At 69.9% G+C, this 46,374-nt stretch carries 39 protein-coding genes; 19 read left to right on the top strand and 20 right to left on the bottom strand.

Going from position 1 to position 46,374, the window contains the following annotated elements; translation table 11 throughout:
- Positions 1-68: 68 nt before the first annotated feature.
- Positions 69-950 carry a helix-turn-helix domain-containing protein gene (locus GBZ26_RS03035; RefSeq protein ID WP_246654037.1) on the bottom strand — a complete coding sequence of 294 codons (882 nt, stop codon included), beginning with the start codon at positions 948-950 and terminating at the stop codon, positions 69-71.
- Between the two features lie 776 nt (positions 951-1,726).
- Between GBZ26_RS03035 and GBZ26_RS03030 the strand changes: the two genes are divergently transcribed.
- Positions 1,727-2,944: a hypothetical protein gene (locus tag GBZ26_RS03030; RefSeq protein WP_035679948.1), complete on the top strand. Its 1,218-nt coding sequence runs from the start codon at positions 1,727-1,729 to the stop codon at positions 2,942-2,944.
- 21 nt (positions 2,945-2,965) lie between these two features.
- Here GBZ26_RS03030 and GBZ26_RS03025 read toward each other — a convergent pair whose 3' ends face one another.
- The 3 genes from GBZ26_RS03025 to GBZ26_RS03015 all read right to left on the bottom strand — a co-directional run bounded on the left by GBZ26_RS03025 (position 2,966) and on the right by GBZ26_RS03015 (position 4,834).
- The gene (locus GBZ26_RS03025; protein ID WP_174437535.1) at positions 2,966-3,421 is read right to left on the bottom strand and encodes a MarR family winged helix-turn-helix transcriptional regulator; all 456 of its coding nucleotides are present in this window, start codon (positions 3,419-3,421) and stop codon (positions 2,966-2,968) included.
- A 127-nt stretch (positions 3,422-3,548) separates the two neighbouring features.
- Positions 3,549-3,968, bottom strand: coding sequence for an organic hydroperoxide resistance protein (locus GBZ26_RS03020; RefSeq protein WP_035679953.1), 420 nt, complete (start codon positions 3,966-3,968; stop codon positions 3,549-3,551).
- Positions 3,969-4,150: 182 nt separating this feature from the next.
- The gene (locus GBZ26_RS03015) at positions 4,151-4,834 is read right to left on the bottom strand and encodes a lysozyme inhibitor LprI family protein (RefSeq protein WP_174437534.1); all 684 of its coding nucleotides are present in this window, start codon (positions 4,832-4,834) and stop codon (positions 4,151-4,153) included.
- A gap of 457 nt (positions 4,835-5,291) precedes the next feature.
- On the opposite strand from GBZ26_RS03015, the gene GBZ26_RS03010 reads away from it, so the two are divergent.
- From GBZ26_RS03010 to GBZ26_RS03000, 3 genes are all read left to right on the top strand, one after another.
- Positions 5,292-5,477, top strand: a complete 186-nt coding sequence (locus GBZ26_RS03010) for an RSP_7527 family protein (protein WP_174437533.1) — start codon at positions 5,292-5,294, stop codon at positions 5,475-5,477.
- Between the two features lie 156 nt (positions 5,478-5,633).
- Positions 5,634-6,701: an HD domain-containing phosphohydrolase gene (locus GBZ26_RS03005; RefSeq protein WP_174437532.1), complete on the top strand. Its 1,068-nt coding sequence runs from the start codon at positions 5,634-5,636 to the stop codon at positions 6,699-6,701.
- Between the two features lie 103 nt (positions 6,702-6,804).
- On the top strand, positions 6,805-10,029 hold the full coding sequence (locus GBZ26_RS03000; protein ID WP_246654035.1) for a PAS domain S-box protein: 3,225 nt from the start codon (positions 6,805-6,807) through the stop codon (positions 10,027-10,029).
- A 36-nt stretch (positions 10,030-10,065) separates the two neighbouring features.
- Here the strand turns inward: GBZ26_RS03000 and GBZ26_RS02995 are convergent, their stop codons facing one another.
- Genes GBZ26_RS02995 through proV form a run of 3 tightly spaced genes read right to left on the bottom strand, consistent with a single transcriptional unit; the run spans position 10,066 to position 13,141 of the window.
- Positions 10,066-10,962, bottom strand: a complete 897-nt coding sequence (locus tag GBZ26_RS02995) for a glycine betaine ABC transporter substrate-binding protein (protein ID WP_246654034.1) — start codon at positions 10,960-10,962, stop codon at positions 10,066-10,068.
- A 41-nt stretch (positions 10,963-11,003) separates the two neighbouring features.
- Positions 11,004-11,942: an ABC transporter permease gene (locus GBZ26_RS02990; protein ID WP_174437530.1), complete on the bottom strand. Its 939-nt coding sequence runs from the start codon at positions 11,940-11,942 to the stop codon at positions 11,004-11,006.
- 2 nt (positions 11,943-11,944) lie between these two features.
- Positions 11,945-13,141 (bottom strand): glycine betaine/L-proline ABC transporter ATP-binding protein ProV, encoded by a 1,197-nt coding sequence (gene proV / locus GBZ26_RS02985; RefSeq protein ID WP_174437529.1) that lies wholly within the window; start codon positions 13,139-13,141, stop codon positions 11,945-11,947.
- A 632-nt stretch (positions 13,142-13,773) separates the two neighbouring features.
- Here proV and GBZ26_RS02980 point away from each other — a divergent pair.
- Both GBZ26_RS02980 and GBZ26_RS02975 read left to right on the top strand, forming a co-directional pair.
- The gene (locus tag GBZ26_RS02980; RefSeq protein WP_174437528.1) at positions 13,774-15,813 is read left to right on the top strand and encodes a M3 family metallopeptidase; all 2,040 of its coding nucleotides are present in this window, start codon (positions 13,774-13,776) and stop codon (positions 15,811-15,813) included.
- 89 nt (positions 15,814-15,902) lie between these two features.
- Positions 15,903-16,475 (top strand): HutD/Ves family protein, encoded by a 573-nt coding sequence (locus tag GBZ26_RS02975; RefSeq protein WP_246654033.1) that lies wholly within the window; start codon positions 15,903-15,905, stop codon positions 16,473-16,475.
- A 230-nt stretch (positions 16,476-16,705) separates the two neighbouring features.
- On the opposite strand, the gene GBZ26_RS02970 is transcribed toward GBZ26_RS02975, so the two are convergent.
- The 4 genes from GBZ26_RS02970 to hutG all read right to left on the bottom strand — a co-directional run bounded on the left by GBZ26_RS02970 (position 16,706) and on the right by hutG (position 20,557).
- The gene (locus GBZ26_RS02970; protein ID WP_174437527.1) at positions 16,706-17,317 is read right to left on the bottom strand and encodes an MliC family protein; all 612 of its coding nucleotides are present in this window, start codon (positions 17,315-17,317) and stop codon (positions 16,706-16,708) included.
- A 230-nt stretch (positions 17,318-17,547) separates the two neighbouring features.
- A complete protein-coding gene (locus GBZ26_RS02965) occupies positions 17,548-18,336 on the bottom strand; it encodes an IclR family transcriptional regulator (protein WP_174437526.1) in 789 nt (262 codons plus the stop codon).
- Positions 18,333-19,760 carry a formimidoylglutamate deiminase gene (locus tag GBZ26_RS02960; RefSeq protein WP_343207287.1) on the bottom strand — a complete coding sequence of 476 codons (1,428 nt, stop codon included), beginning with the start codon at positions 19,758-19,760 and terminating at the stop codon, positions 18,333-18,335. The genes GBZ26_RS02965 and GBZ26_RS02960 overlap by 4 nt, the downstream gene beginning before the upstream one ends.
- Positions 19,757-20,557 (bottom strand): N-formylglutamate deformylase, encoded by an 801-nt coding sequence (hutG, locus tag GBZ26_RS02955; protein ID WP_174437525.1) that lies wholly within the window; start codon positions 20,555-20,557, stop codon positions 19,757-19,759. The genes GBZ26_RS02960 and hutG overlap by 4 nt, the downstream gene beginning before the upstream one ends.
- A 286-nt stretch (positions 20,558-20,843) precedes the next feature.
- Here hutG and GBZ26_RS02950 point away from each other — a divergent pair, with 286 nt between their 5' ends.
- The 5 genes from GBZ26_RS02950 (at position 20,844) to GBZ26_RS02930 (ending at position 25,618) form a co-directional block, all read left to right on the top strand.
- Positions 20,844-21,641 (top strand): glutamine ABC transporter substrate-binding protein, encoded by a 798-nt coding sequence (locus GBZ26_RS02950; protein WP_174437524.1) that lies wholly within the window; start codon positions 20,844-20,846, stop codon positions 21,639-21,641.
- A 31-nt stretch (positions 21,642-21,672) separates the two neighbouring features.
- On the top strand, positions 21,673-22,335 hold the full coding sequence (locus tag GBZ26_RS02945) for an amino acid ABC transporter permease (protein WP_035679436.1): 663 nt from the start codon (positions 21,673-21,675) through the stop codon (positions 22,333-22,335).
- 4 nt (positions 22,336-22,339) lie between these two features.
- A complete protein-coding gene (locus GBZ26_RS02940) occupies positions 22,340-23,149 on the top strand; it encodes an ATP-binding cassette domain-containing protein (RefSeq protein ID WP_174437523.1) in 810 nt (269 codons plus the stop codon).
- A gap of 13 nt (positions 23,150-23,162) precedes the next feature.
- Positions 23,163-24,356: an MFS transporter gene (locus GBZ26_RS02935; protein WP_174437522.1), complete on the top strand. Its 1,194-nt coding sequence runs from the start codon at positions 23,163-23,165 to the stop codon at positions 24,354-24,356.
- 65 nt (positions 24,357-24,421) lie between these two features.
- Positions 24,422-25,618: an ATP-dependent DNA helicase gene (locus tag GBZ26_RS02930; protein WP_174437521.1), complete on the top strand. Its 1,197-nt coding sequence runs from the start codon at positions 24,422-24,424 to the stop codon at positions 25,616-25,618.
- Between the two features lie 64 nt (positions 25,619-25,682).
- Here the strand turns inward: GBZ26_RS02930 and GBZ26_RS02925 are convergent, their stop codons facing one another.
- The 4 genes from GBZ26_RS02925 to bla form a co-directional block, all read right to left on the bottom strand.
- The gene (locus GBZ26_RS02925) at positions 25,683-28,790 is read right to left on the bottom strand and encodes a molybdopterin dinucleotide binding domain-containing protein (protein WP_174437520.1); all 3,108 of its coding nucleotides are present in this window, start codon (positions 28,788-28,790) and stop codon (positions 25,683-25,685) included.
- Between the two features lie 14 nt (positions 28,791-28,804).
- On the bottom strand, positions 28,805-29,938 hold the full coding sequence (nrfD, locus tag GBZ26_RS02920; RefSeq protein WP_174437519.1) for an NrfD/PsrC family molybdoenzyme membrane anchor subunit: 1,134 nt from the start codon (positions 29,936-29,938) through the stop codon (positions 28,805-28,807).
- Positions 29,938-30,693 carry a sulfate reduction electron transfer complex DsrMKJOP subunit DsrO gene (gene dsrO / locus GBZ26_RS02915; protein ID WP_174437518.1) on the bottom strand — a complete coding sequence of 252 codons (756 nt, stop codon included), beginning with the start codon at positions 30,691-30,693 and terminating at the stop codon, positions 29,938-29,940. The genes nrfD and dsrO overlap by 1 nt, the downstream gene beginning before the upstream one ends.
- Before the next feature lie 168 nt (positions 30,694-30,861).
- Positions 30,862-31,752: a class A beta-lactamase gene (gene bla, locus GBZ26_RS02910; RefSeq protein WP_174437517.1), complete on the bottom strand. Its 891-nt coding sequence runs from the start codon at positions 31,750-31,752 to the stop codon at positions 30,862-30,864.
- A 107-nt stretch (positions 31,753-31,859) separates the two neighbouring features.
- On the opposite strand from bla, the gene GBZ26_RS02905 reads away from it, so the two are divergent.
- On the top strand, positions 31,860-32,735 hold the full coding sequence (locus GBZ26_RS02905) for a LysR family transcriptional regulator (protein WP_174437516.1): 876 nt from the start codon (positions 31,860-31,862) through the stop codon (positions 32,733-32,735).
- A 9-nt stretch (positions 32,736-32,744) separates the two neighbouring features.
- On the opposite strand, the gene GBZ26_RS02900 is transcribed toward GBZ26_RS02905, so the two are convergent.
- Entirely contained in the window at positions 32,745-33,731 is a 987-nt protein-coding gene (locus GBZ26_RS02900) for an aldo/keto reductase (RefSeq protein WP_174437515.1), read from the bottom strand.
- Positions 33,732-34,086: 355 nt separating this feature from the next.
- Here GBZ26_RS02900 and GBZ26_RS02895 point away from each other — a divergent pair, with 355 nt between their 5' ends.
- The 3 genes from GBZ26_RS02895 (at position 34,087) to GBZ26_RS02885 (ending at position 38,658) form a co-directional block, all read left to right on the top strand.
- Positions 34,087-36,114 carry a methyl-accepting chemotaxis protein gene (locus GBZ26_RS02895; RefSeq protein ID WP_174437514.1) on the top strand — a complete coding sequence of 676 codons (2,028 nt, stop codon included), beginning with the start codon at positions 34,087-34,089 and terminating at the stop codon, positions 36,112-36,114.
- Between the two features lie 130 nt (positions 36,115-36,244).
- The gene (locus tag GBZ26_RS02890) at positions 36,245-37,384 is read left to right on the top strand and encodes an SbmA/BacA-like family transporter (protein WP_174437513.1); all 1,140 of its coding nucleotides are present in this window, start codon (positions 36,245-36,247) and stop codon (positions 37,382-37,384) included.
- A gap of 89 nt (positions 37,385-37,473) precedes the next feature.
- On the top strand, positions 37,474-38,658 hold the full coding sequence (locus GBZ26_RS02885; RefSeq protein ID WP_211104551.1) for an HPP family protein: 1,185 nt from the start codon (positions 37,474-37,476) through the stop codon (positions 38,656-38,658).
- Positions 38,659-38,712: 54 nt separating this feature from the next.
- On the opposite strand, the gene GBZ26_RS02880 is transcribed toward GBZ26_RS02885, so the two are convergent.
- The 3 genes from GBZ26_RS02880 to GBZ26_RS02870 all read right to left on the bottom strand — a co-directional run bounded on the left by GBZ26_RS02880 (position 38,713) and on the right by GBZ26_RS02870 (position 41,553).
- The gene (locus GBZ26_RS02880) at positions 38,713-39,597 is read right to left on the bottom strand and encodes a ParB/RepB/Spo0J family partition protein (RefSeq protein ID WP_174437512.1); all 885 of its coding nucleotides are present in this window, start codon (positions 39,595-39,597) and stop codon (positions 38,713-38,715) included.
- On the bottom strand, positions 39,587-40,621 hold the full coding sequence (locus GBZ26_RS02875; protein ID WP_174437511.1) for an AAA family ATPase: 1,035 nt from the start codon (positions 40,619-40,621) through the stop codon (positions 39,587-39,589). The genes GBZ26_RS02880 and GBZ26_RS02875 overlap by 11 nt, the downstream gene beginning before the upstream one ends.
- Positions 40,622-40,788: 167 nt before the next feature.
- Complete coding sequence (locus tag GBZ26_RS02870; protein ID WP_041813439.1) at positions 40,789-41,553, bottom strand: M48 family metallopeptidase; 765 nt, start codon at positions 41,551-41,553, stop codon at positions 40,789-40,791.
- A gap of 168 nt (positions 41,554-41,721) precedes the next feature.
- Between GBZ26_RS02870 and GBZ26_RS02865 the strand changes: the two genes are divergently transcribed.
- Entirely contained in the window at positions 41,722-42,330 is a 609-nt protein-coding gene (locus GBZ26_RS02865; protein WP_174437510.1) for a flavodoxin family protein, read from the top strand.
- A 177-nt stretch (positions 42,331-42,507) separates the two neighbouring features.
- Complete coding sequence (locus GBZ26_RS02860) at positions 42,508-43,221, top strand: hypothetical protein (RefSeq protein WP_174437509.1); 714 nt, start codon at positions 42,508-42,510, stop codon at positions 43,219-43,221.
- A gap of 9 nt (positions 43,222-43,230) precedes the next feature.
- Here the strand turns inward: GBZ26_RS02860 and GBZ26_RS02855 are convergent, their stop codons facing one another.
- Entirely contained in the window at positions 43,231-44,259 is a 1,029-nt protein-coding gene (locus GBZ26_RS02855) for an AbrB family transcriptional regulator (protein WP_174437508.1), read from the bottom strand.
- Positions 44,260-44,472: 213 nt separating this feature from the next.
- On the opposite strand from GBZ26_RS02855, the gene otnI reads away from it, so the two are divergent.
- Positions 44,473-45,261 carry a 2-oxo-tetronate isomerase gene (gene otnI, locus GBZ26_RS02850; RefSeq protein ID WP_174437507.1) on the top strand — a complete coding sequence of 263 codons (789 nt, stop codon included), beginning with the start codon at positions 44,473-44,475 and terminating at the stop codon, positions 45,259-45,261.
- A 2-nt stretch (positions 45,262-45,263) separates the two neighbouring features.
- On the top strand, positions 45,264-46,154 hold the full coding sequence (locus GBZ26_RS02845; RefSeq protein WP_174437506.1) for an AEC family transporter: 891 nt from the start codon (positions 45,264-45,266) through the stop codon (positions 46,152-46,154).
- Positions 46,155-46,374: the final 220 nt, after the last annotated feature.

Genomic DNA, 46,374 nt, shown 5'->3' with positions numbered 1-46,374 from the left:
TGGGTGACGACCGAGGGGCCGGCCCCCCCGGGCGGCGCGGATCGCGGTTGTGCGGTCATGGTGTTTCCTCACCTCCAAACGTTCGGGTGGGCTTGCGGGGTGGCGCCGTGGGTGGCCCCGTGGGTGGCGTTGAGCTTCGCCGCGGCGGCCATCCAGGCGCCGAGCTTCTGTTCGGGAACGGGCGTGGCGGCTGCCGGCCTTGCGCTGGCGGATCGGCTGGACGAGCGGAGCAGCGGCGCCTTGCCGGCGGCGGCGTCCTGCGTCAGCCAGGCTTTCCAGGCGGCCCCGGCATCGCGGTAGCGGTAGCCGTGGGCTTGGCAGCGCAGCCGGAAGCCTTCGGCGTGACGGTCCAGATCGACCCCGGCGAAGCGGTGTTCGGCCCAGGCGCGATCCTCGGCATCCGGCATCCAACCGTCCGGCACGGCCTGCGCGGGCCCGCGGGAAGCGTGCGAGTCCGGAGTCTGTTCGGATTCCGGCTGTTCCTGTCGCACCGGTGCACAAGGGGAGTCGGTGGGAGCGACATCCTTGGCCGGCGGCTGCACAGGGGGCGTTCCGGTCCGAACCTCCTCCGCGCCGGCCGCCGGAATCGCTCCGTCGCCGGGGACCAGCCGCAGCCGGTACAGGCAGGACAGGCGCCCGCCCGAGGCGGAGCGGCGGGACTCCCTCGCGATCACCCCGGATTCGGCGAGATGGCCGAGGATGCGGTTCACCGTGCTGCGGCTGCGCTTCAGCGCCGTGGCGAGGGTCGCCTGGGACGGCCAGCACTCGCCGCGGGCGTTGGCGTAGGTTGCCAGCGCCGCCAGAACGGCCAAACCGTCGGCGTCGATCGCGGGATGGCCGAGCCACCAGGCCGGAATCCGGCCCCACCGCCCGGTGTCGGCGGGCGGGCCGGATTCTCGTGGCGCCTCACCCGGTGGGGCGTCCGTTGCCGTGTCGTCGCGGGGTGTCATGATGCGGTCTCCGCAAGGCTGTCGGGACCGGCTCCGCACGGAAGGCGGGCCGGTGGCTTTGCGGATCAGGATTCCCGGCGGCGAACGACTCTTCAAACCGCGGGCTGTCGCTCCATAGCCGGGCATGGAGCGGTAACCCGCGCCATTGAAGCCCTGGCCCGCGCTCCTGGAGCCTTTGCCCGCCGTCATGGAGCGACAGCCCGCGCTTCAGCGCCGAATCGGAATCCTGGAGTGGAAACCCGCGCCCCTGGAGCGATAGCCCGCGCCTCCGGATTCGCGGTCGTTGGAGCCATAGGCTGCGGCCGGTGCGCGGGACTATGGAGCAACAGCCCGCGTTTCGGCGGAGTTTCACCCACCCGACATGGAGCGATAGCCCGCGGATATGGAGCGACAGCTCGCGCCCTGCCGTCCGAACCCGCCCGGGATGGCGATCCGGCGGCGAGCAGAGGATGGAGTTTCTGCTCGCGCTTCGCCGGTCCGACCCATGGAGTTCCGACTCGCGGGGAGACTCGCGGTCATGGAGCGATAGCCCGCGCCTTGGTCCGCGCCTTGATCTTCGTCGGTAGGGAGCGATTCGCAGCGGGCGGTGGAGTCGCGGACAGAGTCGAAGGATCTCAACGCCGTGCCGGAAAAGCGCGGGCTGTTGCTCCATACCCGCGGGCTATCGCTCCATGGGCGCGGGCAAAGGCTCCATACCGAAAGAGGTCGCCCGTCACGAAGCGGTTGTCAGCGCGCGCCTCCCGCCGCATGGTCATAGCCGGGCAAGGAGGGATTGGATGAGCAAGATCGCGACACCCGGCGCGCTGCAACTGGTTCTGTTCGAGCTGGAGGACCGCTCCCAGTCGCACCTGATCGCTCTGTACGATCTGGCGCCGCGCTACGTCTTCGCCTCGCGCGACGGCGGACGGTCCGCGGAGACCGCGCCGGCGAAGGGCAATTTCGTCGCGTCGATCAAGCGCGAGTTCACCTATCACGGCAGCACCTTCCACCTGACCATCCAGCCCGCCCGTCTGACCAGGATGGTCAACCGGGACGACGGGGCCGCCCAGGCCGATGGCCAGACCGAGATCGAATACGAGGTCTTCCCCGCCGAGCGTGAGCAGGTGGTGGAGCATGTGGTGCGTCGCCTCGCCATGGACCGCTCGCGCCTGTCGCTGGGCGGCGAGAACCGCGACAAGGTCCAGATGCGCTTCACCCTCTACGAGATCCAGCGCGAACTGAAGGCGGTCGGCCACACCCTGTCGATCCGCGACATCCGCGAATCGCTGACCATCCTGGCACGCTCGCGCATCATCATCGGCAAGCCGGCGGAGGGGGTGAAGAAGGGGCGCGGAGCCAACCTTCTGGAATCCACGGCCTTCCCGGTGCTGGCCATCCGCTCCCGCCCCGACCTGATCGGCGACGAGGGGGGCGACGAGGAAACCCACCTGCAGTTCAATCCGCTGGTTTCCTCGGCGATCCGGAACCTGGAGTTCAAGCCGGTCAGCTACCAGTGGCTGATGCGGCTGAAGAGCCCGGTGTCCCGCTGGCTCTACAACCGTCTCAGCGCCGAGTACGACTATTCGGGGGCGGAGACGCCGGGCGACCTGGGCGCCAGGGCAATGACGCTCTCGGCCGACGAGATCATCAAGAACAGCGGCATGAATGTGTGGAGCCGCCGCCGCGACACGCTGCGCGCGGTGACCTCCGCGGTGGACGCCCTGGTCGAGGAAGGCATCCTGACCAGCGCGGAGAAGCTCTACGACAAGGTGGGGGCCCGCATCGAGGGGATCACCTACGTGATGCTGCCCAGCGCCAAGTTCCTCGCCCAGGTGCGCAAGGCGCAGGCGGTGGAGAGCGCCAACGTGGCGGCCATGCGGGCGATCACCGGCGACGACCGCCGGCCCACCGATTTCGTGCCGGTCACCCCCGCCGCGACGGTGGAGACACGGGCCCGCCGCGCCAAGCGGCTGACCGAGGAGCCGCCGCGTCTGCCGATGGCCGAGGCCGGCTGACCGATCCCTCCGCGACCGGGCTCAGTCCCGGTCGGCGGCGGCGTTCAGCGAGTCGCGCAAGCTCAAGAGCGCGTCGCGCAGGCCGGCGAGGTCGGGGAGCGGGCAGTTGGCCGCCGCGGCGATGCGCTCCGGCAGCCCCGTCGCCCGTTCCCGCAGCGCGGTTCCCTGCGGTGTCAGGTGGATGCGCACCAGCCGTTCGTCCGCCGGGTCGCGCCCGCGGGTGACCAGCCCCTGCCCTTCCAGCCGCTTCAGCAGCGGGGTCAGCGTGCCGCTGTCGAGCAGCAGCCGCTCGCCAAGGGCCTTCATGGTCTGGCCGTCCTGCTCCCAGAGGAGGAGCATGACCAGATACTGCGGGTAGGTCAGCTCCAGCGCCTCCAGCAGCGGGCGGTAAACCCGCGTCATCGCCAGATTCGCCGAATACAGGGCGAAGCAGGCCTGGTTGGCCAGAAGAAGCGGGTTGTCGTTCTCGGTGCTCATCGTACGGGGGCTCCCAGCCAGGGACGCGTCGCGGGCCTGTTGCGCGCGACCCCATAGTGCATGGGGATATGGCACGCAACACGCCCGCAAGCATGAAACCCTGTTATGCGCCCAGTGAAGCGCCCTCTTACGCGATGGCCGTGTTCACCGCGATGTTGCCCTTGGTCGCGTGGCTGTAGGGGCAGACCTTGTGCGCGCGGGCCACCAGATCCTCGGCCGCCGCCTTGTCCAGGCCGGGCAGCGACACGGTGAGGTCCACCGCGATGCCGAAGCCCTCGCCGTCGTCGCGCGGGCCGATGCCGACCTGGGCGGTCACCGTCACGTCCGCCGGAACAGTGATCTTGTCGCGGTTGCCCACGAACTTCATGGCGCCGAGGAAGCAGGCCGAATAGCCGGCGGCGAACAGCTGCTCGGGGTTGGTGGCTCCGCCCTTGCCGCCCAGCTCCTTCGGAGCGGCCAGCGCCACCGACAGCAGGCCGTCGTCGGTCTCGGCCTTGCCATCGCGCCCGCCGGTGGCCGTCGCCTTGGTCGTGTAAAGAATCTTCATTGCGTGAACTCCTTCGAACAGATGGATCGTTTCGATCGGGGAAGCGGGTTGCCGCTTGTTGTCGAGAGGGACTGTCGCGCAAAATCGAATTGCGCGCAATGCATTTGATCATGCGTCATCGAATTGCGCGCAATGCATCGCCGGAATGGCGCCGAGGCACGCGCTTCGCAAGGCGGCGCGGATCAGGAGGCGCGCCGGTAGGTCCAGATGAAGCTGCCGTTGTGCCCACACCAGTAGCCGCTGGCGGCGCGGTTGGGCTCCAGGTCGGGGATGACGACCCCGCCGCCCTCTTCCGCGACCAGGATCAGGCCGCCGCCTTCCGCGTCGGGGGTGCCGACCGTCAGCCGCCCTTTGTCGTCCAGCCGCCCGATGCCGGAAAAATCGCACACCCAGCGTCCTGCCGTGGGCTCGGCGCCGCTGACGCTGACGGCGACCGTCCCATTGCGAAGGGCGATGGCGGCGATGCCGATGAATCCTTCATGATCGAAGCGGCCGACGTAACGCCCTATGGGCGACGGCGGTGCGGCCGGATCGGTGCGGAAGGACAGGATCGCCGTGCGCCCGTCGTACGCGCGGCGCAGGCAGGCCGCGTCGGCGCCGCAGGAATCGCGCTCGCGCAGCCACGCCCGCTGGTCGGCCTTCACCGCGGCCCCGGCGGCGCCCTCCTCCGGGCTGGCGCCCGACAGGCGCTCCAGCGCGGCGCGGTAGGTCGCGGCCAGCCGCCCATCCAGAGCGGAGAGCGCCGGATCGGCGCAGATCGCCTTTTCCGTCGGGGTGGCGGCCTTGGAGCAGGGAAAGCCCGCCGCGGCGGCGGCGGCGGTCGGCAGTGCCAGGAGGCCAAGGGCGAGCAGCGCTGGGCGAAGCATGCGGATTCCCCTTCGGCGGAGTCCCCTTCGAGGGGCTGGCCTCGACTCTGCCGTGGCGGCGCAGCGTGGTCAACCCGTCCTCCGGGGAGCGGCCGGTCCGGTGTGTTCCCGTTGCGCCGGGAAAGCAGGAAATCCGCGCTTCGCAGCGCTGCGGAAGTTTCCATCGTCACAGCGCTGCGACGAACTCTTTTAACAGCGCTGCGACGACTTGTGTTCTTGTAAGATGATGCGCTCTCTTCTTCGTGTTTGTGCGCTGCATCATAGTAATGGAAGCCATGCGATATCGGCGCGTCGTCTTTCGGGGGAGCGATGCCATTATATCCAGGCAGGCAGCACCGCCCCTCCGCCGGCATCGCGCAGGCCCCTTTCACGGCCAGCCGCCGACTCCGGCGCCCGAGCGGCCCGCCAGAAACAATTCGAACACACCGCGGCCTTCGACGCCGCCATGAGGACAGCCATGAACACCGATAGCTTTGCCAACCCCCTGTCGTCCACGGAACTGCGCAACATCCGCCGCCAGGCGGAAGCCCTGCGGGCCGCCTATCTGCGCAGCCTGTTCCGCCGTCTGGCCGCGGCCTTCAGCCGCCCGAGCGCTGTGACCAACGGCGCCGCGGCCAACGGCGGTCTGACCGCCGCCCGCTGAGGCGCGTCCGACACTTCAGGCCCCCTGCACGCGGCCGGACGGTCCGGCCGCGATTTTCTCGCCCGCCTTTGACCAATTTTAGCAAGATTCTTTAAGATTTTGCCGTGTATCATTTCCGAATGATACCCAAAATGGTGGTCTGGGGCAGACGCGAAAATGCAGGTTGTAATCGTCGATGACGATCCGTCCACGCTGTTCATCACCGGCGCGGTCATCCGGCGGATCGACGACGCGGAGCCCATCGGCATGGGCAGCCCGCTGGAGGCTCTGGACTGGCTGGCCGTCAACACGCCCGACCTGATCCTGATCGACCATGTCATGCCGGACCTCGACGGCATGGTCGTGCTGGAGCGCATCCGCGCCCAGCGGCATCTCGCCGACGTTCCGGTGGTGATGATCACCGCCGACACGTCGGTGAAGCTGCGGGTGGCCGCCCTCGAAAGCGGCTGCACCGATTTCCTGACCAAGCCCATCGTCGTGCCGGAGCTGCTCGCCCGGGCGCAGAACCTGCTGCGCCTGCGGCTGGGCCAGAAGATGATGCGCGATCAGGCCGCCGTGCTGCGCAGCCGGGTGGAGGAGGCGACCGCCCAGCTCCGCCAGCAGGCGCAGGAACTGGTGGCCCGCCTTGCCCGCGCCGCCGAATACCGCGACCCGGAGACCGGCCTGCACATCGAGCGGATGGCCAGCTACTCGCGCGTCATCGCCGAAAGCCTCGGGCTGGACCCCGACGATTGCGCCCGGCTGGCCGAGGCCGCGCCGATGCACGACATCGGCAAGATCGGCATTCCCGACGCCATCCTGTTGAAGCCCGGCCGCCTGACCGACGGTGAAATGCGGGTGATGCGCGAGCATCCGGCGATCGGCCACGCCGTGCTGCAGGGAAGCGAGCACCCGCTCATCTGCAAGGCCGCGGAAATTGCCCTGGGGCATCACGAGAAGTACGACGGCACCGGCTATCCCAAGGGCCTGCGGGGGGAGGAGATTCCGCTGGCCTGCCGCATCGTGGCCATCGCCGACGTCTTCGACGCGCTGACCACCGCCCGCCCCTACAAGAGGCCCTGGCCGCTCGACACCGCGAAGGCCTACATCGCCGAGCGCAGCGGCAGCCATTTCGACCCGGTCTGCGTCGACGCCTTCCTGCGCGCCTGGACGTCGATCCTCGCCATTCACGACGCCCATCCCGACCCGGATTTCACTGGGACGGACGACGCCGCGTTCCGTTAGACGGGAGGACGCGATGCCGGACACTCCCGCTTCCCCTTCCTTGCCCGAGCACGGCCACAAAGCCTACGCGTTCCGGTCCCGGGCGCTGGTCTCCGGGGTGTGGATGGCCACGCTCCTGCTGACCGCGGCGGCCTGGACCGCGGCCCTCTATCTGGCGGAGCGCGACCAGCGCGACACGCTGCAGCGGGCCGAGCGCGACACCGGCAATCTGGCGCACATCATCGCGGAACAGACCACGCGGGCCATCGCCGGGACCGACCGCATCCTGTCCTTCATCGGCTACGATCTGTACCGGCTGGGCAGCCAGAGCCCGCTGCTGCGCGACGTCATGCGGAACGCGACGCTGGATTCCGACCTGCTGCTCCAGCTCGCCTACGCGGACGGCAAGGGCGACCTGATCCAGACCAGCGTGGACAACGCCCCGGCCAAGGTGAATCTGGCCGACCGCGAGCATTTCCGCGTGCACAAGGAAGGAACGGTCCAGGGGCTGTTCATCAGCCGGCCCGTCTTCGGGCGGGCGTCGGGCAAATGGTCGATCCAGCTCAGCCGCAAGGTCGACGCCCCGGACGGTGGGTTCGGCGGAATGATCGTCGCCTCGCTCGACCCCTTCTATTTCGGGCGCACCTTCGACAATCTGGATGTCGGCCATGACGGAGTCATCTCCATCATCGGCCGCGACGGCATCCTGCGCGCGCGCAGCGTCATGGACGACCGCATCATCGGATTGGCTCTCGGCATGTCGCCGATCCTGCGGGAGGCGCAGGAGAAGACGCAAGGCTTCCTGCGTTCGGTCAGTCCCGTCGACGGGGTGGCCCGCCTGACCAGCTTCCGCAGCCTTCCGCACTACCCGCTGATCGTCAGCGCGGGCTTCGGCGAGGCGGAGTTCATGGCCGAAACCTGGGCGCGGCAGCGCGCCTACACCGTCGGAGCGGGCCTGACCACCGCCCTGCTGTTCGTCCTGGCCGCGTTGGTGACGTGGCAAAGCCGCGCCCAGGAGCGATCCCACGCCACGCTGGACGAAGCCGCCCGGCATCTGCGCGCCAGCAAGACGAAGCTGCGCGACATCGCGGAGACGGCGTCCGACTGGTTCTGGGAGATGGACGCCGATCTGTGCTTCGCCGGCGTGTCCGGAGCCTATGCCGGATCGATCCGCGATCCGGAGCTGTACCGCGGCCGGCGCTGCGAGGACATCGCCCTGCGCGAGGCCGGCGACGAGGCCCATTGGGAGGGGCAGCGCCGCAGCCTGGAGGACCGGCAACCCTTCCGCGATTTCGAATTCGCCGTCCGCGGGCCGGACGGCGACACCCGCATCTGGTCGCTCAGCGGCAAGCCGGTCTTCGACGATCTGGGCGCCTTCGCCGGTTACCGCGGCTCCGGCTCCGACGTGACGGAGCGGCGTCGGGCGGAACGGTCGCTGACCGACAGCGAAGGGCGCTACCGCGCCATGTTCGCCGCGGTCGGCCAGCCCATCGTGGTCACCGACCAGAACGCCGTGATCACCGGCTTCAACCCGGCGGCGGAGTCCCTCTTCGGTTTCCGCGAAGCGGAGATGATCGGGCGCAACGTCAGCGCCCTGATGCCGGACGAGCACGCCGCCAACCACGACCGCCTGTTCCGGGAGTACCAGTCCAGCGGCCGGGGCAGCCCGAGCGGCGTGATCCGCGAGGTGCCGGTCCGGCGCGCCGACGGCGCTCTGGTGCCCACCGAGATCGCCCTGTCGAGCTGGCGGGCCGGCGGGCGCGAGCATTTCATCGGCGTCTTCCACGACCTGTCCAAGGCCAAGCAGATCGAGGCCGACCTGCGCCGCGCCCGCGACAGCGCCGAGCACGCCAACCGGATGAAGAGCGAATTCCTGGCGACCATCAGCCACGAGATCCGCACGCCGATGAACGGTGTCCTCGGCACGCTGACCCTGCTCGACGGCGAGGGGCTGGATGCGGAGGAGCGGCGTCTGGCCGGCGTCGCCCGCCGTTCGGCGGAAAGCCTGCTGCGGCTGCTGGACGACATCCTGGACTTCTCCAAGCTGGAGGCCGGGCGGATCGCCATCGAGGACGAAACCTGCGCGCCCGCCGACCTCGCGGAGGCGGTGATGGCGGTGTTCCAGCCCTCGGCTGCGGACAAGGGGCTGACCCTGTCCTGTCGCATGCTGCCCACCGTTCCGGAAGCGGTGGTCACCGATCCGGCCCGCCTGCGGCAGATCCTGTTCAATCTGGTCGGAAACGCGGTGAAGTTCACCGGCGCCGGCCATGTGGCCGTGCGCGCCCGCCGCGGCGCCGACCTGCCGGACGGGCGCTTCCTCCTGGAGTTCGAGGTGGAGGACAGCGGCATCGGCATCGCCGAGGAGTCCATCCCGTCGCTGTTCGACCGTTTCACCCAGGCCGACAGCTCGATCACCCGCCGCTACGGCGGCACCGGCCTGGGGCTGGCGATCTGCAAGGAGCTGTGCGGGCTGCTCGGCGGAACGATTTCCGTCACCAGCGCGCCGGGGAAGGGAAGCCTGTTCCAGTTCTCGGTCGCCTGCGCGCCGGGCGATCCGGCGGCGCTGCGCCACGCCGCGGAGGCGCCGCCGGCCGCCCCCCTGCCCCCTTTGCGGGTGCTGGCGGTGGACGACAACGCGGTGAACCGGGACATCGTGCGCGGCCTGCTGGTGCGCGGCGGGCACAGCGTGGTCACCGCCGCGGACGGGGACGAGGCGGTGCGGACCGTGGAGCGGTCGGAGGAGCCCTTCGACGTGGTCCTGATGGATGTCCAGATGCCGGGCATGGACGGGCTGACCGCCACCCGCCTGATCCGCGCGCTGTCGCCGCCGCGCAACGACGTACCGGTGATCGCGCTGACCGCCCACGCCTCGGGCAGTTCGCTTCCGGAATGCATGGCGGCGGGCATGAACGGGTTCGTGCCGAAACCGCTGCGCCCGGCGGCGCTCGACGCGGCGATCCGTGCGGTTGTCGGCGGTCCCGCTCCCAAGGCGGCGGTTGCTGCGGCGGCGGTTCCGGATACCGCTCCGGTGGCGGAGTTGCTGGACCGTGAACAGGTGGACAGCGTGGCCGAGGCGCTCGGTCCGGAGTTCTGGTCCGAGGCCTTGGAGGGCTTTTCCCGCACCGCGCGGGAGCAGGTGGCGCGGATCAGCGCCGCCCTGGCCGCCGGTGGCGAGCACCGCCGCGCCGCCCACACGCTGAAGGGGCTGTCCTGGAACATGGGGGCGAAGCGGCTGGGCGACCTCGCGCTGGCGCTGGAAAAGGCCCCGCCCGACGAGGCCCTGGCCCTGGCCGGAAGCCTGGAAGGCGTGCTGAAGGACAGCGTCGAGGCATTGTCCGGACCCTTGTGAGGGCAAGGACAGTGCCTCGGGCCTGTCCCGGCCTCGTCAGGAGGCCGGCATCTCGCCGGTCACCCAATAGTCCACGCGCTGCTTGTTGTTGGCGATGTAGTTGTCGATCGCCTTCTCATAGGAGGTGCCGTCGGCCTCCAGCATGATCGCCTCCAGATCCTCCAGCGGCAAATACATGCGGGTCAGGAACTCGGCGACCTTGGGGTGATCCTGGTAGAAGCTCTTGCGGGCCATGACGTGGACCCGCTCCAGCCCGCCCAGCGAGCCCTTCGGGTCCTCCAGGTAGCGCAGCTTCCACTTGGCGAACATCCAGTGCGGGCTCCAGGCGGTGACGGCGACCCATTCGTCACGCTTCACGGCGCGGCCGAGGGCGGCGGTCATCGCGGCGCCGCTGGCCGACACCAGCTCGTAATCCTTGAGGTCATAGTCCTTCAGCGCCTTTTCCGACGCCTGCATCAGGCCCGCGCCGGGATCGATGCCCTGGATCTTGCCCTTCAGCTTCTCACGCACCTCCGGCTTGGCGAGGTCGGCGATGGTCTTCACCTGATCCTCCGGCACATAGTCCGGCACGGCCCAGCCCAGGCGGGCGCGGGTGTAGAGCATGCCCAGCGGCACGATGTCCTTGCCCACCTTGTCCAGATAGGAGGCGTGGGTGGTCGGCAGCCAGGACATCATCATGAAGTCGAGGTCGCCCTTGGCGAGCCCCTGATATTGCAGGCCGATGTCGGCCAGCACCAGCTCGACCGGCTGATCCAGCCGTTCCTGGATGAGGCGTTGGGCGAGCTTGGTCACCGCCTCGGCGTCGGACCAGGCGGTCCAGCCGATGCGGACCGGCTTCTTGTCCTCGGCGGCAACGCTGGCGGAGGACAAAGCGGTGCTGCCGATCACGGCGGCGACGCCGAGGGCCATCATCTTCAGAAACGTGCGTCTCATGCAAAAAATCCTTTGTTCTGTATGGTTTTGGGGATGGCGGTTCATCCCGCTTCCGTGACTCCGTGCGTGGGAGACAGGTGCGCGTCGTCCTTCGGCCGATCCGCGCGGCGGCGGTTCAGCAGGGAGCGCAAGGCGGACCGGGGGGAGCGTCCCCCCGCGTCCGGGGTTCCGAAACTCTGGGTGATGCGGTCGAGCAGGATCGCCAGGATCACCACGGCCAGGCCGCCCTCGACGCCGAGGCCGATGTCCAGCCGCTGGATGCCGCGCAGCACCTCGTTGCCGACGCCGCCCGCCCCGATCATCGAGGCGATGACGACCATCGACAGCGACAGCATGATGGTCTGGTTGATGCCGGCCATGATCGACGGCAGCGCGGTCGGCATCTGCACCTTGAACAGGAGCTGGCGCGGCGTGCAGCCGAAGGCGAGGCCGGCCTCGACCAGCTCGTGCGGGACCTGCCGGATGCCCAGGCTGGTCAGGCGGACGACCGGCGGCATGGCGAAGATGATCGTCGCGATGATCCCCGGCACGCGTCCCAGCCCGAACAGCATGGCCGCCGGGATCAGGTAGACGAAGGCCGGCATGGTCTGCATCAGGTCGAGCGCCGGGCGCACCACCGTTTCCACGCGGTCGTTGCGCGCGGCGACGATGCCCAGCGGAACGCCGATGGTCAGGGCGATGGCGGTCGCCGTCAGCACCAGGGCCAGCGTGTCCACCGTCTGGTGCCACATGCCCAGCCCGGCGACGACCAGCAGCGAGGCCGCGGCGAACAGCGCGAAGCGCCAGCCGTTCCGCCACAGCCCGATCAGCACCACGATGGCGGCCAGCGCCACGCCCGGCAGAAAGGTCAAGGCGCTCTGGACGCCGTCGGCGACCGCGCCGACCACGAGGTCGATGCCGTCGAACAGCCATTGCGCGTGGTCCAGGAGGAACATCACGGCGGCGTCGGCCCAATCGCCGATGGGAAGCTTGAATTCCATGGTCAGCGCGTCCGTCCAAGGGTTTCCAGATAGGCGGTCTTGGAGATCGCCCCGACATAGGCGCCCCGCCCGTCCACCACCGGCAGCGGGCACGGCGCCGACGCGATGCGCGGCAGCACCTCGTCCATCGGCAGGTCGACGGGGATCGGCTCGATGCCCGGCAGCAGCGCCTCGTCCAGCGTGGCGGAGCCGTTGTGCCGCTCGATGGCGGTGACCAGCGTCTCCACCGACACCACGCCGTGGAAGCGGCGGCGCCCGTCCTGGACATAGCCGAACTCGCGGTCGCGCTCGCGCAGCTGGCGGACGGCGGCGCGCGGGCCTTCGCCGGTGTGGCGGATCAGAGTCACCTGATCGCGCCGGGCGATGTCGCCCGCCGTCAGGATCTTGGTGACGTCGATGTTGCGGAAGAAGGAGCGGACGTAGTCGTTGGCCGGCTGCTTCAGGATCTCGTCCGGGCGCCCGACCTGGATGATCTGGCCGCCCTCCATGATGGCCAGCCGGTCGCCGATGCGGATCGCCTCGTCCAGATCGTGGCTGATGAAGACGATGGTGCGCTGACGTTCGGCCTGAAGGCGCAGCAGCTCGTCCTGCATCTCCGTCCGGATCAGCGGATCGAGGGCCGAGAAGGCCTCGTCCATCAGGAGGACGGACGGCTCGTTGGCGAGCGCGCGGGCCAGGCCGACGCGCTGCTGCATGCCGCCCGACAGCTCCCGCGGGAAGCTCTCCGCGTAGGGACCGAGGCCGACCGCGTCCAGCGCCTGCTGCGCCTTGTCGCGCCGCGCCGTCAGGCTCTCCCCGGCGATCTCCAGCCCGAAGGCGGCGTTCTCCCACACCCGCAGGTGCGGCAGTAGGGCGAAGGACTGGAACACCATGCCGAGGTCGCGCCGCCGCAGCTCGGTCAGTTCGGCGCGCGACAGCTTGGTGATGTCCCGCCCGTCGATCCGGATCTCGCCCGCGGTCGGGTCGATCAGCCGGTTGAGCATGCGGACCAGCGTCGATTTGCCAGAGCCCGACAGGCCCATGATGACGAAGATTTCACCGGCCTCGACCTCGAAGGTGGCGTCGAGGACGCCGACGGTCTGGCCGGTTCTTTTAAAGATCTCTTCCTTGGAAAGACCCGCCTTCAGCAGGTCGAGCGCCTGACGTGGGTGGCGCCCGAAAATCCGGGTAACGCCGTTTACGGCAATTTTCGCGGTCATCCGCTGATGCCTCCGCTCTTGGCAAAATGCGTGTGGTTCCGGACCCCGAAAGGGACCGGTCCGTCGTGCAGCCTTCATTGGAAGCAGGGGGAAGCAGGGGCGTGCCGGGGGTGGAGAGGCACGCAAGGCAAGGACTTTCGTCCGCACGCCAGCAATTTCGACAGCCGCGTCGCGACCGCCTCCCGCCAACCACAGGGAAAGTAAAGTCACATGAGAAAACGCAAAAACAGCGAAGACTCATGAAATTGAAGGCTATATGAACAAGAAAACAGATTTATCTATGCATGCATACCGATGTCACCTCTGAAACAGACTGGGGTTGTAGGGAAACGCGCACACGGAATGGCGCTCCTGAAGCGCGTTCAAGAGGACAATTCCTGGCCGCCACTGACAAGAGGCTAACAAACTTTAAGGGAGATTTGAAGCCTTTTTGTGTCTCGGTTGGATATGGCACCGGATCAATGTCGTTCAAGCGTGAATTTAAAGGCTTATTGTCCTAATTCTGCCCCACGGTTCCTTCCGTTTTCGCCGCCCTGGGATGCGCCCTGCGGCGACCGGCGTGTTGTGGCGGCGGACCGGTTGCGGCACCATGTCCTTGCATGTCTTCCGTTTCCGGTCAGCAAGGGGCCTTGATGAGCAACCCGTTCTTCGAAACCTGGACCACGCCCTTCGGCCTGCCGCCCTTCGACCGCATCCAGGCCGAGCATTTTCCGCCCGCCTTCGACCATGGCATGGCGGAAAACATCGCGGAGATCGCGGCGATCACCGGAAACCCCGACGCCCCGACCTTCGCCAACACCATCGAGGCGATGGAGCGCAGCGGTCGCTTCCTGAACCGGGTCGGCGGCGTGTTCTGGAATTTGAACTCCAGCAACACCACCGACGCGCTGGAAACCATCGCCCGCGACTACGCGCCGAAATTCGCCCAGCATTCCATGCGCATCGCGCTGGACCCGGCGCTGTTCGCCCGCGTCGCCGACCTCTACGAGCGGCGCGACACGCTGGACCTTGCCCCCGACCAGCTGCGCCTTCTGGAGCGCCAGCATCTGGGATTCGTGCGCAGCGGCGCTCTGCTGCCGCCGGACGCCAAGGCGCGGATGACCGCGATCACCGAGCGGCTGGCGACCCTGCACACGCTGTTTGGCCAGAACGTGCTGCACGACGAGAAGGACTGGCAGCTCGTCCTGGAGGAGAGCGACCTCGCCGGCCTGCCCGACTTCGCGCGCAACGCCGCCGCCCAGGCCGCCAAGGAGCGCGGGCAGGAGGGCAAGTACGTCATCACGCTGGCCCGTTCCTCGGTCGAGCCGTTCCTGACCTTCTCGGCCCGCCGCGACCTGCGTCAGGTGGCCTACGAAGCCTGGATCCGCCGCGGCGAGCATGAGGGCGAGCACGACAACCGCCCGCTGATCCGCGAGATCGTCGCGCTGCGCACCGAGCAGGCGAAGCTGATGGGCTACGCCAGCTACGCCGATTTCAAGCTGGACGACAGCATGGCGAAGGACACCTCCGCCGTCGAGCGGCTGCTGCTTCAGGTCTGGGGTCCGGCCAAGGAGAAGGCCGCCGCCGAGCGCGCGGAGCTTCAGGACTGCGCCCGGGCGGAGGGCATGAACGAGCCGATCGCCCCCTGGGACTGGCGCTACTACGCGGAGAAGGTGCGGCAGGCCAAGTACGACATCGACGAAGCGGAGGTGAAGCCGTACTTCGTGCTGGAGAACATGGTGCGCGCGGCCTTCGACACCGCCGGGCGCCTGTTCGGGCTGACCTTCACCGAGCGGCCCGACCTGCCGGTCTACCACCCGGACGTCCGCGTCTACGAGGTGACGGAGAAGGACGGGCGGCACGTCGGCATCTTCCTGCACGACAATTTCGCCCGCTCGTCGAAGCGCTCCGGCGCCTGGATGAGCAGCTACCGCGACCAGGAGAATTTCGACGGGGCGGTGTCGCCGATCATCGTCAACAACAACAACTTCTCGAAGGGCGAGCCGACGCTGCTCAGCTTCGACGACGCCGAGACGCTGTTCCACGAGTTCGGCCATTTCCTGCACGGCTGCCTCAGCGACGTCCGCTACCCGAGCCAGTCCGGCACCTCGGTCCGCCGCGATTTCGTCGAGCTGCCCTCGCAGATCTACGAGCACTGGCTGGCGGTTCCGGAAACGCTGTCCACCTACGCCCGGCACCACCAGACCGGGGAGCCGATCCCGCAGGACCTGCTGCGCCGCCTGCTCGCCGCCCGCAACTTCAACCAGGGCTTCGGCACGGTGGAATACACCGCGGCGGCTCTGCTCGATCTGGAGTTCCACACCCGCAGTGACGCCGCCGACACGGACGTCGCCGCCTTCGAGCGGTCGGTGCTGGACAAGATCGGCATGCCGGCGGAGATCGCCGTGCGCCACCGCCCGACCCATTTCCAGCACCTGTTCGCCGGCAGCGGCTACGCCTCGGGCTACTACGCCTATCTGTGGGCGGAGGTGCTCGACGCCGACGGGTTCGAGGCGTTCCTGGAAACCGGCAACCCCTTCGACCCCGACCTTGCGGCGAAGCTGAAGACGATCTATTCGTCGGGCGACACCCGCGACCCGATGGAGCTGTACACCGCCTTCCGCGGACGCGAGCCGCGCATCGAGGCGCTTCTCAAGCACCGGGGCCTGACCCAGTCGCTCGGGGACGCCTGAAGCACCGCCCATCGGCGCCGCAGACACTTTGACGAGGACAAGGGACAGGGGATGGGCCGGACGCCCTCCCCCGTCCCGAGAGGATGCTTATGGCTGTTTCTCTTCTCGACCCCGCCCGCTACCGCCGCATGCCCTGGAAGAACGGCGGCGGGACGACCACCGAAATCGCCCTCCAGGAGTTGCCCGGCGCCCCCGGCCGCTTCCTCTGGCGGGTCAGCATCGCCGACGTGGCGGAGGCCGGCCCCTTCTCCGCCTTCACCGGCTGCGAGCGGCTGATCGCCGTGGTCGAGGGCGCCGGCATGCGGCTGACCGTGGACGGCGTCCCGGCGACCGTGACCAACCGCGCCGACCCCTTCCGCTTCTCCGGCGACGCCGCGGTGGACTGCGCCCTGCTGGACGGGCCGATCCGCGACTTCAACCTGATCTTCGACCGCGAGCGGGCCGACGCCCGGCTCGACATCCTGCCGGCCGACACGGTCGCGGACATTCCCGCCGGCGGCGTGGCGCTGGTCCACGCCCTGGACGGCGAGGTGATCCTGCGCACCGGCGACAGCGTGGCGCGGGTGTCGCCGGGCTGGACCGCCCGTCTGGACGCCGCCGCCACGTTGGAGACCGGGCCGGGCGCCTGCGCCGTCCTCGCCCGGATCGCAGTGCGCGGGTAATTGTTAGCTCCTTCGCTTCGGGGAGCGGCACCCCGATTTTATCGGGGTGCCGGGCTTTGTCGCGGAACTTGACGCCTTCCCGAAGAGCGTCCATATCGATGGTTGAGGAGTCCGGTGGGCGTAAGCTGGTGCCTTCGCGCAGCAGGGATTCTGGCTTTGTTGTGACTCCGGGCCCCTCAATTTCCGTCAGCACCGGTTCGGACAAGGGGATAAGGACCCCGCGTGATGGGTTACGGCGCCGTCCGGCAGGTCATCTCCGGAACGCCGTAGCCCCAGGTCACCCGCGCTTCGCCCTGATGCTCCCAAAAGCTCTCGTTGCGGCCCTGGTAGCGGGCGCCGGACGCCGCCGGCTGTCCGATCATCAGCGACACGGCGTCGCCGCGCTCGGCGATCATCGTCGGCGGGTCGGTCTCGAAGAAGGTGGCGGTCAGCTCGTTGGCGGCCTGCCCGTCGCAGGCGAAGCGGACCGGGCCGATCGAGGGCACCAGCCGGTATTTGGCCTGAAGCTCGGCGATGCGCAGGCGGTACTGTTCCTCCACGCAGGCGCGGCGGTCGTCGGCCTTCCAGCAGTCGTTGCGGCCCTTGATCCAGCCGCGCTGCTCCGCCTTCAGCACCGGGGGACGCTCGTTCGCCGCCTTGCCCACGGCCTCGCCATAGACGCCGGCCAGCTTGCGGTCGAGCGCCGACAGGCCGGCGTCGGTGCAGACCATCCGCTCGATGCTGCCCGCCTCCACCGTGGCGCAGGAGAAGGAGGGGCCGGCGGTTTCTGCGGCGAGGGCGGTGCTGCCCCATGCGAGCGTCGCCACAAGGGCGATGTGCAAGGCGTTGCGGCGTGCACGCATGGCGCTTCTCCCGTCCGTTTCTCTGGGCTCGGTCAGAATGCCGCGTTCCATGTCGCGGGGAAAGACGTCCCCTCTCCCGCCCCGGGAGAGGGAAGGGGCCCACGCGAAGCGTGGGAAGGGTGAGGGTCCCGGCAATGGGCAGGCGTCTTGATCCTCGCGCGACCCTCACCCGCCCGCTGCCGCGGGCACCCTCTCCCGGGGCGGGAGAGGGATTGGCGACCGCTTCGCCTTCAACCCCGCGGCAGGTAGCCGAGCTGGTGCGAGATCGCGTCCGCCGTCTCCACCACCTTGGTCCGCAGATGGTCGAGCGTGGCGGGCTGGTCCATCACGGCGCTGGGGCCGGACAGGTTGATGGCGGCGATGACCTCGCCCCGGTGGTCGCGGATGGCCGCCGCAATGGCGACGATCCCCGACACGAAGGAGGAGCGGTTCATCGTCCAGCCGCGCTTGCGGTCCTCCGCCACCTCCTGGATCAGCGAGGTCAGCGTGACCGCCGTGGTGTCGCTGTACCGGTCCAGCCGCACGCCGGTGTAGAGCTGAGCGATGGCCTCGTCGCTGAGGCCGCTCAGCAGCATCCGCCCCATCGCGGTGGCGTGGGCCGGCAGGCGGTAGCCGACCGCGATGTTGCTGGACAGCGTCATGTGCGAATGCGCGCGGTAGACGTAGACGATCTCCGTCCCATCGCGCACCGCCATGTGGGCGGAGATCTGCGTGCTGTCGCGCAGCCCGTCGATGTAGGGGATCGCCACCTCGATCCCGTCCAGCCCCGACAGGTAATGGTAGCCGAGCTGCATCGACCGCGGCGCCAGGCGGTAGGACTTGCCGTCCCCCATCCGCCCGATGTAGCCGAGATGCTCCAGCGTGAAGACCAGCCGGTAGGCCGAGGCCCGCCCGATCCCCAGCGCCTTGGCGATGTCGGTCAGGGTCAGCGTCCGGCGCTGCGGCGTGAACAGCTCCAGGATGGCCAGCCCGCGCTGCAGCGCCGGGGCGATGTAGGTGTTCGGATCGGTCTCGCTCATCTGTCCCGGCGCAACCCCTCGATGGCGCGCCGGTAGGCGGCCCGGATGGCGTCCTCCCGGACGTGGCGGCCCTCGCGCACCACGGTCCGCCCCGCCGCGACCACGTCGCGCACGGCGTGCCCGTCGCTGGCGAAGGCATAGGCGTCCAGGAGGCTGTCGTCGGTCCGACAAAGCAGTTTCGGGTTGTCGGCGTCAAGCACGACGAGATCGGCGGGCTGGCCCACCCGGATGCCGCCGCCGGTCACCGGCTGGCCCAGCGCCTGCGCGCCGCCGGCCACCGCCGCCCGGTAGAGGCCGCCGCCGATGGACGGCCCGTCCCCGGCGCGCAGCACGTTGCGCCGCCGCTGCACCAGCCGCTGGCCGTATTCCAGGACGCGCAGCTCCTCTGCCGCGGACACGCTGATGTGGCTGTCCGAGCCGACGCCGAACCGCCCGCCCCGCGCCAGGAAGGGAATCGCCGGGAACAGCCCGTCGCCCAGATTGGCCTCGGTCGTCGGGCAGAGTCCGGCCACGGCGCCGCTCGCCGCCAGACCGTCGACCTCCGCCGGGGTCAGGTGCGTGGCGTGGACGAGGCACCAGCGCGGCCCGACCGGAGCGTTCTCCAGAAGCCATTCCACCGGGCGCTTGCCGCTCCAGGCGACGCAGTCGTCGACCTCCGCCGTCTGCTCGGCGATGTGGATGTGGATGGGCGCGTCGGGATCGAGCGCGTCGAGGCCGGCCAGCGCGTCGCGCATCTCCTCCGGCGTCACCGCGCGCAGCGAATGCAGGGCGAGGCCGGCGCGGCGGCCCGCCCGCTCCGCGCCCATGGCCGTCTGCATGGCGGCGACGATGGACAGCAGCCCGTCCACGTCGTTGATGAAGCGCTTCTGCCCGTCGGACGGCGGCTTGCCGCCGAACCCGCTGTGGGCGTAGAGCACCGGCAGATGGGTCAGCCCGATCCCCGCCGTGTCCGCGGCGGCCAGGATGCGGCGCGACATCTCCGCCCGGTCGGCGTAGGGCCGCCCGTCGGCATCGTGGTGCAGGTAGTGGAACTCCGCCACCGCCGTGTAGCCCTGCTTCGCCATCTCCATGTAGAGCAGCGCCGCGACCGCCTCCGCCGCTTCGGGCGTCATGCGGCGGACGAAGCCGTACATGGCGTCGCGCCACGTCCAGAAGCTGTCCTCCGACGCGCCGGCGTATTCGGTCAGCCCGGCCATGGCGCGCTGGAAGGCGTGGCTGTGCAGGTTGGGCATGCCGGGGATCACCGGCCCGGCGGCCTGGGGCAGGCCCTCCGCGGAGGCGTCCCGCTCCACCGCCGTCAGCGTGCCCCGCGCGTCGAAGCGCAGCGCCACGTTCGAGGCCCAGCCCTCGGGCAGCAGCGCCCGTTCGCAGAACATTCCGTTCATGCCGTCCCCCGTCACGCCATCCATCGCCGCCTCCGTCACGCCCGGTTCTCCGCCCAATCGGCCATGGCCCCGATGAAGCGCCGCAGATGCGGGCGGATCCGCGCGGCGCGCGCCTCGTCGAAGGCGAAGGGCGCCTCCTCCTCCATGTAGGTCACCTGCGCCATTTCGAGCTGCACGGCGTGCCAGCCCTCGGCCGGGCGCCCGAAATGGCGGGTGATGTGGCCGCCCTTGAAGCGCCCGTTGAGGACGTGGGTGAAGCCGTCGGCCCCGGCGTCCGCGCCGACCGCGACCAGCCGGTCGCTCAGCGTTGGGTCGGCGCTGCGCCCGTCGTTGGTGCCGATGTTCAGGTCGGGCAGCCGCCCTTCGAACAGCCGCGGCACGACGGAGCGGATGGAATGGGCGTCGAACAGGACCGCCCGCCCGAACCGGTCGCGCAGCCGGGTCATCTCCGCGGTGATGGCGTCGTGGTAGGGCGTCCAGTAGCGGGTGACCCGCTCCGCCACCTCCGCCGCGTCCGGTTCGGCGCCCGGCTGGTACAACGGCGCCCCGTCGAACAGGGTGGTCGGGCAAAGGCCCGTGGTGGCGCCGCTGTAGAGCGGCGTGTCGTTGCTGGGGCGGTTCAGATCGACGACGTAGCGCGAGAAGCGCGCCTGGATCACCCCGACTCCGAGGTCCTCCAGGAAGTCATAGAGCCGCAGCAGGTGCCAGTCGGTGTCGGGCAGTCCCTGCGCCTCCGGCACCAGCCGGCCGACGAATCCGTCCGGCAGCGCCGTGCCGACATGGGGCAGGCTGACCAGCACCGGACGGCGCGCGGCGTGAAACCCGAAGACGTCCATTTGCTCTCTCCCGTGCGACAAGTGTTTTGTCAGCAAAATTCTTGCATCCCTGTTCGGTCGCCCCCGGCTTCCGCGGCGGTTGCGGTACGCAGCCGCAACACCGGCGTTGCCATAAGGCGTCTGTCATGCTCCAGTATGACAAACGGCGTTGACGCGACTGTTTTCCCTGGGCAACATATGTTTTATAGGCAAAACACGGCGCTGCCAAGCCGGTCGCTGCGCCGGGGGCCTTCCCCGGCTTTCGAACCCGGCGACGCGGGCGCAACGAACAGGGAAATTCCAAGCCATGAAGTCCTTCGGTAAGTTTCTCGCCGCCGCCTCCTTCGCCGCCGCCGCGGTCGTCACCGTGGTCGGCGCCGGGTCCGTCCCGGCGCGCGCCGAGGACGCGGTGATCGCCTCGATCAAGCAGAACGGCACCTTCCGTGTCGGCGTGGACGCCACCTTCGCGCCCTTCGAATTCTCGCAGGACGGCAAGAAGACCGGCTTCGACATCGAGCTGGTCGAGGCCATCGCCAAGGAGCTGGGCGCCACCAAGGGCGTCGAGTGGGTGGACATCGACTTCAAGGGCCTGATCCCCGGCCTGATGGCCAACCGCTTCGACATGATCGCCTCGGCCATGTACATCACCGAGGAGCGCCGCAAGGTCGTCGCCTTCTCCGACACCTACTATCCGGGCGGCCTCGTCATCATGGTCAAGGCCAACAACACCGCCGTGAAGGGCCCGGCCGACCTCGAAGGCAAGACCGCCGCCGTGCAGATCGGCACCAAGTCGGTCGTCCATCTGAAGGAGCATTTCCCGAAGACGAAGATCGTCGAGGTCGAGACCAACGCCGAGATGTTCGGGCAGGTCGAGATCGGCCGCACCGACGTCGCGGTGACCGGCAAGCCCGCCGCCAAGCTCTACGCCCAGACGCACCCGACCGTGAAGGTGCTGGACGACCAGCTCACCACCGAGGATTACGGCTTCGCCATGCGCAAGGACAACACCGAGCTGGTGACCAAGGTGAACGCCGCCATCGCCAAGCTGAAGGCCGACGGCACCTACCAGAAGCTCGTCGACAAGTGGTTCGAAGCCAAGAAGTGATCGCTTTTTTTGTGAACGGAGGACCCCTCCCGTGACGCTCGACTTCGCCCCCGTCTGGGGAGGGTTGCCGGAGCTGCTGAAGGGCACCGTGGTCACCATCGAGGTGACCGCGGCGGCCTTCCTGCTCAGCGCCGTGCTTGGCCTGCTCGTCGGCATCATCCGGCTCAACCCGGCGCGGCGCGTGCTGTACGGCATCGCGTCGGCCTATGTCGCCTTCATCCGCGGCACGCCGCTGCTGGTGCAGCTGTTCCTGCTGTTCTTCGGCCTGCCGCAGTTCGGCATCCTGCTGCCGGCGTGGCTGTGCGGCGTGATCGGGCTCGGCATCTACAGCGGCTCCTACGTGTCGGAGGTGGTGCGCGGCGCCATCCAGTCGATCGACCGCGGCCAGATGGAAGCCGCCCGCTCGCTCGGCATGTCCTACCGCGAGGCGATGTGGGAGGTGGTGCTGCCCCAGGCCTTCCGCCGCATGCTGCCGCCGCTGGGCAACGAGACCATTGCGCTGATCAAGAATTCGGCGCTGGTGTCGCTGCTGACCATCGACGACGTGATGCGCGAGGGGCAGCGCATCATCTCCACCAGCTTCCGCGCGCTGGAGGTCTACATCGCGGTGGCGCTGATCTATTTCGTGCTGACCAACGCGGCCACCTGGATCCTGCGCCAGATCGAAAAGCGCATGACCGTGGAAAGAGGGTAAGCCGGTGATCGAGATCCGCAACGTCTACAAGAGCTTCGGCAGCACCGAGGTGCTGAAGGACGTCAGCCTGACCGTGCCGCCGTCGCGCACCACCGTGGTCATCGGCCCGTCGGGTTCGGGCAAGAGCACGCTGCTGCGCTGCTGCAACTGCCTGGAGACCGCCGACCGCGGCGAGATCCGCATCAACCACCGCACCATCATCGCCGACGGCAAGCCGCTGCCCGACAAGGAGCTGAACGCGCTGCGCGCCGAGACCGGCATGGTCTTCCAGTCCTTCAACCTGTTCCCGCACATGACCACGGTGGAGAACGTCATGCGCGCGCCCGTCGTGGTGCGCGGCATGGCCAAGGCCGAGGCGCGGGAGCTGGCGATGGGGCTGCTGCGCAAGGTGGGGCTGGACGACAAGGCCGACGTCTATCCGTCCACCCTGTCGGGCGGTCAGAAGCAGCGCGCCGCCATCGCCCGCGCGCTCGCCATGAAGCCGAAGGTGATGCTGTTCGACGAGCCGACCTCCGCGCTCGACCCCGAACTGGTCGGCGAGGTGCTCCAGGTCATGAAGACGCTGGCGGAGGAAGGCATGACCATGATGGTGGTGACCCACGAGATGGGCTTCGCCCGCGAGGTCGCCGACACCGTCGTCGTCATGGCCGACGGGCGCATCGTCGAGTCCGGCCCGCCCGAGCAGATTTTCACCAACCCGACCCAGGAGCGCACCCGCGGCTTCCTGCGCGCGCTGGTGGACGGCCATCTGGCCGGCGCCCGCCCGCAGCCGGCGGCGGACGATCCGCTGGACGCCCTTCCCGGCAACCACTGACGTCCCGCCCATCTTGCCCCACAGCCCTCGCGCGCCCGCCTCGCCGCTCATGGTGCTGGCCGCGCTGATCCTCGGCGTCTGCGTCATCCAGGTCGCCAACGGCATCCTGCAAATCCTGCTGCCGCTCCGCCTCGCCGAGGCGGCGGCCCCGCCGCTGGTCGTCGGGGCGGTGGCGTCGGCCTATTCGGTCGGCTTCGTGCTGGGCTGCTGGGCCGCCCCCTGGATGATCCGCCGGGTGGGCGGGGTGTGGTCCTTCGCCGCCTTCGGGCTGCTCGCCGCCGCCGCCACGCTTCTGCTGAACCTGCTGCCCGACGCCCAGGCCTGGGTGGGGCTGCGGCTGCTGATGGGGGTCTCCTATGTCGGGATGCTGACCGTCGCGGAAAGCGGGCTGGCCGCCCTGACCCCGCCGGGATCGCGGGGCAGCGTCTTCTCCCTCTACATGATCGCCTGCAAGGTGGCGGTGATCGGCGGCCAGATGCTGCTCGCCAACCCGGACCTGTCGGCCCTGTGGCTGACCGTCCTGGCGGCGGGCTGCTACGGCCTGTCGCTGGTGCCGGTGGCGGTGGTCCGCCCGCCCGCCGGCGCCGCGCCGAAGGGGCCGGCGCCCTCGCCCTGGCAGTATGTGCGGCGGGCGCCGGTGGCCTTCGCCGGCTGCCTGACGGTGGGCTTGTGCAACACCGCGGTCACCGGCATCGGCCCGGCCTGGCTCGCCGGGCTGGCCCTGCCCGCCGCCGGGGTCGCGCTGATCATGTCGGGCATCCAGGTCGGCAGCGTCGTGCTGCAATGGCCGATCGGCCGGTTTTCGGACCGCCACGACCGGCGGCTGGTGATCTTCGCGGTGTCCGCGGTGGCGACGGTCGCCGCCTTCCTGATCGCCGCCTTCGCCAACCCGCCCGGCGGGGCGGCGCCGCAGACCGTCCTGCTCGGCCTGTTCACCCTGTGGGGCAGCGCGGCCCTGTCGCTCTACGCGATCTGCGTGGCCCACGCCAACGACCATGTGACGGTGGAGGAGACGGTGCCACTGGCCAGCGCCCTGCTGCTCGCCTGGGCACTGGGCGCGGCCCTCGGCCCGCTGCTGGCGACGGCGGCCATGGAATGGTTCGGGCATGACGCGCTGTTCGTCTATGTCGGGGTGGTGTCGGGCGGGCTGACCCTGTTCGCCGGCCTGCGCCGCCTCATCAGCGGACCGTTTCGGGCGGAGCCGTAAGGCTTGGCCGCGGGCGGCCCGGCGGGCTATTGTGGCCCGCCCGGCAGCCCCCCTCCCCGCGCTCCATGCCCAGCACCACCGACACCCCAACCGACGAGCAGTTCCGGGCGATCCAGGCCATCCACGCCTGGTACGCCGACCCCGCGGCCCCCCAGATGTTCTGGCTGGCCGGCGAGGCCGGGACCGGCAAGACCAAGACCACCGTCTTCGCGCTCGATCATCTCCAGGACCGCCGCAACCTGGAGAATTTCGTGGTCGGCGCGCCCACCGGCAAGGCCGCGCAGGTGCTGCGCCGCAAGGGCATCGACCGGGCGGCGACGCTGCATTCCCTGGTCTACGCGCCGCGGCAGGACGACGACACCGGCGAGCTGTTCTTCGCCCGCAAGTCGGAGGGCAAGTTCGCCGAGGCCGACCTGATCGTCTGCGACGAGGGCTCGATGGTCGGGGACGACGTGGCGGGCGACCTGCTGCGCTCCGGCAAGAAGATCCTGATGATCGCCGACGACTACCAGCTCCCCCCGGTGACCGGCCAGGGCACGCTGACCAAGGGCGAGCCGGATTTCCGGCTGGTCGAGCCGCACCGCACGGCGCGGGAGAGCCCGGTGATCCGGCTCGCCCATCTGCTGCGCCGGCAGGAGCTGCCGCGCCGCTTCGGCACCGCCGGGAACGCCCACGTCCTGCCGCTGAACCGGGTGACCGAGCCGCTGGCCCTGCGGGTGGACACCCAGACCATCTGCGGCACCCACCGCGTGCGCACCGACTTCACCCGGCGCATCCGCAGCCGCCACGGCTTCGACACGGTGATGCCCCAGGCCGGCGAGCGGGTGATCTGCCGCCGCAACGACCGCGAGGAAGGGTTGTTCAACGGCATGATCGGCACGCTGACCCGCCCGGCGGCCGAGGGGCGGGGCCGCCAGGACGGGCTGTGGTCGCTCGGCGTCCATATGGAGGACGAGGTGAAGCCCCGCAGCAAGCTGATGGTCCATCCCTGGATGTTCCAGGCCCATTACAGCGGCGAGACCAAGGCGCCGCGGGTGGAGCGCGACGTGCAGCAGTTCGATTGGGCCTGGATGATCACCTGCCATTCCGCCCAGGGGTCGGAGTTCCCCTCCGTCACCGTGCTCGACGATTCCGCCGCCTTCCGCGAGCACAAGTGGCGCTGGCTGTACACCGCCGTCACCCGCTCGCAGGACGAGCTGTTCCTGCTGCTGCGCAACGCCGATCTCGGCGGGAACTGGCGGATGCCGGAACTCGACATGTGACGGTATGACGTAACCCTCTCCCCGGAGGGGAGAGGGGATTTTGCAGGCGGTGGTGCTGGCCGCCTCACGCCGCCGCGGCGACGCGCTCGATCTTGGCGGGAAGACCCTGGCGCACCGCCGTTCCGGCGATGGGATCGACCCAGACCGAGGCGCCCGGACGGGTCGGGTCGTGCAGGCCGAGGTCGTTGATGTTCCCCCCCGCCCCGATCTCCGGCACCACCGGCTGGCTGTGGCCGCCGATGACGTGCGGCCGCGCGCCGAACTCCTTGTGGCCGAAGCCGTGCTCGACGGCCAGCACGCCGGGCATCACGCCGTGCCGGACGATGGCGGTCGCCAGCTCCGCCCCGCCCGGCGTGGCGATGCGGATGCGGTCGCCGGTGGCGATGCCCAGCCGCCGCGCGTCCTCCGCGTTGATGCCCACCGGGTTCTCCGGATGCAGGTGGCGCAGGCGGCTGGCCGCGATGGTGTAGGCGCTGACCAGAACCGATTTCGAGCTGATGAGCTGGAAGGGCCAGTCCTCCGCCGTGTGGACCTGCCGCATCGGCGTGCCGTCGGCGAAGGCCGGGGGCGTCCAGGCGGCGGTGCCGGTCCAGCGCTTGCCGGTGACGCTGCTCTTGGCCGCGCCGACCGCCTCGTTGTAGACCAGCAATCCGTTCTTGAAACGGTGTGTGGCCTTGTCGCCCTCGAAGCCCTCCGCCTGGTTCTGGTAGCGCCCGCCGCGCGCCAGGATGAAGGCGACCTTGCGCCACTCCTCCTCCTTCAGAACCGCCTGGAGCGCCGGCAGGACGCGGGCGACGCCGGACAGGGCGATGTCCTCGTCCGTGGCGTCGGGCACCGGCTGCTTGCCCAGCCACGCGATGTTGGCGCCGCCGCGCAGGTACCAATCCTCCGGCCGCTCCAGCGGGTGGGTGTTCCCGTCCATGTCGGCGATGGCGTCCGGGCCGAAGCCGGGCAGCCCCAGCCGCTTCGCGAGCGCGATCAGGAAGGTTTCCATCTGGACGTGCCGGCCCTCCGGCAGCGGCTCGGTGCGCGGAGTCACCACCGGCCAGCGCGCCGTCGAGGTCTTGGTCGGCACGCCCGCCCAGGGGGATGCCCAGCCCCAGGTCTCGTACAGCACCGTGTCCGGCACGATGTAGTCGGCGAAGGCCGTGGATTCGTTGATGAAAGGGTCGATGGCGACGATCAGCGGCAGCGCCTTCGGGTCGCGCAGCGTCGCCTCCACCTGGGCGCGGACGCCGGGGATGCCATAGACCGGATTGCTGTTCCACAGGAACAGGGCCTTCAGCGGGTACGGGTAGCCGTCCACCACGCCGCTGGTCAGATACTCGGTGGTGAGCTGCGGGGCGTTCGGGTACCAGGGCGCCTTGGCCGGATAGGGCTTGCCCGCCTCCTTCTTCGCCTTGAATTCGCTGGATTTCTCGTAGGGGACGGGGCGGCTGATGGCCGTGCCGGAGGGCTTCACCTGTCCGGGGAAGCTCGCCAGCTTGTAGCGCGGGCCGTCCTGCTCGTCCGGGAAGCGCCCGCCGCCGACGATGGTGCCGCCCTTCCAGTTGAGGTTGCCGATCAGCGTGTTCAGCGTCACCACCCCGAAGGCGTTGTAGAAGCCGTTGCCGGCCATCATGCCGCCGTGGGTGTTGGCGGCGGCCTTCTTGCCGTGGCTGGTGAACTCCCGCGCCAGACCGGCGATGACGTCGGCGGGAATGCCGCAGGCGTCGGCGTAGCCGGCGAGGTCGAGCTTCATCGCCTGCTCGCGCAGCAGGGTCAGGGCGGTCTTCACCGCCACCTCGCCCGCCGGGGTCGCCACCGTCCCGCCGTGGAACAGCGTCGCGGGTCCCATCAGCGCGTCGTGGGCCACCGGCGTGCCGGCGGGGTCGAGCACCACGAAGGCGTCCTTGGCGCCGTAGCGCTCCTTCTCGTCCAGCGTCACCCAGCCGAGGTCGGAGGCGCGCAGCATCCGCCCGTCGCGCGGGTGGCCCGCCTGCTGGATCACCAGATGGGTGGCGTTGCACCAGCCGGCCTCGCCCGCCGCCTCCGCCGCCGTGCCGTTGGGCTGGGAGAGATAGGTGGCGTCGATGCGCCCGTTCTCGAACATCCAGCGCATCATGCCCATGACCAGGGCGCCGTCGGTGCCGGGCCGGATGGGAATCCAGTCGGAGCGCTCCGCCGCCGCGCGGTTGTCGGCGTTGGTCAGCACCGGGTCGACGACGACGTAGTTCAGCACGCCGTCCGTCCGCCCCTTGGCGAGCAGCATGGCCTGCCGCTTGAACGGGTTGCCGGCGTTCGACGGGGCGGTGCCGATGAACAGCACGAACTCGGCGTTCTGCAGGTCCGGCTTGGCGTGCGGCATCTTCTTGGCGTCGCCGAACACCGCCCCGGAGCCGGACCGGTAGGCGCCGCCGCAATAGGAGCCGTGGCCGACATAGTTGATCGTCCCCAGCGCCTGGTTGAAGAAGCGACGCACGAAGGGGTCGCGCCCGTCGTTGACCGACGACAGCAGGGCCACCTGGTTGACCTTCGGCCCCAACTCCGGAGCCGCCGGATCGATGGGTGTCTTCAGGTCGCGCAAGGCGCGCAGGCCGGGCACCGGGCCTTCGCCGAACAGGTCGCCGCCCTCGGCGATCTCCTCCACGAGCCGGTCGAAGGCGATGGGCTCCCACCGGCCGGAGCCGCGCGGGCCGACGCGCTTCATCGGCGTGGCGACGCGGAAGGGTGAGGTCAGCATCTCCAGCGCCGCGTTGCCCCGGCCGCAGGCGGTCGAGCGGCCCTTCAGCCCCTTCTCGTCCAGCCGCGACAGCGACTTGAAACTGTCCTTGATCGGCGTGCCGTAGGGCAGGAAGGGATCGGTGGACAGCGGGCTGTAGGGGTTGCCGGCGACGCGCAGCACCTTGTTCTTTTCGACATCCACCCGGACGCGGACTCCGCACAGGGTGGTGCAGCCGAGGCAGGCGACGTTGGCGACGATCTGGCCCGGCGTCGGGGTGAGGTCGCCGGTCGCCGGATCGACGCGGAATTCCGGGACCGGGGCGTTGCCGGAGATGGCGTGGTCGGGCTTGTCCCCGGCCCAGGCGCCTTTCACGAGCTTGCGCCCGGTGTCGGAGAAGCCACCCGCGAAGGCGGCGAGGGCGCCGCCCGCGGCGCTGGTCTTGAGGAGAAGGCGACGGGAAATCGACATGATGGGTGCTCCGTTCACTCGGCGGCGGCCACGGTTCCGGCGGGCGCCTGGGGCGCACGGGCCGGAGCGGGCGCCGGGCGGCGCGGGAAAGGCAGGATGGCGGTGAGAGCGATCAGCAGGAACAGCCAGAGTCCGGCGGTGCCGACGATCCCCAGCAGCCCCTCCGGGCCGGCGGGCAGCGCGTAGTCGTAGAAGCCGGCGCCGGTCTTCGGCACGGTCTGGCCGCCGATGAACACGGTCCAGCGGAACATCCAGGCGCCGTGCAGGGCGATCAGCCCGGTCAGCAGCCCCGTCCCGGCGGGCTTGGCGACGGCGATGGCGAAGGGCAGCGCGGTGGCGGCGACGGCCCAGACGGCGGTGACGCGCCACGCCTCCGACCCGGCGACGCTGCCCAGCGCCTCGGCGTGGGTGGCGTCCAGCCCGAACAGGCCGAGCGCCAGCCACAACGCGCCGACCAGCATGACCCCGCCCAGGACGCCGGCGAGCAGCCGGTTCGCCCGCACCTCCACCGCGCGGTCGTTGCCGGCGGCGAAGCGGTTCAGCACCAGCACCAGACCGGCGGCGCCGGCCAGCGCGGTCAGCAGGAACTGCACGGGCAGGAAGGGCGTGTGCCACAGTGGACGCGCCTTGACCACCGCGACCTCCGCCCCGGTGTAGAGGGCGACCAGCAGCGCGCCGGCCAGGGCGAACAGGCCGGCGGCGCGGATCAGCGCGTCGTTGCGCCCACCGCCCAGCGACGCCAGCCGGTAGAGTGCCGCAAGGCGGCTGTCCACCCGGCCATGCGTCTGCAACTCCTCGCGGAAGCACGCCCAGCCGTAGACCAGCAGGCCGGTGACGTAGAGGGGGATGAAGACGGAGCCCCACCACATCCAGGAGGTCGGCCGCAGCACGACGTAGAAGTGCCAGAAACGGCCGGGCTGGTGCAGGTCCGACAGCAGCGCCACCGGGGCGGCCAGCCCGCAGGTCAGCGCCACCAGCAGGGCGGTGCGCCCGAGCGCGCGCCAGTCCTCTTTTGCGAAGGCGTAGCCGGGCAGGCTGAGCAGCAGGCCGCCGACCGACAGGCCGATCAGGAAGAAATACTGCACGGCCCAGGGAAGCCACGCGACCTCGCGGGTCACGTTGATGACCTCGACGATGTGGTTGTCCATCACGCGTGCTCCTTTCGGGCGTGGGTTTCGCCGCTGGGCCGCCAGAGCGTCGGCGTGCCGTCGACCTTCCCCTGGAAGCGGGGATCGAGGCCGAGGTAGAAGACGCGCGGCTGGGTCCCCTGCTCCGGCTTCAGCACCTTGGGGTTTCCCTCGCGGACCAGGGTGGCGACGGCGCTGTCCGGGTCGTTCAGGTCACCGAAGATACGGGCGCCGCCGACGCAGGTCTCCACGCAGGCGGGCAGCAGGCCGGCCTCCACGCGGTGGACGCAGAAGGTGCATTTGTCGGCGGTCTGGGTCTCGTGGTTGATGAAGCGCGCGTCGTAGGGGCAGGCCTGGACGCAATAGGCGCAGCCGACGCAGACGGTGTTGTCCACCACGACGATGCCGTCCCGGCGCTGGAAGGTCGCGCCGGTCGGACAGACGGGAATGCAGGGTGGATCCTCGCAATGGTTGCACAGGCGCGGCAGCATGTAGCTGCCGGCCTTGCCCTGCTCGGTCACCTCATAGGTGGAGACGATGGTGCGGAAGCTGTTCTCCGGGACGTCGTTCTCCATGATGCAGGCGACCGTGCAGGCCTGGCAGCCCACGCATTTGCCCACGTCCACCACCATCGCCCAGCGGTGCGCCGGATCGCCGTCCCGGCGGAGCGACGCAGCGCCGGGGGCTGCGGCGGCGGCCGGCATCGTCGCCACCGTCGCGGCGCCGATGGTCGCGGCACCGGCGCCGAGGCAGAAGTTGCGCCTTGATCGGTCCATGGCTGGCCTCTTCGCACCTGAATCCTTCGGCCGCGACGAACCGCGGCCCTACAGTGCGAAGGGTACCGGCGCCCTGCCCCCACGCCCATTGGGGGCATCCCTACACTTCTTAGGGTAAACCCCAGTGACGACATGCCGCAGGGGCCGGGCCATGGTTTCCGGCGGCGATCAGCCCTTGAGGGCGTCGGCGACGGCGCGGGCCACCCCGGCGTGGGTGGCGTCCCGCTCCTTGAAGTCGTCGGGCGTCTCGGTCAGGTAGCTGGCGATCAGCAGCGGCGCCCTGCCCTCCGGCCAGACGATGCCGATGTCGTTGGCCGTCCCGCGCACGCCGGTTCCGGTCTTGTCGCCGACGCGCCAGCCCTTCGGCAAGCCGGCGCGCAGCCGCTTGTCGCCGGTCCGGTTGGCGACCATCCAGGCGATGAGCTGGTCGCGCGACGCCGGGGTCAGCGCGTCGCCCAGCATCAGCCGCTCCATGCTGTGGACCATCGCCGCGGGCGTGGTGGTGTCGCGCGGGTCGCCGGGGATGGCGCTGTTCAGCGACGGCTCGTTGCGGTCCAGCCGGGTCTTCCGGTCGCCCAGGGTGCGCAGGAAGGCGGTCAGCCCGGCGGGGTCGCCCACCGCCGGCAGCAGCAGGTTCGCCGCCACATTGTCGCTGAGCGTCATCGTCGCCTCGCACAGTTCGGCCACCGTCGGGGGTGGGCCGTCGAGACGGGTTTCGACGAAGGGCGCGTAAGGGACCATGTCCGCCTTGCTCACCGGGATGCGCCGGTCCAACCGCTCCCGCCCCTCGTCCACCTGTTTCAGGATGGCGCCAGCCAAAAGAAATTTGAAGGTGCTGCACATCGCGAAGCGCTCGTCCGCGCGATGGCCGAAGCTCTGCCCGGTGCCGGTGTCGAGCACCGCCACGCCCAGCCGCCCGCCGCTGCGCTTTTCCAGTGCGGCGATCGCGCCGGCCAGCCTCTTGTCCCCGAATGTCCTGGGTTTCTCCGCCTTCACGCCGGTTGCCGCCAGCAGCGTCACGCCGCCCGCCGCGGCCAGGAAAGCCCGCCGTCCGATCATCGTGTCCTCGTGTCATGCCGTGTCGATGGGCGGACGATAAAAAGCTCCCGGCGCTTGAACAAACGATGATAGTTTTCACAAGCCACAAGAAAAACTAATGGCTGTCGATGGCCCGCCCCCAGCTTCCGCTCAACGCGCTGCGCGCCTTCGAGGCGTCGGCCCGCCATCTCAGCTTCACCCGCGCCGGGCTGGAACTGTGCGTCAGCCAGGCGGCGGTCAGCCAGCAGATCCGCACGCTGGAGGCGCGGCTCGGCGTCACCCTGTTCCGCCGTCTGCCGCGCGGCCTCGCTTTGACCGACGAGGGGGCGGCGCTGGTGCCGGTGCTGATGGACGCCTTCGAGCGGATCGGCGCGACGCTCGACCGCTTTGCCGACGGGCGCTACCACGAGGTGCTGACGGTCGGGGTGGTGGGGACCTTCGCCACGGGCTGGCTGCTGCCGCGCCTGCCGGCCTTCACCGCGGCGAACCCGGCGGTCGACCTGCGCATCCTGACCAACAACAACCGGGTCGATCTGGCCGGCGAGGGGCTGGACTTTGCCATCCGCTTCGGCGACGGCTCCTGGCACGGGGTGGAGGCGGTGCCGCTGCTCGACGCCCCGCTGACCCCGCTCTGCGCCCCGGCGCTGGCGCAACGGCTGTCCGCCCCGGCGGACCTCGCGCGCGAAGTGCTGCTGCGCTCCTACCGGGTCGAGGAATGGCAGCGCTGGTTCGCGCTGGCCGGGGTGCCCTGCCCGGCCATCCGCGGTCCGGTCTTCGACTCCTCCCCCACCATCGCCGCCGCCGCCGCGATGGGCGCCGGGGTGGCGCTGCTGCCGGCGCGGCTGTTCGGGCACGACCTCGCCACCGACCGGCTGGTCCGCCCCTTCGCCATCGAGGTGCCGGCGGGCCGCTACTGGCTGACCCGCCTGCATTCCCGTCCCGAGACGGCGGCGATGCAGAGCTTCCGCCACTGGATCGCCGCCGCCGTCCACGCGGACGATTAGGCCGGAATGTCAGGCCGGCGTCGGCGCCTGCTCCGGCAGGACGCCGGCCTGTTTCAACTCCCGCCAGAAGTCCGCCGGGATCGGCTGCTTCATCAGCGCCACGTTCTCCTGCACGCGCGGCGGGTTCTTGGTGCCCGGAATGACCGAGGCGACGACCGGGTGCGCCGCGCAGAATTGCAGCGCCGCCGCCCGCAGGTCCACGCCGTGCCGTTTGGCGATCTCGGCCAGCCGGTCGCGCGCCGCCACCTTGTCCGGCGGGGCCTCCTGGTACTCGAAATTCTTGCCCCCGGCGATCAGGCCGGAGTTGTAGGGGCCGCCGACCACCACATGGACGCCGCGCTCCTGGCAGCGCGGGAACAGCGTGTCCAGCGCCGGCTGGTTCAGCAGGCTGTAGCGCCCGGCCAGCAGGAAGACGTCGGGGTCGGCGCGCTCCAGCGCCATCACGCAGGGCTCCACCCGGTTGACGCCCAGGCCCCAGCCGCGGATGACGCCCTCCTCGCGGAGCTTGGTCAGCGCCACGGCGGCGCCCGTCATGGCGGTGTCGAACACCTCCAGCCAGCGGTCGCCGTGGGCGTCCTCCGCGCAGTCGTGGATGTAGGCGATGTCGATGCGCGCCATGCCCAGCCGTTGCAGGCTGTCCTCGATGGAGCGGCGCACCCCGTCGGCGGTGTAGTCGTAGTCCACCCGGAAGGGCAGCCCCTTCACGAAGGGGCCGTGCTGGCCGCCCTTGCTGGCATCGGCGCGCAGAAGGCGCCCGACCTTGGTGGACAGGACGAAATCGTCGCGCGGGCGGTTGCGCAGCACATGGCCGAACCGGTGCTCCGAAATGCCGGGACCGTATTCCGGCGCCGTGTCGAAATAGCGGATGCCGGCGTCCCAGGCGGCGGCCAGCGTGGCCTCCGCCACGTCGTCCGGCACCTCCTCGAACATGTTGCCGAGCGGAGCGCCGCCAAACCCGATGGGTCCGGGCGGAGCGAAATGCTTGCGGTCCGGCATGATCGACCTCTCGTTGTTCCGTGTGGGCGCGGGATTCCAGTCTGCGCTCTGACGGCGCTTTCCTCAACATGGGGCCTCAACACCGGCCCTCAACATCGGCCCTCAACATCGGGATGGTTCCGGCGTTCCCTTTCGCAACCGGCCGGCGCCGGCGTGGCAATTTGCGACGCGGATGGGAGCGCGTTGGCAATTTGCAACGGTTGGGAAGGAACAACCGCGCGGCCGGATCGGGAATTTTGCTGGGTGGAACAGCAATTGCGCGGGGATTGGGAATTGGTACGGAATTTGAGAATGATTTGATCCGGCGCGGTCGACCGGCGCCGAACAAAAAATAATCCAGGCAGGACATCCCACCATGGCCACCTCCCTTCGCGCCTTCGCCAACTTGCGCACCGCCACCAAGGTCTACACCGGATTCGGGGTCACGCTGGCCCTTCTGGTCACGCTGGGGGCGGTGTCCTGGAGCGGTCTTCGGTCCAACGACGAAGCGCTGCGCAGCTACGCGGCGCAGTCGGACGTCACGGTGACGCTGGGGATGGCGGACACCGCGCTGTCCGACGCGCTGGGGGCTGCGGCGGAATTTCTCGTCGTCGGTACGGACGGCGCGGCCAACCGCTTCCGCGCCACCGCCGGCGAGTTCCGCCGGCAACTGGACAGGGCGGTCCCCGGCATCGGCGATTCCGCCGACCGTCAGGCGGTGGAGGAGATCCGCGGGCTGGAGCGGGATTTCCTGACCGGCTTCGACCGTCTGGTCGCCCTGCGCACCGAACGGGACGGCATCGTCGCCGACGTCGTCAACAAGCTGGGTGCCGACATCCGCCGGACGCTGAGCGAGCTGGTCGCCGCCGAACGGCAGACCGGCAATCTGGACCGCACCGTCCAGGCCGCTGGCGTCAGCGAGCGGTATCTGCTGGTGCGCGTGCTGGTCGCCCGCTTCGTCACCGAAACGAAGCCCGAGGATCTGGTCCGCATCCGCCAGGATCTGGCGGCGGTGGCCGGCGACGTCGAGGCCGAAGCCAAGGGCTGGGCCGACTCTCCGGGTGCCGCGAAGCGCGCCGAACTGCTCGCCAAGCTGCCGCGCTACACCGCGGGCATCGACCGCATCGCCGCCATCGCCCAAGAGATGGCGCGGGTCAACTCCGACACGCTGACCCACGCCGGAGCCCAGATCAACGGGAGGATCGGCGCGATCCGCCAGAACTCCACCGAGGTCCTGAAGGGGCTGGAGCGCAGCGCCGCCACCGCGGTGGCCGCCGCCGAGCGGCAGGGGGGCGCGGTGACCGCCGCCGCCGTGGCGCTGGGCCTGCTGCTGGCCTGGATGATCGCGCGGGCGATCACCCGCCCGCTCGGCGCCATCACCGGGGCGATGGGCCGGCTGGCCGAAGGCGACCGGTCGGTGCAGGTGGACGAGGGCTGGCGGAAGGACGAGATCGGGGCGCTGGCCCGCGCGCTCCAGGTCTTCAAGTCCAACGCCGAGGAGATGGAGCGCATGCGCAAGGCGCAGGAGGAGGCCGAGCGCCAGGCCGCCGCGCAGCGCCGCGCCACCATGATGCGCATGGCCGACACCTTCGAGACGACGGTCCAGGGCATCGTCGAGGCGGTGGCGAGCGCCGCCGGCGGCATGCACAACGCGGCCAGCACCCTGTCCGGCACCGCGTCGGACGCCAGCGAGCGCTCGCTCCTGGTCGCCTCCGCCTCCGAGGAGGCGTCGGCCAATGTGCAGACCGTCGCCAGCGCGACTGAGGAGCTGTCGGCCTCCATCGCCGAGATCGGCCAGCAGGTGGAGATCTCCACCCGCATCGCCGGGCAGGCGGTGACCGATGCGGAAGGCGCCGACCGCACCATGCGCGCCCTGGTCACCGCCGCCGAGCAGATCGGGCAGGTGGTGGAGATCATCAGCGGCATCGCCGCCCAGACCAACCTGCTGGCCCTGAACGCCACCATCGAGGCCGCCCGCGCCGGTGACGCCGGAAAGGGCTTCGCCGTGGTGGCGGGCGAGGTGAAGGCGCTGGCCAACCAGACCGCCAGGGCGACCGACGAGATCCAGTCGAAGGTCCAGGAGATCCAGCAGACCACCGGCGGTGCGCAGAAGGCCATCGGCAGCATCGGCCAGACCATCGGCCGGATGAGCGAGATCGCCACCACCATCGCCGCCGCCATCGAGGAGCAGGCCGCCGCGACCCGCGAGATCGCCAACAGCGTGTCCCAGGCCGCCCAAGGGACCGAGGAAGTGTCGCGCAACATCGCCGGCGTCAGCACGGCGGTGTCGGAGACCGGCGACGCCGCCAGCCGGGTCCACGGCACCTCTGAGGAGCTGGCCGTCGAGGCGGAGCGCCTGCGCAGCGAGGTGCGCGGCTTCATCGCGACCGTCCGGGCCGCCTGATCCGGCGGGATGAGGGGATCACCGCTTGTTCCGGTTCCCCTCCGCCGAAAGGGTGGTAGGCTGAACCGAGGCGCCTGGGAGTCGGGCGTCTCGGTTGGATGCTTTGATCGAGCGGCCGGGATGGGCGGCCATGGCGAAACGGATATTCCCAAGGACCGCCTCCGCTTTCGTCCGGCGTTTCGCCGGGCTGGCCGGGGGCTATTGGGCGGGATGGGACCGCTGGTCGGTGTGGCTGCTGGCCGCGGCCCTGCTGACCCTGACGGTGGCGCAGGTGTCAGTCCCGGTCATGATGAACCTGTGGAGCCAGCGCCTGTTCGACGCGCTGGAGCAGCGGGCGATGGATCGTCTGCCGGTCATGGCCGCGGCGGCCAGCGGCATCCTGCTGTTCAACATCGCGGTCACCGTGGCGCATCTGTGGGTGAAGCGGCGCCTCCAGTTCGGCTGGCGGGCGTGGCTGACCCGGCGGCTGGTCGGCGCGTGGGTGTCGGACGGGCGGGAACAGGCCCTCCCCTCCCGCCCCGGCGACCACGACAATCCGGACGGGCGCATCGCCGAGGACGTCCGCATCGTCACCGAACTTGCCATCGATCTCGGCCATTCGCTGACCTACTGCCTGTTGCTGCTGGTGAGTTTCGCCAGCATCCTGTGGCAGCTTTCCGGTGTCGTGCCAGTCACGCTCGGCGGGGTGAGCCTTGCGGTGCCCGGCCATTTGCTTCTCCTTGCTTTGGCTTTTGCCGCCGCCGGGACCACCGCGGCCATCGCCGTCGCCCGGCCCCTGGTCCGCGCGGCGGAGCGCAGGCAGGGGCTGGAGGCGGATTTCCGTTTCGGGCTGGCGCGGGTTCGCGAGAACGCTTCGGTCATCGCCCGGCAGCGCGGCGAGGCGGTGGAGCGCGGCCGCATGTCCCTGCTGTTCGACGGGGTGCGCCATGGCTGGGAGCGTCAGACCGGTGCGCTGGTCCGTGTGATGGCCTTCGGCGCGTCCTATTCGGTGCTGTCCACGGTCTTTCCCATCCTGGTGGTGGCGCCCCGCTACGTCGCGGGGACCATCACGCTGGGGGTGATGATGCAGACCGCGCAGGCGTTCCAGCAAGCCGTCGCGGCGCTGTCCTGGCCCATCGACAATCTGGCGACCGTCGCCCAGTGGACGGCGTCGGTGGAGCGCGTGCAGGGGCTGAAGACGGCATTGGACGGGATCATCCCCTTGCCCCCGGTCAAGGCGCCGGCTCCCGGCTTCCTGTCCGATGGCGGCAACACCGCGCGGAAACGGTAAGGCGGTCCGGCACTTTCCGTTTGACCTCAACTTAGCTTGAGGTTCTATCCTGCCGCCGCACGCCGAAACCTTGGGAGGGACCGGGCCGAATGCATCGCGAGATACGGCTCCTGCTGCGCCGCTGGAAAATCATTCTGCTGAAGAAGCGTGAAAACCGCCGCCGCCTTGCCCTGTTCAGACCCATCCTGCCCGGTGCGAACCTGAAGGACCGGCTGATCGCCTGCTGCGGGGCCATGCTCGGCCTCGCCGCGACGGGCCTGCTCTGTCACAACCTGCTGACCCACATCACCAGCGCGCCGGCCCTGGTGGCGCCGATGGGAGCGTCGGCGGTCCTGCTGTTCGCGGTGCCGGCCAGCCCGCTGGCCCAGCCCTGGTCGATCATCGGCGGCAACACCCTGTCGGCGCTGGTCGGGGTGATGGTGGCGGCGCTGATCCCCGACCCGATGCTGGCCGGCGGCGTGGCGGTGGCGCTGGCCATCGCGACCATGTCGATGACGCGTTGTCTGCACCCGCCGGGCGGCGCCGCCGCGCTGACCGCGGTGATCGGCGGGCCGGCGGTCGCGGCGTCGGGGATGCAGTTCGTGTTCTATCCGGTGGCCGTCAATTCCATCCTTCTGGTGCTGGCGGGTTGGACGTTCCACCGCTTCTCCGGCCATTCCTACCCGCACCGGGCGCCGCCCAAGCCGGCCAACAGCCATGGCACCGCCGATCCGCCCGCCCGGACGCGCGGCGGCCTGACCGCCGACGACCTGGACGAGGCGATCCGCGAGCTGGGGGAAGCGCTGGACGTCAACCGCGACGACCTGAGCGCCCTTCTGGAGAAGGCGGAGCTTCACGCCATGGAGCGGATGCACAGCGGAATCACTTGCGGCGACATCATGGCCCGCGACGTGGTGACGGTGAGCCCGGAGACCAAGCCGGAGGTGGCCCGCGCCCGTCTGATCGAGCATGCCTTCCGCACCCTGCCGGTGGTGGACCGGCGCAATGTGGTGGTCGGTCTGGTCGGGCATCAACATCTGGTCGGGGACGCCGCGACGGTGGCGGCGGTGATGGCTCCGCCGGTGACCGCCGGCCCGGATACCCCGGCCTTCCGCCTGTTCGGCCCACTGTCGGACGGCGGCACGCACGAGGTCGCCATCGTGGACGGGAGCGGCGGGCTGCTGGGGGTGGTGACCCAGACGGATCTGCTGCTGGTGATGGCCCGCACCAACCTGCTGCAATCGCTTGAAAGCGCCCGGAGCCCAGCCGGGCCGGTGGCTTTGGCAAGCCGCTGAACCGCACCGGAAGCCATGGCCCCGCGAGAAAATTTTCTCGCGGGGCCATCCTTCTTACTCCCCTCCCCTGCCCTTCCCGGCGTTGAGGATCGCGTCGATGTCGTCGCGGATCGCGCGGAGCGTCTCCCGGTCGACGTCCGCCAGGGCCAGGCCCTGTTCACGGACGCTGGCGACGGTCTGGCGCGCCCCGAACACCGCCTTGGCCAGCGGCTTCGGCAGGGCGCTGCCGGTGGGCACGGCGTTGGCACGGGGCTTTGCCGCCGCTGGCGCCGGAGCGTCCTCGTCGGCGGACCGCCGGGTCATCTCGGTGACCAGAGCGTTCCAGCCCCGCAGCTGTTCGCCCTCCCCTTTCAGCCGGGCGATCTCCACCAGCCGGTAGCGCGCCGGGCGGTGCAGCGGATACTCGTCGCGGATGCGCTGCGGCAGGCGGCTGATGAGCAGGGCGCGGGAAATGTCCACCCGGTCCTTGCCGACGATCCGCCCGACATCCTCCTGCCGGTAGCCGTGGCGCTCCATCAACCGGGCGTAGGCGTCACCCTCTTCAAAAGGCGACAGGTCGGCGCGCACGACGTTCTCGATCAGCGCCAGCTCGTCCGACGCGCCGGTGACGGTGACGGCGTAGATGGTCGGGTGGCCGAGCGCCCGAACGGCGCGGAAACGCCGCTCCCCGAAGACGAGCTGGAACCGGCCGTCGCCCAACTGCTGCACGCCGACCGGCTGGGCCAGCCCGTGCTGCGCGATGGAGGATTTCAGCGCCTCCATATCCGCCTCGTCGAAATGGCGGCGCGGTTGGTCGGGGTTGGTGACGATGCGGCCGACGTCGATCTCCACGACGACCGGGCCGCGGCGGTTGAAGCCCTGCCCGTCCTCGCGGGCCTGCCGCTCGGCCGCCGCGGTGGTCAGCACGCCGGTGTTCGTCCGGGCCAGTTTACGCGACATGGGCCATCACCTCCGGCATGCGGGCACGTTCCTGGATCAGCGCGTCGGCGACGGCCTGATAGACCTCGTAGCCCGGCGCGTCCGGCACCGCCTCCAGAGCGGCGCGCCCGGCGGCCACCGCCTGGGCGTAGACGGTCGCCCGCGGGATCGGGCCGAAGACGCGCAGCTTCGCGCCGAACAGGTTGCGGATGTCGTCCAGCGACGCCTGGTCCTGGGTCAGACGCGCGTTGAACATCGTCGGCAGGATGCCGAGAACGCTGACCCCCGGGTTGGCCCGGCGGCGGATCATGTCCAGGTTCTCCAGCAGGAACTCCACGCCGGCGACGCTCAGCATCTCCGTCTGGCAGGGAATGGCGACGGTGTTGGCGGCGGTCAGCGCGTTGCGCGCCAGCATGCCGAAATGCGGCGGGGTGTCGACGAAGATGAAATCGTAGCTCTGCCGCGCCCCGCCATCCAGGCATTCCCGAAGGGCGCAGTCGCCCGAGGACTGGCTTTGCAGCTCCGCCTCCGCGTCGCCCAGCCGCATGCCGCTGGGGATCACGTCCAGACCGCTGTCGGTGGTGACGATGTAGTCGCCGAGGTCGAACCCCTTCCCCCGCGATTTCAGCGCCTCCACCGACGCCTTCAGCGCGTAGTAAAGCGTCTTCTCCTCGCGCTCGCGCTCGATGGAGTTGATGCCGAGATGGATGGTGGCGTTGGCCTGCGGGTCCGCGTCGATCAGCAACACCTTGAAATGCCGGGCGAGCAGGGTGGCGGTGTTGACGGTGAAGGCGGTCTTGCCCACGCCGCCCTTGCGGTTGGCCGCGGCACAGATCAGCGCCGGACCATGCCGCGTCACCGTTCCGATCTTCTCCCGCAACAGCAGGGAAATGACCGGGGCGGGGATCTTCTCGCTGCCGTTCTCCCAGCGCGAGATCTTTGCCTTGTCGTATTTCCGGCTGAGCTTTTCGTTCAGCCAAGCCGCGAAATCCGGCTGGTTCAGCGTCCGGCCTTCCCGGAACGCCTTGATGTCCTCGCCGCGCATGGTTCATTCCCCTGCCTTGCCCCGACGCCACTTTTGCGCGGCGCCGGAATGCGGTCAAGCCGGAATGTTGACTCCGAGGCAGGGGAGGGGAGTCAACATTCGGCGAGAAAATTTTCTCGCGGGAAAAGCGTTCGGCGGAGGCTCGATGCGCGCCCCCGCCGGTCCGCTCAGCTCGGCTTGTAGGCCGCCTTCGCCTCGGGCATCAGCTTTTGCAGCGCGGCGATGCGGTCCGCCGTGCCGGGGTGGGTGGACATGAAGGTGGGCTGCTCGGCCCCCGCCTGCTTCATGTTCTGCCACAGCTCGATGGCCGCCTGCGGGTCGTAGCCGGCGCGGGCCATCATCAGCAGCCCGGCGCGGTCGGCCGCCAGTTCCTGGTTGCGGGAATAGGGCAGCAGCAGGCCGTACTGCGCGCCGGTGCCCAGCGCCGCGGCGATCATCTCGCTGCCGCCGACCCCGCTCGCCCCCGCCACGGCCCCAAGGATGCTGGTGCCGGCGTCGGTGGCCATCTGGGTGCTCACCCGTTCGGCGGCGTGGCCCTCCAGATTGTGGGCGATCTCGTGGCCGATGACCGCGGCAAGCTGCGCGTCGGTCTTGGCGTACTGGAACAGCCCCTCGTAAACGCCGATCTTCTGGCCGGGCAGGGCGAAGGCGTTGGCCTCCTTGCCTTGGAACACGCGCACCTCCCAGCCTGCGGGGTCGAGCGAGGCGGCGCGCAGCAGGCGGGCCGAGATTTGCTCGGCGCGGCGCTGGTAGCTGGCGTTGGCGGTGGCCGGGGTCGACTGGATCAGGCGTTGCCAGTCCTGCTGGCCGAGTTCGACGAGCTGTTCCTGCGAGACGAGGTTCAGCCCAAGCCCCGTCGAGTTTCCGGCGCATCCGGCCAGCGCCAGGGACCCGGCCAGCGCCGCGGCAAGGCACAGGGGTCGGACGGTCATGGTTGGCATCTCTGTTCCTCCGTTGTGGTTCTGTCCGCCGCATCCTATCCGATGGCGGATGGGCTGTGCCGGGGCAATTCGGTGGCGGTGTTGTGAGAGCCGCAACGTTTCGAAGGGCGGGATGTTGCCTCCGATCGCCGCCGATGTGGAACGAACCGGGAGCACAGCATGCCGATCAAAGCCTTCGCGCTGAACTGCACCCTGAAGCCGTCGGGAAAGCCGTCTTCGACCGACGCGATGATCGGCTTGCTCCAGAAGGATCTGGCGGCCCTGGGAGTCGAGGTGGGGGAGCCGATCCGCGTCGCCGACCATGACGTGAAGCCCGGAGTCACCTCGGACGAAGGGCCGGGCGACGCCTGGCCGGACCTGCGCCGCCAAGTGCTGGAGGCGGACATTCTCATCCTCGGCACGCCGATCTGGATGGGCCAGCCGTCCAGCGTGTGCAAACGGGTGCTGGAGCGCATGGATGCCTTTCTGGGCGAGACGGACGGCCAGGGCCGCATGGTGTCCTACGGCAAGGTCGCGCTGGTCGCCGTGGTCGGCAACGAGGACGGCGCCCATCATGTCTCGGCGGAGCTGTTCCAGGCGCTGAACGACGTCGGCTTCACGCTTGCCGCCAACGCCGTCTGCTATTGGGTGGGAGAGGCGATGCAGAAGACCGACTTCCAGGACCTGGACAAAGTGCCCGACAAGGTGGTCTCCACCTCCGCCATGGCCGCGCGCAACGCCGCCCACCTCGCGCGCTTCCTGAAGGAAAATCACTATCCCGGCGAATGAGGGCATCCGGCGATTAGACGTCTAATAGCGTCGCATCGCCGTCCCTCCCGGCCGTGCCATTCTGTGGATATCCGGGAAAGAGGCTTCTCAACCGCCCGCGCGATTCCATGTATAGTCGGTCTTGTAGGCCGGCGATGCGATGGCGTCGCCGCGGGTGGATGGTGGCAGGAGGAACGGGTGGCGACGCTCAAGGAATTCGAAGAAGCCTTGAAGACGGCGGGCAACACGGAGGCCCTGGAGATCCTGGGCAAGCTGCGCGAGCGCGACAAGGCCCAGCGGTCGATTCGCCCGGCGCGGCGCGTCGTCGGCAAGAAGATGACCCCGGAACTTGCCGCGCAGATTCTGGAGCTTCACCGCACCACCGACATGACGCAGCAGGAGATCGCGTTCCAGCTCAGCGTCAACCAGGGCCGCGTGAACGAGGTCATCAAGCGCGGCAAGTGGCTGAACGACGACCCGAACGCGCCGGAGGCCGTCGCCCGCGACAAGGCCAAGGCCCGCGTCAAGGATGGGGTGGGCATCGAACCGCGCCCGGCCCGCCCGAAGAAGAAAAAGGCGGCCAAGCCGGACGAAGGCGCGGCCGTGGAGTCGGTCCAGGAGGCTGCGGCGGAGAACGCGACGCCCGTCGAAGCTCCGGCTGCGGAAGAACCGGCGCACGCCCCTGAGCCGGTCGCGGCGGCCCCGCAGGCGCCCACGCCCGAACCGGCTCCTCTGGAACGGGTTGAGATGGCCCTGAACCCGGACGCCCAGGATGCAGCGGCCGAGCAGAAGGCGGCGCAGGACAGACCGGTCGCGGAGCAGGCGTCCAAGGACGCGGAACCGGCGCCCAAGGAGAAGAGGAAAAAGCGCAAGGCCGAACCGCCGGCGCAGCTGCTTTTCGACGGGCTGTAAGGCGCCCGCTCAGCCGCGGCGGGGCTGCCACCAGCGGGCCAGGAAGCCCAGCCCGGCAAAGCGCACCACATGGTGCGTGCCGACGAAGGCGGTGTCGAGGCCGAGCAGGAAGGCCACGATGGTCATCGCCTCCACCCCGCCCGGCGCGTAGGCGAGCCAGAGCTGGCCGAAGGGGAGGCCGAGCAGCCAGCCCCCCGCCCAGGCGAAGACCGAGGACAGGGCGAGCGCCAGCGCCACGCTTTCCAGCGACGGGCGCAGCGCCGCCCGCAGGGAGGCCAGCGTGACTCCGGCGAAGCGCGACCCGATCATCGCTCCCGTCACCACGAAGCCCGCGTTGAGCAGCCAGCCCGGCAAGCGGTGGTCCACGAGGCCGCTGCCGTGCAGCACCGCACTCCCCAGCATGGCGCCGAGCAGCACGCCGCCGGGCACGCGCAGCCGTTGGAACAGCAGGCCCGCCAGGGCGCTGGCCCCGACCAGAAGAGCCAGTTCGGGCAGCGCGTCCGCCGGGTCGGAGAGGGCAGGGCGGGGCGGCAGACCCGGCGTGGACGACACCAGGTCCAGCAGCCAGGGCATGGCGGCGACCAGGACGAACAGCCGCAGGCTCTGCGCCAGCGCCACCCGCGGCAGATCGGCCCGGCTCTCCGCCGCCATCACCAGCACCGCGCCCAGCGCGCCGGGAACGGCGGCGTAGCGCGCGGTCGCCGGATCCCAGCGGTGCACCCGCTCCAGCCACGCCGAGCAGGCGTACAGGCAGGCCATCACCGAACCGGCGAGCAGCGCCATGCTGAGCGGCCAGGAGGCCATCTGGTGCAGCGTGTCCGGCGTCACCCCGGCGCCCATGGAGATGCCAAGCAGGATGAAGGCGGCGGTGCCGAGCGGGGAGGGCAGGCGCAGTTTCAGCCCGCCGAGCGCCCCGCCGGCCACCGCGGTCATCGCTCCCATCAGCCACGCCGCGGGCAATCCCGCCAGGGCAAACAGCCCGCCACCCAAGGCGGCCAGAAGAAGGGTCAGGGCGGTGGAGGCAAGTCGCTTCATCATCCGTCGGGTCCGGCTGCGGCAAGGGCCGTGCACTGTGCGTGTCCCCCGCAATATCGTGCAACCGGTATGGGCGGTCACCTGACAAGCGTGTGCGGCATAGGCCGGCGATTGTCCCGACCGTCCGCCTGCTGCATTGTCGGGAAAACCGGCCGCCGCGGCGGCCCAGACGATAGGGGAGGGGACCATGCCCACGATAGCCACGGGACGGACGCCATGAGGTTCGCCGCCAACCTGTCCATGATGTTCACCGAGCGGCCCTTCCTGGAGCGGTTCGGTGCGGCGGCGGCGGCCGGCTTCGACGCGGTGGAGTTCCTCCTCCCCTACGACACCCCGGCGGAGCGGATCAAGGCGGCGCTGGACGCCCATGGCCTGACCCAGGCGCTGTTCAACCTGCCCCCCGGCGATTGGGCGGCGGGGGAGCGCGGCATCGCCAGCCTGCCGGGCCGCGAGGCGGAGTTCCGCGAAGGCGTGGCGACGGCCATCGCCTACGCCCAGGTGCTTGGCAACCGTCTGCTGCACTGCATGGCCGGCATCCCGCCGGACGGGCTGGAGCGCGACGCGGCCCTGGCGACCTACACCGGCAATCTGCGCCACGCCGCGGCGGCCTGCGCTGAGGCCGGGTTGACGCTGCTGGTGGAGCCGATCAACAACCGCGACATGCCCGGCTATCTGATGAACCGCACCGCGCTGGCCCGCCGGGTGATCGCGGAGGTGGGGGCGCCGAACCTGAAGCTCCAGCTCGATCTCTACCATTGCCAGATCAGCGAGGGCGACCTCGCCACCCGCATCCGGGGCAACGCCGACCTCACCGCCCATGTGCAGATCGCCGGCGTTCCCGACCGTCACGAGCCCGACCGCGGCGAGGTCAACTATCCCTATCTGTTCGAGGTTCTGGCCGGCACCGGCTACCGCGGCTTCATCGGCTGCGAGTACCGGCCCCGCGCCCGGACGGAGGATGGGCTCGGCTGGTTCCACGCCGCCAACACGCGGGCCGCGCGCTGACCATGGACCTGCTCGCCCCCCTGTCCAGCATCGCCGCCGTCGTCGTGCCGGTGTTCCTGATCGCCGCCCTCGGCTTCGGCTGGAGCCGCGCCAAGCTGCCCTACGACAGCGCCTTCATCACGACCTTCGCGATCAACGTCTCCACCCCCTGCCTGGTCTTCTCCTCGCTGGCCCGCCTGACCTTGGGAGGGGACGACCTGCTGACCATGGCGGCGGCCTCGGTCGGCAGCATGGCGCTGGCCGGGCTGATGGCGACGCCGATCCTGCTCGCCAGCCGCCTGCCGTTGCGCGTCTATCTGCCGGCGCTCAGCTTTCCCAACGGCGGCAACATGGGCATTCCCGTCTGCCTGTTCGCCTTTGGGGAGACCGGGATGGGGCTGGCGGTGCTGTTCTTTGCGACGCTGGCCGTCCTCCAGTTCACCATCGGCCCAGCCCTGGCGGCGGGGCGCACGGACGCCAAGCAGGTGCTGCGCACCCCGGTGATCTACGCGGTCGCGCTGGCCGTGCTGGTCCTGATGACCGGTTTCCAGCCGCCGCAATGGGTGACCAACACGACGACGCTGCTCGGCAACTGCGCGGTGCCGCTGATGCTGTTCTCGCTGGGGGTGGCTCTTGCCGGCCTGCGGATGCAGGGGATGATGCGGTCGCTGGCCATGTCGGCGCTGCGCCTGCTGCTCGGCTTCGCCGCCGGGCTGGCGGTGGTGGAACTGCTGGGCCTGGAGGGCACGATGCGCGGCGTCGTGCTGCTGGAAAGCACCATGCCGGTGGCGGTGTTCAACTATCTCTGGGCGCTGCGCTACAACAACGCGCCGCAGGAGGTCGCCGGGATGGTGCTGGGGTCCACGGCGCTGTCGTTCCTGACGCTGCCGCTGCTGTTGGCCGCGGTGATGTGAAGAGGGGAGGGGGGTGTCATTGCCCCCTCCCTAACCCTCCCCCGCTGCGCGAGGGGGGGGGGGGGGGGGGGTGGGGGGGGCGGGGGGGGGGGGGGGGGGGGGGGGGGGGGCGGGGGGCCGGAGGGGTCGCTTTCCCACATACGACTCCCCCAGACACAGCGGAGGGGGCGAGGAGGATGTGTGTCGTGCTAAACACAAAAAAAAACAACAAGGTGAGGAG

The organism is Azospirillum formosense, assembly GCF_013340925.1.
In the GTDB taxonomy this organism is placed as follows: Bacteria; Pseudomonadota; Alphaproteobacteria; order Azospirillales; family Azospirillaceae; genus Azospirillum; species Azospirillum formosense.
This window is presented reverse-complemented; position numbering and strand designations above follow the sequence as displayed.

Coding starts and splice junctions, on each gene's coding strand:
- proV (WP_174437529.1), bottom strand. CDS start 13,141: ATGACCGCGAAAATTGCCGTAAACGGCGTTACCCGGATTTTCGGGCGC.
- GBZ26_RS02975 (WP_246654033.1), top strand. CDS start 15,903: ATGGCTGTTTCTCTTCTCGACCCCGCCCGCTACCGCCGCATGCCCTGG.
- GBZ26_RS02880 (WP_174437512.1), bottom strand. CDS start 39,597: ATGTCGCGTAAACTGGCCCGGACGAACACCGGCGTGCTGACCACCGCG.
- GBZ26_RS02930 (WP_174437521.1), top strand. CDS start 24,422: ATGCCCAGCACCACCGACACCCCAACCGACGAGCAGTTCCGGGCGATC.
- GBZ26_RS02905 (WP_174437516.1), top strand. CDS start 31,860: ATGGCCCGCCCCCAGCTTCCGCTCAACGCGCTGCGCGCCTTCGAGGCG.
- GBZ26_RS02990 (WP_174437530.1), bottom strand. CDS start 11,942: ATGGAATTCAAGCTTCCCATCGGCGATTGGGCCGACGCCGCCGTGATG.
- GBZ26_RS03010 (WP_174437533.1), top strand. CDS start 5,292: ATGAACACCGATAGCTTTGCCAACCCCCTGTCGTCCACGGAACTGCGC.
- GBZ26_RS02875 (WP_174437511.1), bottom strand. CDS start 40,621: ATGCGCGGCGAGGACATCAAGGCGTTCCGGGAAGGCCGGACGCTGAAC.
- GBZ26_RS02900 (WP_174437515.1), bottom strand. CDS start 33,731: ATGCCGGACCGCAAGCATTTCGCTCCGCCCGGACCCATCGGGTTTGGC.
- GBZ26_RS02925 (WP_174437520.1), bottom strand. CDS start 28,790: ATGTCGATTTCCCGTCGCCTTCTCCTCAAGACCAGCGCCGCGGGCGGC.
- GBZ26_RS03030 (WP_035679948.1), top strand. CDS start 1,727: ATGAGCAAGATCGCGACACCCGGCGCGCTGCAACTGGTTCTGTTCGAG.
- GBZ26_RS03035 (WP_246654037.1), bottom strand. CDS start 950: ATGACACCCCGCGACGACACGGCAACGGACGCCCCACCGGGTGAGGCG.
- GBZ26_RS02845 (WP_174437506.1), top strand. CDS start 45,264: ATGGACCTGCTCGCCCCCCTGTCCAGCATCGCCGCCGTCGTCGTGCCG.
- GBZ26_RS03005 (WP_174437532.1), top strand. CDS start 5,634: ATGCAGGTTGTAATCGTCGATGACGATCCGTCCACGCTGTTCATCACC.
- GBZ26_RS02890 (WP_174437513.1), top strand. CDS start 36,245: ATGGCGAAACGGATATTCCCAAGGACCGCCTCCGCTTTCGTCCGGCGT.
- GBZ26_RS02865 (WP_174437510.1), top strand. CDS start 41,722: ATGCCGATCAAAGCCTTCGCGCTGAACTGCACCCTGAAGCCGTCGGGA.
- GBZ26_RS02970 (WP_174437527.1), bottom strand. CDS start 17,317: ATGCGTGCACGCCGCAACGCCTTGCACATCGCCCTTGTGGCGACGCTC.
- hutG (WP_174437525.1), bottom strand. CDS start 20,557: ATGGACGTCTTCGGGTTTCACGCCGCGCGCCGTCCGGTGCTGGTCAGC.
- dsrO (WP_174437518.1), bottom strand. CDS start 30,693: ATGGACCGATCAAGGCGCAACTTCTGCCTCGGCGCCGGTGCCGCGACC.
- GBZ26_RS03020 (WP_035679953.1), bottom strand. CDS start 3,968: ATGAAGATTCTTTACACGACCAAGGCGACGGCCACCGGCGGGCGCGAT.
- GBZ26_RS03015 (WP_174437534.1), bottom strand. CDS start 4,834: ATGCTTCGCCCAGCGCTGCTCGCCCTTGGCCTCCTGGCACTGCCGACC.
- GBZ26_RS03025 (WP_174437535.1), bottom strand. CDS start 3,421: ATGAGCACCGAGAACGACAACCCGCTTCTTCTGGCCAACCAGGCCTGC.
- GBZ26_RS02895 (WP_174437514.1), top strand. CDS start 34,087: ATGGCCACCTCCCTTCGCGCCTTCGCCAACTTGCGCACCGCCACCAAG.
- bla (WP_174437517.1), bottom strand. CDS start 31,752: ATGATCGGACGGCGGGCTTTCCTGGCCGCGGCGGGCGGCGTGACGCTG.
- GBZ26_RS02950 (WP_174437524.1), top strand. CDS start 20,844: ATGAAGTCCTTCGGTAAGTTTCTCGCCGCCGCCTCCTTCGCCGCCGCC.
- nrfD (WP_174437519.1), bottom strand. CDS start 29,938: ATGGACAACCACATCGTCGAGGTCATCAACGTGACCCGCGAGGTCGCG.
- otnI (WP_174437507.1), top strand. CDS start 44,473: ATGAGGTTCGCCGCCAACCTGTCCATGATGTTCACCGAGCGGCCCTTC.
- GBZ26_RS02855 (WP_174437508.1), bottom strand. CDS start 44,259: ATGATGAAGCGACTTGCCTCCACCGCCCTGACCCTTCTTCTGGCCGCC.
- GBZ26_RS02995 (WP_246654034.1), bottom strand. CDS start 10,962: ATGAGACGCACGTTTCTGAAGATGATGGCCCTCGGCGTCGCCGCCGTG.
- GBZ26_RS02980 (WP_174437528.1), top strand. CDS start 13,774: ATGAGCAACCCGTTCTTCGAAACCTGGACCACGCCCTTCGGCCTGCCG.
- GBZ26_RS02965 (WP_174437526.1), bottom strand. CDS start 18,336: ATGAGCGAGACCGATCCGAACACCTACATCGCCCCGGCGCTGCAGCGC.
- GBZ26_RS02870 (WP_041813439.1), bottom strand. CDS start 41,553: ATGACCGTCCGACCCCTGTGCCTTGCCGCGGCGCTGGCCGGGTCCCTG.
- GBZ26_RS03000 (WP_246654035.1), top strand. CDS start 6,805: ATGGCCACGCTCCTGCTGACCGCGGCGGCCTGGACCGCGGCCCTCTAT.
- GBZ26_RS02885 (WP_211104551.1), top strand. CDS start 37,474: ATGCATCGCGAGATACGGCTCCTGCTGCGCCGCTGGAAAATCATTCTG.